At 40.4% G+C, this 42,888-nt stretch carries 41 protein-coding genes, 3 tRNA genes and 5 pseudogenes; 46 read left to right on the forward strand and 3 right to left on the reverse strand.

The genetic code is table 11. The features are described from left to right. Window positions 1-94 (forward strand): annotated as a pseudogene (locus ACFORE_RS00055) (IS982 family transposase); the annotation flags it as partial. A gap of 72 nt (window positions 95-166) precedes the next feature. Here the strand turns inward: ACFORE_RS00055 and plsY are convergent. Further along, entirely contained in the window at window positions 167-805 is a 639-nt protein-coding gene (gene plsY / locus ACFORE_RS00060; protein ID WP_264879443.1) for a glycerol-3-phosphate 1-O-acyltransferase PlsY, read from the reverse strand. Window positions 806-983: 178 nt separating this feature from the next. On the opposite strand from plsY, the gene parE reads away from it, so the two are divergent. The 8 genes from parE to ACFORE_RS00100 all read left to right on the forward strand — a co-directional run bounded on the left by parE (window position 984) and on the right by ACFORE_RS00100 (window position 8,620). After that, a complete protein-coding gene (gene parE / locus ACFORE_RS00065; RefSeq protein WP_154455159.1) occupies window positions 984-2,939 on the forward strand; it encodes a DNA topoisomerase IV subunit B in 1,956 nt (651 codons plus the stop codon). 40 nt (window positions 2,940-2,979) lie between these two features. Beyond that, window positions 2,980-5,445, forward strand: coding sequence for a DNA topoisomerase IV subunit A (gene parC / locus ACFORE_RS00070; RefSeq protein WP_154455160.1), 2,466 nt, complete (start codon window positions 2,980-2,982; stop codon window positions 5,443-5,445). Window positions 5,446-5,569: 124 nt separating this feature from the next. After that, complete coding sequence (locus tag ACFORE_RS00075; RefSeq protein WP_154455161.1) at window positions 5,570-6,592, forward strand: branched-chain amino acid aminotransferase; 1,023 nt, start codon at window positions 5,570-5,572, stop codon at window positions 6,590-6,592. A gap of 72 nt (window positions 6,593-6,664) precedes the next feature. Beyond that, window positions 6,665-6,895: a DUF2969 domain-containing protein gene (locus ACFORE_RS00080; RefSeq protein ID WP_154455162.1), complete on the forward strand. Its 231-nt coding sequence runs from the start codon at window positions 6,665-6,667 to the stop codon at window positions 6,893-6,895. Window positions 6,896-6,956: 61 nt separating this feature from the next. Then, window positions 6,957-7,037 (forward strand) — tRNA-Tyr (locus tag ACFORE_RS00085). A 9-nt stretch (window positions 7,038-7,046) separates the two neighbouring features. Continuing rightward, window positions 7,047-7,118: transfer RNA gene (locus tag ACFORE_RS00090), tRNA-Gln, on the forward strand. A 126-nt stretch (window positions 7,119-7,244) separates the two neighbouring features. Beyond that, window positions 7,245-8,444, forward strand: coding sequence for a 30S ribosomal protein S1 (rpsA, locus tag ACFORE_RS00095; RefSeq protein ID WP_154455163.1), 1,200 nt, complete (start codon window positions 7,245-7,247; stop codon window positions 8,442-8,444). 104 nt (window positions 8,445-8,548) lie between these two features. Beyond that, window positions 8,549-8,620, forward strand: a tRNA-Arg gene (locus tag ACFORE_RS00100). A gap of 321 nt (window positions 8,621-8,941) precedes the next feature. Here the strand turns inward: ACFORE_RS00100 and ACFORE_RS00105 are convergent. Continuing rightward, window positions 8,942-9,862, reverse strand: a complete 921-nt coding sequence (locus tag ACFORE_RS00105) for a polysaccharide deacetylase family protein (protein WP_264879441.1) — start codon at window positions 9,860-9,862, stop codon at window positions 8,942-8,944. A 197-nt stretch (window positions 9,863-10,059) separates the two neighbouring features. Here ACFORE_RS00105 and ACFORE_RS00110 point away from each other — a divergent pair, with 197 nt between their 5' ends. The 20 genes and pseudogenes from ACFORE_RS00110 to ACFORE_RS08660 form a co-directional block, all read left to right on the forward strand. Next, window positions 10,060-11,346 carry a homoserine dehydrogenase gene (locus tag ACFORE_RS00110; protein ID WP_235280732.1) on the forward strand — a complete coding sequence of 429 codons (1,287 nt, stop codon included), beginning with the start codon at window positions 10,060-10,062 and terminating at the stop codon, window positions 11,344-11,346. 5 nt (window positions 11,347-11,351) lie between these two features. Continuing rightward, the gene (thrB, locus tag ACFORE_RS00115) at window positions 11,352-12,212 is read left to right on the forward strand and encodes a homoserine kinase (RefSeq protein WP_154454985.1); all 861 of its coding nucleotides are present in this window, start codon (window positions 11,352-11,354) and stop codon (window positions 12,210-12,212) included. A gap of 212 nt (window positions 12,213-12,424) precedes the next feature. Then, the gene (locus ACFORE_RS00120) at window positions 12,425-13,108 is read left to right on the forward strand and encodes an amino acid ABC transporter permease (RefSeq protein ID WP_293694039.1); all 684 of its coding nucleotides are present in this window, start codon (window positions 12,425-12,427) and stop codon (window positions 13,106-13,108) included. Next, the gene (locus ACFORE_RS00125; RefSeq protein WP_380434864.1) at window positions 13,068-13,745 is read left to right on the forward strand and encodes an amino acid ABC transporter permease; all 678 of its coding nucleotides are present in this window, start codon (window positions 13,068-13,070) and stop codon (window positions 13,743-13,745) included. Before ACFORE_RS00120 ends, ACFORE_RS00125 begins: the two co-directional genes overlap by 41 nt. Window positions 13,746-13,750: 5 nt before the next feature. Next, window positions 13,751-14,500, forward strand: coding sequence for an amino acid ABC transporter ATP-binding protein (locus ACFORE_RS00130; RefSeq protein ID WP_269725823.1), 750 nt, complete (start codon window positions 13,751-13,753; stop codon window positions 14,498-14,500). A gap of 19 nt (window positions 14,501-14,519) precedes the next feature. Further along, a complete protein-coding gene (locus ACFORE_RS00135) occupies window positions 14,520-15,401 on the forward strand; it encodes a cysteine ABC transporter substrate-binding protein (protein WP_380434865.1) in 882 nt (293 codons plus the stop codon). A gap of 299 nt (window positions 15,402-15,700) precedes the next feature. After that, window positions 15,701-15,925: a hypothetical protein gene (locus tag ACFORE_RS00140; protein WP_204984801.1), complete on the forward strand. Its 225-nt coding sequence runs from the start codon at window positions 15,701-15,703 to the stop codon at window positions 15,923-15,925. A gap of 14 nt (window positions 15,926-15,939) precedes the next feature. Next, the gene (locus tag ACFORE_RS00145) at window positions 15,940-17,193 is read left to right on the forward strand and encodes a bifunctional folylpolyglutamate synthase/dihydrofolate synthase (RefSeq protein WP_380434866.1); all 1,254 of its coding nucleotides are present in this window, start codon (window positions 15,940-15,942) and stop codon (window positions 17,191-17,193) included. Between the two features lie 182 nt (window positions 17,194-17,375). Further along, a complete protein-coding gene (folE, locus tag ACFORE_RS00150) occupies window positions 17,376-17,939 on the forward strand; it encodes a GTP cyclohydrolase I FolE (protein WP_154454991.1) in 564 nt (187 codons plus the stop codon). A 28-nt stretch (window positions 17,940-17,967) separates the two neighbouring features. Then, window positions 17,968-18,768, forward strand: coding sequence for a dihydropteroate synthase (folP, locus tag ACFORE_RS00155; protein WP_235280737.1), 801 nt, complete (start codon window positions 17,968-17,970; stop codon window positions 18,766-18,768). 48 nt (window positions 18,769-18,816) lie between these two features. Next, a complete protein-coding gene (gene folB, locus ACFORE_RS00160) occupies window positions 18,817-19,179 on the forward strand; it encodes a dihydroneopterin aldolase (protein WP_168260849.1) in 363 nt (120 codons plus the stop codon). Continuing rightward, window positions 19,176-19,658 (forward strand): 2-amino-4-hydroxy-6-hydroxymethyldihydropteridine diphosphokinase, encoded by a 483-nt coding sequence (gene folK, locus ACFORE_RS00165; RefSeq protein ID WP_308526017.1) that lies wholly within the window; start codon window positions 19,176-19,178, stop codon window positions 19,656-19,658. The genes folB and folK overlap by 4 nt, the downstream gene beginning before the upstream one ends. Window positions 19,659-19,783: 125 nt before the next feature. After that, the gene (murB, locus tag ACFORE_RS00170; protein WP_293956910.1) at window positions 19,784-20,716 is read left to right on the forward strand and encodes a UDP-N-acetylmuramate dehydrogenase; all 933 of its coding nucleotides are present in this window, start codon (window positions 19,784-19,786) and stop codon (window positions 20,714-20,716) included. After that, complete coding sequence (locus ACFORE_RS00175) at window positions 20,713-21,867, forward strand: ABC transporter ATP-binding protein (RefSeq protein ID WP_154454995.1); 1,155 nt, start codon at window positions 20,713-20,715, stop codon at window positions 21,865-21,867. The genes murB and ACFORE_RS00175 overlap by 4 nt, the downstream gene beginning before the upstream one ends. After that, a complete protein-coding gene (locus ACFORE_RS00180) occupies window positions 21,851-22,645 on the forward strand; it encodes an ABC transporter permease (RefSeq protein WP_154454996.1) in 795 nt (264 codons plus the stop codon). Before ACFORE_RS00175 ends, ACFORE_RS00180 begins: the two co-directional genes overlap by 17 nt. After that, window positions 22,642-23,430: an ABC transporter permease gene (locus ACFORE_RS00185; RefSeq protein WP_154454997.1), complete on the forward strand. Its 789-nt coding sequence runs from the start codon at window positions 22,642-22,644 to the stop codon at window positions 23,428-23,430. Before ACFORE_RS00180 ends, ACFORE_RS00185 begins: the two co-directional genes overlap by 4 nt. Continuing rightward, window positions 23,423-24,496 carry an ABC transporter substrate-binding protein gene (locus ACFORE_RS00190; protein WP_168260845.1) on the forward strand — a complete coding sequence of 358 codons (1,074 nt, stop codon included), beginning with the start codon at window positions 23,423-23,425 and terminating at the stop codon, window positions 24,494-24,496. The genes ACFORE_RS00185 and ACFORE_RS00190 overlap by 8 nt, the downstream gene beginning before the upstream one ends. Window positions 24,497-24,632: 136 nt before the next feature. After that, the gene (locus ACFORE_RS00195) at window positions 24,633-26,165 is read left to right on the forward strand and encodes a ClC family H(+)/Cl(-) exchange transporter (protein ID WP_154454999.1); all 1,533 of its coding nucleotides are present in this window, start codon (window positions 24,633-24,635) and stop codon (window positions 26,163-26,165) included. 78 nt (window positions 26,166-26,243) lie between these two features. Continuing rightward, window positions 26,244-26,392 (forward strand): annotated as a pseudogene (locus ACFORE_RS00200) (CAT RNA binding domain-containing protein); the annotation flags it as partial. A 45-nt stretch (window positions 26,393-26,437) separates the two neighbouring features. Next, window positions 26,438-27,711: pseudogene (locus ACFORE_RS08660) on the forward strand (glucose PTS transporter subunit IIA); the annotation flags it as partial. 49 nt (window positions 27,712-27,760) lie between these two features. Here the strand turns inward: ACFORE_RS08660 and ACFORE_RS00225 are convergent. After that, window positions 27,761-28,630 (reverse strand): AraC family transcriptional regulator, encoded by an 870-nt coding sequence (locus ACFORE_RS00225; protein WP_235280741.1) that lies wholly within the window; start codon window positions 28,628-28,630, stop codon window positions 27,761-27,763. A 161-nt stretch (window positions 28,631-28,791) separates the two neighbouring features. Between ACFORE_RS00225 and ACFORE_RS00230 the strand changes: the two genes are divergently transcribed. The 17 genes and pseudogenes from ACFORE_RS00230 to ACFORE_RS00310 all read left to right on the forward strand — a co-directional run. Then, window positions 28,792-29,088 (forward strand): phasin family protein, encoded by a 297-nt coding sequence (locus ACFORE_RS00230; protein WP_154455001.1) that lies wholly within the window; start codon window positions 28,792-28,794, stop codon window positions 29,086-29,088. Between the two features lie 9 nt (window positions 29,089-29,097). Then, complete coding sequence (locus ACFORE_RS00235; protein WP_380434870.1) at window positions 29,098-30,666, forward strand: ABC1 kinase family protein; 1,569 nt, start codon at window positions 29,098-29,100, stop codon at window positions 30,664-30,666. 109 nt (window positions 30,667-30,775) lie between these two features. Next, on the forward strand, window positions 30,776-32,209 hold the full coding sequence (locus ACFORE_RS00240) for a 6-phospho-beta-glucosidase (protein ID WP_264879435.1): 1,434 nt from the start codon (window positions 30,776-30,778) through the stop codon (window positions 32,207-32,209). Window positions 32,210-32,307: 98 nt separating this feature from the next. Beyond that, window positions 32,308-32,547, forward strand: coding sequence for a SemiSWEET transporter (locus tag ACFORE_RS00245; protein ID WP_014334819.1), 240 nt, complete (start codon window positions 32,308-32,310; stop codon window positions 32,545-32,547). A gap of 179 nt (window positions 32,548-32,726) precedes the next feature. Further along, window positions 32,727-32,885 carry a hypothetical protein gene (locus ACFORE_RS00250; RefSeq protein WP_264879434.1) on the forward strand — a complete coding sequence of 53 codons (159 nt, stop codon included), beginning with the start codon at window positions 32,727-32,729 and terminating at the stop codon, window positions 32,883-32,885. Next, window positions 32,872-33,033 (forward strand): hypothetical protein, encoded by a 162-nt coding sequence (locus ACFORE_RS00255; RefSeq protein ID WP_264879433.1) that lies wholly within the window; start codon window positions 32,872-32,874, stop codon window positions 33,031-33,033. Before ACFORE_RS00250 ends, ACFORE_RS00255 begins: the two co-directional genes overlap by 14 nt. Before the next feature lie 164 nt (window positions 33,034-33,197). Then, window positions 33,198-33,527, forward strand: coding sequence for a hypothetical protein (locus ACFORE_RS00260; protein ID WP_020916865.1), 330 nt, complete (start codon window positions 33,198-33,200; stop codon window positions 33,525-33,527). An 8-nt stretch (window positions 33,528-33,535) separates the two neighbouring features. Beyond that, window positions 33,536-33,883, forward strand: coding sequence for a hypothetical protein (locus tag ACFORE_RS00265; protein WP_264879432.1), 348 nt, complete (start codon window positions 33,536-33,538; stop codon window positions 33,881-33,883). A gap of 234 nt (window positions 33,884-34,117) precedes the next feature. Continuing rightward, entirely contained in the window at window positions 34,118-34,435 is a 318-nt protein-coding gene (locus ACFORE_RS00270) for a PTS cellobiose transporter subunit IIB (RefSeq protein WP_264879431.1), read from the forward strand. A 50-nt stretch (window positions 34,436-34,485) separates the two neighbouring features. Further along, entirely contained in the window at window positions 34,486-36,459 is a 1,974-nt protein-coding gene (locus ACFORE_RS00275) for a BglG family transcription antiterminator (protein WP_264879430.1), read from the forward strand. A gap of 18 nt (window positions 36,460-36,477) precedes the next feature. Then, entirely contained in the window at window positions 36,478-36,792 is a 315-nt protein-coding gene (locus tag ACFORE_RS00280) for a PTS cellobiose transporter subunit IIA (protein WP_020916861.1), read from the forward strand. Window positions 36,793-36,814: 22 nt separating this feature from the next. Continuing rightward, window positions 36,815-37,327, forward strand: a complete 513-nt coding sequence (locus ACFORE_RS00285) for a hypothetical protein (RefSeq protein WP_020916860.1) — start codon at window positions 36,815-36,817, stop codon at window positions 37,325-37,327. 40 nt (window positions 37,328-37,367) lie between these two features. Next, window positions 37,368-38,693, forward strand: coding sequence for a PTS cellobiose transporter subunit IIC (gene celB, locus ACFORE_RS00290; protein WP_264879429.1), 1,326 nt, complete (start codon window positions 37,368-37,370; stop codon window positions 38,691-38,693). 148 nt (window positions 38,694-38,841) lie between these two features. Next, on the forward strand, window positions 38,842-39,660 hold the full coding sequence (locus tag ACFORE_RS00295; protein ID WP_294422438.1) for a Cof-type HAD-IIB family hydrolase: 819 nt from the start codon (window positions 38,842-38,844) through the stop codon (window positions 39,658-39,660). Between the two features lie 25 nt (window positions 39,661-39,685). After that, window positions 39,686-40,339, forward strand: coding sequence for a GDSL-type esterase/lipase family protein (locus tag ACFORE_RS00300; protein ID WP_264879427.1), 654 nt, complete (start codon window positions 39,686-39,688; stop codon window positions 40,337-40,339). Window positions 40,340-40,434: 95 nt separating this feature from the next. Beyond that, a pseudogene (locus ACFORE_RS00305) lies at window positions 40,435-41,947 on the forward strand (glycoside hydrolase family 1 protein). Between the two features lie 153 nt (window positions 41,948-42,100). Next, window positions 42,101-42,888: pseudogene (locus tag ACFORE_RS00310) on the forward strand (hypothetical protein); the annotation flags it as partial.

Raw genomic sequence — 42,888 nt, forward strand, 5'->3', positions numbered from 1 at the left:
TGATATTCAAAGACCCCTTGTTCGTAGCTTATGCGGACTGGAACTGTGGTTAGAAAGTATTATTTGGGTTTATAATTTGAGATTTTTCAACTAGCACCACGGGTAATAAAATATTTCATGATAATACCTTATAAAATAATTTGTCAGAAAAGCGAACTAGAGTGTTCTAGTCCACTTTTTGTTTGCTTAAATTTAGCCCCCAAGAAATAAGGTTTTCTTGGTGATTTCGGATACGAGTGATATTGTCACGATGTCGCACAATGATGATGATTGCCATTACGATGATGATACTTGTAAATAGCCAGTCATAATGTGGTAGGATAATGTGAAAGGCGGGAAAAACCAAAACACTAACCATAGCCACAACTGCTGACACCACACTTGATAATGAAATCATGCTGAAAAGGTAAAGCGTGATGACAAAGACGACAAACAAGTAAAGGAGAAAGAGTGGTGCAAATCCTAAAAGCACACCTGCGCTGGTTGCCACGGCTTTTCCACCCTTAAACCCAGCAAAAATAGGAAAGGTGTGTCCGATAATGGCAAATAGCCCGATAACTAGAGGCGATACGCTAGTTACACCCAATAGATGAGGGAGTAGCGTTGCAAGGGTTCCTTTTAACATATCAATCAAAAAGGTGATGACACCTGCTCTAGCTCCCAAAACACGAAAGGTATTGGTTGTTCCTGTGTTGCCACTGCCGTGTTCTCTGAGGTTGGTATGGTAAAACCACTGCCCAATCCATAAACCTGTCGGAATAGACCCCAATAAATAAGCGATGATAATCAAAACTAAAATGTTCATAGGCCTATTATAACACAGTCGAGGAACAATAGGGCAAAGAAATCTTAAAAAGTCATGCGATTTCAAGAAAAGATAGAGGGGTTAAAGATAGCGTTATACTGGGGGATTTTCAATTTTTTTTTGCAAAAATGTCAAAAAACTTGTAAGATAAGAAAGATGAACAATTTGGAGGTCACTTTTGGCTAAAAAAGAAATTAACGTAAATAATTATAATGATGATGCGATTCAAGTGTTAGAAGGGTTGGATGCTGTCCGTAAACGTCCAGGGATGTACATCGGCTCAACAGATGCAACAGGTTTGCACCACTTGGTTTGGGAAATTGTCGATAATGCTGTCGATGAGGCCTTATCTGGTTTTGGTAATCAGATTGATGTGATTATCAACGCCGACGGTAGTGTGACGGTTAAGGACCAGGGGCGCGGGATGCCGACAGGTCAGCACGCTATGGGTATTCCGACTGTTGAGGTTATTTTCACCGTTCTCCACGCAGGTGGGAAATTTGGTCAAGGCGGTTACAAAACGTCTGGTGGCTTGCACGGTGTGGGGTCTTCAGTGGTTAATGCCCTTTCTAGCTGGCTTGAGGTTGAGATTACGCGTGACGGTGTGGTTTACAAGCAGCGTTTTGAAAATGGCGGAAAACCTGTGACCACACTTCAAAAGGTCGGAACAGCTCCCAAGTCACAATCAGGGACAACCGTAACTTTCATGCCTGATGCGACGATTTTTTCAACCATTGATTTTAAATTCAATACCATTGCGGAACGCTTGAAAGAATCGGCCTTCTTGCTAAAAAATGTCACCTTGACTTTGACCGACAATCGTTTGGAAGAACCAGAACACCTCGCTTTCCATTACGAAAATGGGGTGCAGGACTTTGTTGAGTACCTCAATGAAGACAAGGAAACCTTGACACCTGTTATTTTTGTGCAGGGAGCTGACCAAGATTTTCAAGTGGAAGTGGCTCTTCAGTACAACGATGGCTTTTCAGACAACATTTTGTCATTTGTGAATAATGTTCGTACCAAAGATGGTGGAACGCATGAAACAGGGCTAAAATCAGCTATTACTAAGGCTATGAATGACTATGCTCGTAAGTCTGGCTTGCTCAAGGAAAAAGACAAGAACTTGGAAGGCTCAGATTACCGTGAAGGCTTGTCTGCGGTCTTATCTATCCTCGTCCCTGAAGAATATTTGCAGTTTGAAGGGCAAACCAAGGATAAGCTGGGAAGCCCTCTTGCACGTCCGATTGTGGATAGCATTGTTTCTGAGAAATTGACCTACTTCCTGTTGGAAAATGGCGAAATCGCAGCCAACTTGGTTCGAAAAGCTATCAAGGCGCGTGATGCTAGAGAGGCAGCTCGTAAGGCGCGTGACGAATCGCGAAATGGCAAGAAGAGCAAGAAAGACAAGGGCTTGCTTTCAGGGAAATTAACCCCAGCCCAGTCTAAAAATCCTAAGAAAAACGAACTTTACTTGGTCGAAGGAGATTCTGCTGGCGGTTCTGCCAAACAAGGGCGTGATCGCAAGTTCCAAGCCATTTTGCCTTTACGTGGTAAGGTGCTTAATACAGCAAAAGCCAAGATGTCAGATATCGTCAAAAATGAAGAAATCAATACCATGATTTACACGATTGGTGCAGGCGTTGGCGCAGAATTTAACGTTGATAATTCTAATTATGACAAGATTATCATCATGACCGATGCGGATACAGACGGTGCTCACATTCAGACGCTCTTGTTGACCTTCTTTTACCGTTATATGCGCCCTTTGGTTGAGGCAGGCCACGTTTATATCGCTCTGCCACCGCTTTACAAAATGTCAAAAGGCAAGGGCAAAAAAGAGGAAGTGGCTTATGCTTGGACCGATGGTGAATTAGAAGAATTGCGTCAGCGTTTTGGAAAAGGTGCCCAACTCCAACGTTACAAAGGTTTGGGTGAAATGAATGCTGATCAGCTTTGGGAAACCACTATGAACCCTGAAACACGGACCTTGATTCGTGTGACCATTGATGATTTGGCGCGTGCCGAACGCCGTGTGAATGTGTTGATGGGGGATAAGGTAGAACCACGTCGTAAATGGATTGAGGACAATGTCACCTTCACCTTGGAAGAAAACACCGCTTTTAGCAAGTAATGCTAAAAACTAAATTAGCAAAAATTAAGGACAAAGGATTATGTCAAATGTTCAAAATATGTCTTTAGAAGACATTATGGGAGATCGTTTTGGACGATACTCCAAATATATTATTCAAGAGCGGGCCTTGCCAGACATTCGTGATGGTTTGAAACCCGTTCAGCGCCGTATTTTGTATTCTATGAATAAGGACGGCAATACTTTTGATAAAGGATTTCGTAAATCAGCCAAGTCAGTTGGTAACGTCATGGGGAATTTCCATCCGCACGGGGATAGTTCCATTTATGACGCTATGGTGCGGATGAGCCAAGATTGGAAAAACCGTGCTACATTGATTGAAATGCACGGAAATAACGGGTCAATGGATGGTGATCCACCTGCTGCCATGCGTTATACCGAGGCACGTTTGTCAGAAATTGCTGGCTATCTTTTGAATGATATCGAGAAAAAGACGGTTCCATTTGCTTGGAATTTTGACGATACCGAAAAAGAACCAACGGTTTTACCAGCAGCCTTTCCAAATTTATTGGTCAATGGTGCCACAGGGATTTCTGCGGGTTATGCAACGGATATTCCGCCGCATAATCTGGCTGAAGTCATTGATGCTGTGGTTTATCTCATTGATCATCCAAATGCCAACTTGGATAAGTTGATGACCTTCTTACCAGGACCTGATTTTCCGACAGGTGCGATTATTCAAGGCGAAGATGGTATCCGAAAAGCTTATGAAACCGGTAAAGGGCGCGTGGTTGTTCGATCACGTACAGCAGTCGAAGACCTCAAGGGTGGCAAGAAACAAATTGTTGTGACGGAAATTCCTTACGAAGTCAATAAGGCTGTTCTTGTCAAAAAAATCGACGATGTTCGTGTCAACAATAAAGTGCCAGGCATCGCTGAAGTCCGTGACGAATCAGACCGTGACGGTTTGCGTATTGCTATCGAATTGAAAAAAGATGCAGACAAGCAAACCATTCTCAATTACTTGTTGAAATACACGGATTTGCAGGTCAATTATAACTTCAACATGGTGGCTATTGATCACTACACCCCTCGTCAGGTTGGGCTTATTCAGATGTTGACCAGCTACATTGCCCATCGTAAGGATATTATCGTAGCGCGTTCAAAGTTTGATAAGGCCAAAGCAGAAAAACGCCTCCACATCGTGGAAGGTTTGATTCGCGTTATTTCCATTCTGGATGAGGTGATTGCTCTTATTCGTGCGTCTGAAAATAAAGCAGATGCCAAAGAAAATCTAAAAGTCAGCTACGATTTCTCAGAAGAACAGGCAGAAGCCATTGTTACCTTGCAATTGTACCGTTTGACCAATACGGACATTGTTACCTTGCAGGAAGAAGAAGCTGACCTACGTCAACAAATCACTGTTTTAGAGGCTATTATTGCAGATGAACGTACCATGTACAATGTCATGAAACGCGAATTGCGCGAAGTCAAGAAAAAATTTGCCACACCACGCTTGACGGAATTACAAGCACAAGCAGAAACGATTGAAATCGATGTGACCAGCTTGATTGTGGAAGAAGATACTTATGTCAGCGTGACAAAAGGTGGCTACATCAAGCGTACCAGCCCGCGTTCTTATAATGCCTCAACGGTTGAGGAAGTCGGCAAACGTGACGATGATGAATTGATTTTTGTGGCACCTGCCAAAACCACGCAGCAGCTCCTTATCTTCACCAATTTAGGTAATGTGATTTACCGCCCTGTTCACGAATTAACCGATATTCGTTGGAAAGACATCGGTGAACATTTGTCACAAACCATTACCAATTTTGCAGCCAATGAAGTGGTGCTTCATGCAGAAATTGTCGATGATTTTGGCACACAAACGTATTTTGCAGCGACTAAAATGGGGCAAATCAAACGCTTTGAACGTAAGGAATTGACGCCATGGCGTACCTACAAATCAAAAGCCATCAAATTCGCCAAATTGAAGAGCGAAGAGGACCAAGTGATTGCCATTTCACCGATAGCCCTTGATAATGTGATGCTTCTAACGCAAAATGGCTACGCTCTGCGATTTAACATCGAAGAAGTGCCAGTTGTTGGCCCGAAAGCAGCAGGTGTCAAGGCCATCAACCTCAAAGATGATGACGTCGTTGTTTCGGTTTTTATCGCAAATACTGACAGTGTGTTCATTTTGACCCAACGTGGTAGTGTGAAACGCATGGAAACCGACGTGATTCCATTGACCAATCGTGCCAACCGTGGTTTGCTCGTCTTACGCGAATTAAAAACCAAGCCACATCGCATCTTGCTTGCTGGTCCTGTTTACGATGAGCAACAAGACGAGTCGCTTGATTTGTTCACGACAGCACCAGAGGAAAATCTCGACCATGCTAGTCAAACCTTAGAAGTGCATTCGAACAACGGAACGGTTTATCAAGTGATTTTGGCAGATTTGAGTCTGTCTGAACGCACAAGTAACGGCGCTTTCATTTCAGACACCATCTCGGACGAAGGCATTTTCAGTGCCACGGTCAAATAGATGTAAAAATCAGGAGTTTTCCTGATTTTTTAGTTAGTCAAAATTTTCAGAATTTTACAAAAAACACTTGAAAAATGATAAAAAAAGCGTACAATAGGATAAAAGTCAGGAAAGAGGATTTATTATGACAGTAGATTTCGATTGGGAAAACTTAGGATTTGAATACCATAAACTACCATTTCGCTACATTTCGTATTATAAAGACGGCAAATGGGACGATGGGCAATTAACAGAAGACGCTGTTTTGCACGTATCAGAAGCCTCAACAGCTCTTCACTATGGGCAGCAGGCTTTTGAAGGTTTGAAAGCCTACCGCACCAAAGATGGCTCTATTCAATTGTTCCGTCCTAATATGAACGCTGAGCGTTTGCAACGTACTGCTGACCGCTTGTTGATGCCACAAGTTCCAACGGATAAGTTCATCGATGCCGTCAAACAAGTCGTGCGTGCTAACGAAGACTATGTGCCACCATACGGCACAGGAGCGACTCTTTACATTCGCCCTCTCTTAATTGGGGTTGGTGATGTGATTGGGGTACATCCAGCCGATGAGTATATTTTCACTATTTTTGCTATGCCAGTGGGAAATTATTTTAAGGGTGGCTTGGTGCCAACCAATTTCCTCATTCAAGACGAATACGACCGTGCAGCACCACACGGCACAGGAGCAGCCAAGGTTGGTGGAAACTACGCGTCTAGCCTTCTGCCAGGAAAAATTGCCCACGAACGCCAATTTTCAGATGTGATTTACTTAGACCCTGCCACTCATACCAAAATCGAAGAAGTGGGGTCAGCTAACTTCTTCGGTATTACAGCAGACAATGAATTCATTACTCCTCTTAGCCCATCAATCCTACCGTCAATTACAAAATATTCGCTTCTTTATTTAGCAGAAAATCGCTTTGGTATGACAGCCATTCAAGGCGATGTCAAATTGGATGAATTGGATAAGTTTGTAGAAGCAGGAGCCTGTGGAACTGCCGCTGTTATTTCCCCAATTGGTGGTGTTCAGCATGGTGATGATTTCCACGTCTTTTACAGTGAAACAGAAGTTGGTCCCGTCACTCGTCAGTTATACGATGAATTAGTCGGTATTCAATTTGGAGATGTGGAAGCTCCAGAAGGATGGATTGTCAAAGTAGATTAAAGCAGGAATCAGGAAGCTTGCCCTTGCCAGCTTCCTATTTTTTCGGTAAAATGGGTAGAGCGAGGTGAGAGAATGAGTAAAAAAGATAAAAAAATTGAATTGCAATTGTCAGATAGCAAGGTCACTATTAATAATGCCAAGGTTGACGGATATGCCTTGCAAACAGGTAAAAAAACAATTGGTGAAATTGCTGAGTTGGAGAACCGTTTTGCAGTCGTTGAAAACGGCGAAGTTAAAGCCTTTTTCAAAAATTTAGAACAAGCCATTGAAAGCACGATTGAAAATTATAATCTTAATCGTTAAAAAGAAGTGAAAACTACTTGCATCGAAACAAAAACTATGTTAAAATAGTTTTTGTTGTAACGGAAGGGTAGCGAAGAGGCTAAACGCGGCGGACTGTAAATCCGCTCCTTCGGGTTCGGGGGTTCGAATCCCTCCCCTTCCATTCTGTTATTGGGGTATAGCCAAGCGGTAAGGCAAGGGACTTTGACTCCCTCATGCGTTGGTTCGAATCCAGCTACCCCAGTCAAAGGTATCAAGTTTTGGCTTGACACCGTCAAAGATAAAAGTTGTTGTCATTGCGGGTTACCTTGAGAAATATTATTGTTGTCAAAAGTTAGTTAAACTAACTTTTGTTGGAGGATTTTTTAGAATGAATGAATTTGAAGATTTACTAAACAGTGTTAGCGAAGTAAATCCAGGTGATGTAGTCACTGCGGAAGTTTTAACAGTTGATAATGAACAAGCAAACGTTATTATCGAAGGAACAGGTGTTGAGGGTGTTCTTACACTTCGTGAATTGACTAATGATCGTGATGCTGATATTAACGATTTTGTTAAAGCTGGCGACACAGTTGAAGTTCTTGTTCTTCGTCAAGTTGTAGGTAAAGATACTGATACAGTTACTTTCCTTGTCTCTAAAAAACGTTTGGAAGCTCGCAAAGCTTGGGATAAACTTGTTGGTCGCGAAGGTGAAGTTGTTACTGTTAAAGGAACACGTGCCGTTAAAGGTGGCCTTTCAGTTGAATTTGAAGGACTTCGCGGTTTCATTCCAGCTTCAATGATTGATACTCGTTTTGTTCGTAACACTGAAAAATTTGTTGGACAAGAATTTGAAGCAAAAATCAAAGAAGTTGTTCCAGCTGAAAACCGTTTCATCCTTTCACGTCGTGACGTTGTTGAAGAAAAAGCAGCTGAAGCACGTAAAGAAGTCTTCTCAAAACTTGAAGAAGGCGCTATCGTTAAAGGTAAAGTTGCTCGTTTGACAAGCTTTGGTGCATTCATCGACTTAGGTGGTGTTGATGGACTTGTTCACGTTACTGAATTGTCACATGAACGCAACGTTTCACCTAAATCAGTTGTTTCTGTTGGTGAAGAAGTAGAAGTTAAAGTTCTTTCAATCGATGAAGAAGCAGGTCGTGTATCACTTTCACTTAAAGCAACAACACCTGGACCATGGGATGGTGTAGAACAAAAACTTGCTGCTGGTGACGTTGTTGAAGGTAAAGTAAAACGTTTGACTGATTTTGGTGCTTTCGTTGAGGTATTGCCAGGTATCGATGGACTTGTTCACATTTCACAAATTTCACACAAACGTGTTGAAAATCCAAAAGATGTTCTTTCAATAGGACAAGAAGTTAAAGTTAAAGTTTTGGATGTAAATGCTGATGCAGAACGTGTATCACTTTCAATCAAAGCTCTTGAAGAACGTCCAGCACAAGCTGAAAACAACGAAGAAAAACGCCAATCACGTCCACGTCGTCAAAAACGTGAAGTAAAACGTGATTACGAACTTCCAGAAACTCAAACTGGATTCTCAATGGCTGATTTGTTCGGTGATATCGAATTATAATCACTAGCTAATATATCAGATACGAGGTTGATGTTAATCGACCTCGTATTCTTTTTTTGTTTTGGTTTTTATTTTTCTGGAAATATGGTATAATATAACAGTTGCCACTCTTAGTGTAATGGATATCACGCAAGATTCCGGTTCTTGAGATAGGGGTTCGATTCCCTTAGGGTGGATGATAGTTAACGTTTTCTTATGAGATGTTTTAAGCTTTATTTTAATTGCTAGTGCTAGTCTTATAAGTATAGGATATATCGGTTGATGCCATCCGTTTCTGTGTCATGAGGTGACCAATATGCAAAAGTACTCTTCTTATCGTCGGCAATTTCTCTGCTTGCTCATTTACCTTGTTGCAATCATTTATAATATAATGACTTTGAACATGGTCTTTGTTTATTTATGGATAGCGATTTTCTTGGGGCATCTGATGTTTTTGCTTTGTAGTATGTTTAAAGATCATAAGCAGTAAAAGCACCCTTTGGATAGGGTACTTTTAGTTAATTAATGGTTGCCATTATGCTATCTGCAGTAGTTGTTGGTAGAATACGTATGCGGTTGAGTGACAGCAGTCCATTGTCGGCGCTTGCGAGTCCTTCGTTGGTGGTTACCCCAAGTTTGTAATCTAGATTTTCTGCAATTTGTAAGGTTGTGTCAGAATAACGTCCAGCAGGGTAAGCGATAGCAATGGTGTCTTGATTCAAGGAATCGTCGAGATACTGTTTGGAATCCTTCATTTCGGTTGTTTGCGTAGAACTGTCTGTGGCAGATAAATCAGGATGAGTCACTGTGTGGTCTTGGAAAGACATACCGTTGTTCTTCATTTCAAGCATTTCATCAAGAGATAAATTGGCTTGGCTACCAACTGTACTAGTGATCACATTATTGGTTGCCTTGACTTGGTATTTTTGTAAAATAGGGTAGGCATTATCATAAAAATCCCACAAGCTGTCATCAAAAGTTAGCCAGATAATTTTTTGATTGCCATTTGGAAGTACATTTTCAGTTAAAACCTTGTGGACTTCCTCAGGCGTTAGGAAGTAGTAGCCTTCGTTTGACAGGCGTTGAATGTGGCTTTCAAAAGTGGTCGGGTCAACGATGAGGTTGGCGTTAGCACTTTCTTCAGGCGCCATGACGTGGATGGCGTGGTACATGAGAATCGGGAAATGGATGGCCGTGTCTTGCTTGACCCAGTCCACTTCACTGCTTTCTTGGGAAGTGGTCGATGAAGAAGTACTGCTAACAGCAATCACAGTGCTTTCTTGTTTTATGACATCTTGTGCTTGTTTTGTTGCGTGGTTAGGTTTTGCTATAAAAAAGATGGCGACTCCAGCGATAACACAAGCAAATGCTAAGAAAAACCAAATAAGGACAGTTGGTTTCTTCTTTTGGCGTCTGTGGCGATGGCTTCGTTTTTCCATAATGTAATAAAATCTCCTTGTCAAATCATTCGTTTACTTCTATTCTACTATTTTTTTGGCTTAAAATGGAAGCTTTTCTGAAAAATGACGGCTATTTTTAATGAAAGCTATTTTTCTGTAAATTCTGAATAATTTTGTGGTATAATGTAAGAAATGTGTTTATTTTAGAGAGTTTTTCTCAAATGAAGGAGGAGACGATGTCATTAAAAATTGCTTTACTTGGATTTGGTACGGTTGCTAGCGGAGTGCCGTTTTTGCTGGAAGAAAACCATTCAAAAATTGTAGAGGCAGCTCATGACACCATTGAAATCGCTAAAGTTTTGGTGAGAGATGACGAGGAAAAAAATCGTTTAAGAGCAGCAGGTCACGATTATCATTTTGTGACAAATATTGATGATATTTTAAACGATGAAAGCATTGCAATTGTGGTTGAATTGATGGGACGCATTGAGCCAGCTCGTACCTTTATCACAAGAGCCCTTGAGGCAGGCAAGCATGTGGTAACAGCCAATAAAGATTTGGTGGCGACCCATGGGAAAGAGTTGATTCAATTGGCAAAAGACAAGGAAGTTGCCTTTTATTATGAAGCAGCAGTTGCTGGGGGAATTCCAATTTTGCGTACCCTTGCCAATTCATTGACTTCAGATAAAATCACACGTATTTTGGGCGTGCTTAATGGAACGTCTAATTTCATGATGACCAAAATGGTGGATGAAGGTTGGACTTATGAGGATGCTCTTAAAACAGCTCAAGAATTAGGATATGCTGAAAGTGACCCAACAAATGACGTGGAAGGGATTGACGCGGCTTACAAAGCTGTCATTTTAAGTCAATTTGGTTTTGGAATGACCATTGATTTTGATGATGTGGCTCATAAAGGCATTACCAACATCACTCCTGACGATGTGGCAGTGGCTCAAGAATTGGGTTATGTGATTAAATTGGTGGGTGATATCCGTGAAGTTGCTTCAGGTTTGTCCGCAGAAGTGTCACCAACCTTCTTGCCAAAAACACACCCATTGGCTAGTGTCAACGATGTTATGAATGCTGTTTTTGTGGAATCTATCGGTATCGGGGAGTCGATGTACTATGGACCTGGTGCGGGTCAAAAACCAACAGCAACCTCTGTTACGGCTGATATTATTCGCATTGCACGTCGTATCAAAGACGGTAATGTTGGCAAACCATTTAATGAATTTGAGCGTGAAACCAAGATGGCTGACCCAGCAGATGTGAAGAGCCTTTATTACTTTGCGATTAACACGCCTGATAAGAAGGGGCAATTACTGCGTTTAGCTGAAATTTTCAATGCGGAAGATATCTCATTTGAGCAAGTACTTCAACAAAAAGCGAATGGCACACGTGCACGTGTGGTCATTATCACGCACGCCATGAGCCAAACCCAATTGGCATCTGTTACAGCTAAGTTGGAAGCTATTGACGATTTCCAAGTGCTTAATACATTGAAAGTATTAGGGGAATAAACTATATGAAAATTACTGTACCAGCGACTTCGGCCAATTTGGGTCCAGGTTTTGATTCGGTGGGGATTGCGGTATCCAAGTATTTAACTATTGAGGTTTTAGAGCCTTCTGAGAAATGGGAGGTCTTGCATGACTTGGACGGTGTTCCTAACGATGAGAACAATCTTTTGATTGCGACGGCTTTGAGTGTGTGCTCTGAATTAAGGCCGCACCGTGTGAAAATGGTGTCTGATGTTCCTTTGGCCAGAGGTCTGGGGTCATCGTCATCGGTTATCGTGGCAGGGATTGCCTTGGCTAATGAATTGGGGCAATTGCATTTGTCAAAAGAAGAGATGTTGGCTATTGCTACTAAAGAAGAAGGGCATCCTGATAATGTTGCGCCAGCTATTTTTGGGCAATTGGTGGTGTCATCGTACGTTGATGGCAAGGTTAGCCATGTTGTGGCCAAATTCCCTGAAACGGCTCTGATTGCTTTCATTCCTAATTATGAATTGAAAACCAGCGATAGCCGCCGTGTCTTGCCAAGTGAATTTGCTTATAAAGAGGCCGTATCCGCTTCTTCCATTGCCAATGTAGCACTTGCGGCACTTTTGACAGGTGATTTGGTGACGGCAGGTAAGGCCATTGAAGCTGACCTTTTCCATGAGCGTTTCCGCCAACAATTGGTGAAGGAATTTGCGCCAATAAAAGCAGCGGCCCATGAACTTGGTGCCTATGCCACTTATTTATCAGGAGCTGGGCCAACTATCATGGTCTTGGCGCCCAAAGATAAAGAAACAGCCATTTTTGAGTGTTTAATAGCTCTTCAGTTGGATGGTGAAGTTGTATCTTTAAACATTGACCCTCAAGGGCTTGTGATAGAATAATTCCATTATTTTAATCAAAGTGATATTAAAACACACACCTTAACGATTGGACGTCTTGTCTAATGGTTAGGGTGTTTTTTTGTTTTGTCTAAAAAACGCGGCGTATAGCGTATTTTGTCATAAAAAAGACTTATACCCAACCATAAAAAATTTAGAGTACACGATTAGGTCTTATTCTTTTATAATACTTTTATACGATTTGGAGGGGTGCTATGTTAGATTGGTCGTTTATTGTTGCAAATATTCCCCTATACCAAGAAGCTTTGGTGTTAACAGTTCGGCTGGCTTTGTTTGGTATTTTGGGAGCTATTGCGTTGGGCTTTGTCATCAGTCTTATACGCTATTATCACGTTCCGATTTTGAATACGATTTGCAAGGCTTACGTTGAATTGTCACGCAATACGCCTCTTTTGATTCAACTGTATTTTTTGTATTTTGGATTGCCAAAGATTGGTGTGATGCTTGAACCTGAAACCTGTGCTATTGTAGGCTTGATTTTTCTGGGTGGGTCTTACATGGCAGAATCTTTCCGTTCAGGCTTAGAAGCCGTTTCTGCTAGGCAATACGAAGTGGGATTGAGTATCGGATTAACACCTTTACAGAATTTTAGTTATGTCATTTTTCCGCAATCGTTGGCCGTTGCATTCCCCTCACTTGTCGCCAATGTCATTTTCTTAATCAAAGAAACGTCTGTTTTCTCCATTGTTGCTTTAGCTGACTTGATGTATGTCACTAAAGATTTGATTGGCTTGTATTATAAGACAGACGAGGCTTTGTTGATGTTGGTACTGGCTTATTTGGTGGTTTTGTTGCCCTTGTCTTTAGCAGCCAAATGGTTGGAAAGGAGGTTGAACCATGCAGGTTTCGGGATTGCACGTACTTTTTCAGGGGAATAATGTATGGCGTTTGCTTCAAGGCTTGCTGGTCACGATTAACATTGCCTTGATTTCTATTGTAATTTCTCTTGTGCTTGGGTTTTTCTTTGGTTTTCTTTTGATTTCTCGCTTTCGCGTGGTGCGTATTGCTTCTCACATGTATTTGGAATTCATTCCCATCATGCCCCAGTTAGTTCTCTTGTTTTTGGTTTATTTTGGTTTGGCACGCACTTTTAATATCAATTTATCCAGTGAAGTGGCGGTGGTGATTGTCTTTTCCATGTGGGGAACGGCTGAAATGGGCGATTTGGTCAGGGGTGCTCTACTTTCCTTACCCAAACACCAATTTGATAGTGGTTTGGATTTGGGGTTGAGCAAGGGACAATTGCTCATTCATGTGATTATCCCGCAAATCTTACGGCGATTATTGCCCCAAGCGGTCAATTTGATGACGCGGATGATCAAAACCACTTCCTTGATCGTGCTGATTGGGGCGGTAGAAGTGGTCAAGGTCGGGCAACAGATTATTGAGGCCAATCGTTTAACGGTTCCCAGCACCGCCATTTGGGTTTATAGCTTGATCTTTTTCTTGTATTTCGCGGTCTGTTTCCCGATTTCAAGATTATCTGGTTATTTAGAAAAGCGTTGGAAGGAGTGACTCTAGTGACAGCAATTTTAGACATTCAGGATATAACGAAGGATTATGGCGAGCAAACAGTGCTTGACCACTTGTCTTTTTCCGTTGGGAAAGGTGAAGTTTTGGTGATTTTAGGACCGTCTGGGTGTGGCAAATCAACCTTGCTGCGCTGCTTAAACGGTCTGGAACCCATTCAATCAGGGCAGGTGCGTTTAAACGGCGAAGCTATTTTAGAACACCCCAAACAATTGCCAGCTGTTCGTCAAAAAATTGGCATGGTCTTTCAATCCTACGACTTATTTCCGCATTTGACAGTGCTGAAAAACGTGATTTTGGCACCTGTCCGAGTGCAAAAGCGGCCCCGCAAAGAAGTCGAGGCAGAAGCCCTTGCTTTGCTGGAACGAGTGGGTTTGGCAGGAAAGGAAAATAGCTTGCCACATGAATTATCAGGCGGGCAGCAGCAACGTGTGGCTATTGTTAGAAGTTTGTTATTGCATCCTGAAGTTCTCTTGCTTGACGAGGTGACGGCCTCACTAGACCCTGAAATGGTGCGGGAAGTCTTGGAATTGGTCGGCGAATTGGCGCGTGAGGGATACACCATGATTATCGTGACCCATGAGTTGCAGTTTGCCAAAGCTGTGGCAGATCGTGTCTTGTTTTTGGAAAAGGGAGCGATTGTAGAAGAAGGTGACGCTAAAGCCTTTTTCAACCATCCCAAAACCCAACGTACCCAAGAATTTTTAAGTGTCTTTGATTTTTCAACAGTCACTGATTGATTATAAAAAGGAGTTTGCTATGAGAAATGTAAAACGTTTATTAGGTGTGATTGGCCTACTGGCTTTGTTTGTTGTTGGTTTGGCAGCTTGCTCAAATTCCGATGCTGATTCAACGGCATCTTCTGCCAGTTCGTCAGGTAATACGGCTAAGGCTAGAACTTTAGACGAGATTAAAAAAAGTGGCACGATTAGAATTGGTGTGTTTTCCGACAAAAAACCGTTTGGTTATGTAGATGACAAGGGCGCTTATCAAGGTTACGATGTTTATTTTGCCAATCGTTTAGCCAAAGATTTGGGTGTGGATGTCGAGTACGTGGCAGTGGACCCAGCCAGTCGTGTGGAATACTTGACGTCTGCCAAAGTGGATGTGATTTTGGCTAATTTCACGGTGACAGATGAACGTGCTAAACAAGTTGATTTTGCCTTGCCTTACATGAAAGTTGCGCTGGGTGTGGTGTCACCTAGTCAAAACCTGATTTCGTTAGTGGATGATTTGAAAGGTAAGACCTTGATTGTCGGCAAAGGGACAACGGCAGAAACCTATTTTGAGGAACATTATCCAGATGTGAAATTGCTCAAATACGACCAATACAGCGAAGCCTATCAAGCGCTTCTTGACGGTCGCGGAGATGCCTTATCAACGGACAATACGGAAGTGCTCGCTTGGGCTTTGGAAAATAAAGGCTACCAAGTCGGTATCACTAGTTTAGGAGATATTGATACCATCGTACCTGCCGTTCAAAAAGGCAACACCGAATTGCTCAACTGGTTAAATGATGAAATCAAATCTTTGGGCAATGAACAATTCTTCCACAAAGATTATCAAAAAACCTTGGAACCCGTCTATGGCCAAACCACCAATCTAGACGATTTAGTAGTTGAAGGTGGTGTCGTTAACTAAAAGAATGCAAAAAAGCCAGTAGCACTGGCTTTTTTTGGCTCTCAGTATGTTATAATGGCTACATCTATTATAAGGCAACACAAAAAGCGCAAGCCTTTTAAATTTCCCAAGACAAGAAGCAAGCGCTAAATCAAAATAGGTAGCAAAGAAAGTCAAACGGCTTTCCCACTGCTCCTATCATATCATAAGGAGACGATCGATAAAAATACTTGTTGTTATTTTTGTAATTATAATGATAGTCACTATTGCAGCAACGATTGTTGTTGAATGGTTCGCAAGGAAAATTAATAGAAAGGCGGATGAAATTGGAAAAGAATAAAAGAAAAGCTTACGCAACGAAAGAGGGGCAAGCAGAGGCGATTAAGCGTTGGATTGAAAAGAGCCCCGAGAATAGAGCACACCGCAATTATTTAAATCGCCGCTCTAACGCTCGTGGTTTTATCAGAACTATGGCGACTGCGGAAGATTTGGAAGAGTTAAAACAACTCATTTCAGAGCGCGAAAAAGACCTGAAAAACATTTAACTGGGGGATGGGAAATGGATTATCAAGAAGCGTTGGCGTGGATTCATGGGAAATTGAGATTTGGCATTAAGCCTGGTTTGGAGCGGATGGCTTGGATGTTGCAAGAGCTGGGCAATCCGCAAGAAAAAGTAGCTGCCGTGCATGTGGTGGGAACTAACGGCAAAGGCTCTGTAACAAGTTATTTGCAGCATATCTTTTCGTTAGCGAGCTATGAGGTGGGAACATTCACCTCGCCTTATATCCTTGATTTTAGGGAACGGATTAGCCTAAATGGGCAGATGATATCGCAGCCAGATTTTCTTGAGTTGGTTGAGCGGGTGCGTCCTGTGGTCGAGCGTTTGCCCTTGGAAACGGATTTGGAGCCTGCCACAGAATTTGAAGTCATTACTGTTTTAATGTTTGAATATTTTGGGCATATACACCCTGTTGACATTGCCATTATTGAAGCAGGGATGGGTGGACTTTACGATTCGACCAATGTTTTTAAGGCCTTGGCTGTGGTCTGCCCATCGATTGGTTTGGACCATCAAGCCATTTTAGGGCAGACTTACGCGGCTATTGCGGAGCAAAAAGTTGGTGTCTTGAAAGAAAAAGTGCCTTTTGTTTTTGCAACAGAGCGTGAGGATGTTCGTAAGGTTTTCATGGAAAAAGCGGCAGCTTGTCACAGTCACACCTATGAATGCCAAAAGGACTTTATTATCAACGTTCACGATAAGGCTTTTGATTACCGTGGGTTAGCGGCTATCGACAATATCCACCTCGCTATGCCAGGTTATCATCAAATGAGCAATGCTAGCCTTGCGATTACCACCGCGCTTTTACTGCAAGAGCAATACCCAAATGTGACTAATCCTATTATCAAAAAAGGCTTGGAAACCACTCACTGGGTCGGACGTACCGAGTTACTCTTTCCAAATGTCATGATTGACGGCGCCCATAATAATGAAAGCGTAGCGGCTCTGGTTAAGGTCATGGAAGCCTATAAAGACAAGACGATTCATATTTTATTTGCTGCTATTGACACCAAACCAGTGGATTCGATGCTGGAGCTGCTGAGCCAAGTGGCAACTGTTGAGGTAACGACTTTTGAGTACCCTAATGCCTTGGCCTTGGATCGTTACCCTGAGCAGTACCGCAAAGTGGCGCACTGGCAAGATTGGCTTGCCCAAATCAATCTCGATAGTCAAGAGGATTTTTACCTCATAACAGGGTCACTCTACTTCATCTCACAGGTCCGCCCAGTGCTTTTGTCAAAAGAGGTCAATTAGGTTATAGATAAATCATCAAAAACACCTGCTTTTGGATAAATAGTCTGAAAATTAGCACACCCTTCTGGAGGGTGTTTTTTGTAAGATTTATCCGAAAATTTTCGGAAAAGTTAGGAAATGATAAAAATAAACTGTTGTATTTTGTGATATAATAGTAGGAAATAAAAAAGATTGAAATAAGTATGTCAAAGCAAGAAAAACTTGAATCAGCCGTTTATCAATTGTTGGAGGCCTTGGGTGAAAATCCAGAGCGTGAGGGGTTGTTGGATACACCAAAGCGTGTTGCGAAAATGTACCAAGAAATGTTCTCAGGTTTGCATGAGGACCCGAAAGACCAGTTTACCGCCGTTTTTTCAGAAAATCACGACGAGATTGTCTTGGTCAAAGATATTCCTTTTTATTCCATGTGTGAACACCATTTGGTGCCTTTTTATGGAAAAGCTCACGTGGCTTATTTACCGAGTGACGGCCGAGTGACTGGTTTAAGCAAGTTGGCGCGTGCGGTCGAGGTTGCCAGCAAACGCCCACAATTGCAAGAACGTTTGACAGACCAAGTGGCTACGGCGCTGGAAGAAGCCTTGCAGCCAAAAGGGGTATTTGTCATGGTAGAAGCAGAGCATATGTGCATGACCATGCGCGGCATTAAAAAACCAGGCAGCAAAACAGTCACAACCGTTGCTAAAGGGATTTTCAAAGACAATCGAGATGAGCGAAATGAAATCTTGTCTTTGATTTTGGGCAAATAGTAGCAAGTGATCACACAAGGGAGATAAGATGAAAATTGGTACACACGAGCTCGATGCAAAAGCTTGCATTATGGGAGTGCTCAATGTTACTCCAGATTCGTTTTCAGATGGCGGATCTTATATCACGGTTGAAAAGGCGCTCAAGCAAGCGGAGCAAATGATTGCAGCAGGGGCGCAAGTGATTGATGTCGGCGGCGAATCCACTCGTCCAGGAGCTAGTTTTGTAGACGCTGAGGAAGAAATCCATCGCGTGGTCCCTGTTATCAAAGCCCTCAAGGAACGTTTTGACGTTTTGGTAAGCATCGATACCTATAAAACCCAGACGGCGCGTGCGGCTCTAGAAGCTGGTGCTGATATTTTAAATGACGTTTGGGCTGGGCTTTACGATGGAGATATGCTGGCTTTGACAGCTGAAAAAAAGGTGCCCATTATGCTGATGCACAATCAAAAAGAGGAAAGCTATCAAGACATTACCCAAGACGTTTGTGATTTTTTGAGTCAGCGTGCTCAAGCTGCTCTGGAAGCTGGCGTTCCTGCGGAGTGTATTTGGTTGGATCCAGGTTTTGGTTTTGCTAAAAATGAGCAGCAAAATGTCGAACTATTAAAGGGCTTGGACAAGGTTTGCCAGCTGGGCTTTCCTGTTCTTTTTGGTATTTCACGAAAACGCACGGTAGATTATTTGCTGGGCGGAGGGACTTTGGCCAGTGAGCGTGATATGGGAACGGCTGCGCTATCAGCTTGGGCAATTGCCAAGGGTTGTCAAATGGTTCGTGTTCACAATGTTGACCTTAATCGTGATTTGGTTCGAGTGATTAGCCAGTTAGTGTGAAGGGAGTGACAGACAAGGAAAGCAGACAAGTGGCTTTCTTGTGGTGATATGGATAAGATTTATTTAAACGGCTGCCGTTTTTACGGTTATCATGGTGCCTTGGCTGAAGAACAGGTTTTGGGTCAGATTTTTCGTGTGAATTGTACCTTGTCAGTTGATTTGCAACAAGCATCGCAATCGGATGCTTTAGAAGACACGGTGCATTATGGTTTGGTCTTTGACGCTATCAAAAAACAAGTGGAAGAAAAGCGTTATGCCTTGCTAGAGCGTTTGGCGGGAGCTATTTGCCAAGACATTTTTGACCAATTTCCCTTGGTTCAAGCCATTTCCATTGAGATTTTCAAAGATAATCCCCCTATCAATGGGCATTATGATGCCGTGGGCATTGCTTTAGAGAGGAAACGTGTATGACCCGTGTGTACTTGAGTTTGAGCAGTAATATTGGTGATAGAGAAGCCTATTTATCTGCCGCGGTGGAGGCTCTGAGACAATTAGAGCAAACAAGGGTGACGGCTGTGTCTTCACTCTACGAAACAGCCGCTTGGGGGAAGACAGATCAAGACGATTTTTTGAATATCTGTTGCGAACTAGACACGTCTTTATCGCCTCAAGTCTTCTTGCAGGCTTGTCAGACCATTGAAAGGGACCTTGACCGTGTGCGGCATGAGCATTGGGGGCCTCGGACCATTGACATCGATATTCTTATCTATGGCAATGAAAAGCAAAAAACGGAAGAATTGACCCTTCCGCATCCTTATATGACTGAGCGTGCCTTTGTTTTAGTACCCTTGGCTGAGATTGCGCCAAACCTTTTGCTTAATGGTAAAGATCTGGTTTTTTATCTAGGAAAGTTAGAGGCGCAAGAAGTTCGAAAAGTTCCTTGGAAATGATCGTCAAACAGCCGTTTTTGTGCTATAATGAAAATCGGCTTTATGCCGTTTTTTAGTCATGCAAATAAGAATCAGACAACTCAAACAGCCTTATTTGTTATTAAAGAGTTAGAATTGGAAAAAACATGTTAGATTTTTTAGAAAATGAATTAGAAGGCATTGATATTCGTGTCAATGAACCTTTGAAAAAATACACTTATACCAAGGTGGGTGGTCCAGCAGATTACCTTGCCTTTCCGCGCAACCGCTATGAATTGTCACGCATTGTCGCTTATGCCAATGCGCATGACATTCCTTGGATGGTCCTTGGAAATGCCAGCAATATCATTGTCAGAGATGGCGGTATCCGTGGTTTTGTGATTATTTTTGACAAGCTAAATACCGTGACGGTCAATGGTTATGTTATCGAAGCCGAAGCAGGTGCCAACCTAATTGAAACGACTCATATCGCTAAATTCCACAGTTTGACAGGTTTTGAATTTGCTTGCGGTATTCCAGGTAGCGTTGGTGGTGCGGTTTTCATGAATGCAGGTGCTTACGGCGGAGAGATTTCGCATATCTTGGTTTCAGCCAAAGTTCTCAATAAAGATGGTTCGATTGAAACTATCGCTGCGCGTGATATGGCATTTGGTTACCGTCATTCTGCGGTGCAAGATAGCGGAGCGGTGGTGATTTCAGCAAAATTCGCTCTCAAACCAGGGGATTTCCACTTGATTGAACAAGAAATGCAACGTTTGACCCATTTGCGTGAATTAAAGCAACCGTTGGAATACCCGTCATGCGGTTCGGTTTTCAAACGTCCCGTCGGTCATTTTGCAGGGCAATTGATTAGCGAAGCTGGTCTAAAAGGACATCGTATCGGTGGCGTTGAAGTCAGCAAAAAGCACGCTGGCTTTATGGTCAATGTTGCTGACGGTACTGCTCAGGATTACGAGGACCTCATTGCCTATGTGATTGACAAAGTGGAGCAGACATCTGGTGTTCGCTTGGAACGTGAAGTTCGTATTATTGGTGAAAAAAACAGTAAAGAAGCCCTCAGGAGGATTTATGAGAATTGACTAATCCAATCATTGAATTTAAAAATGTATCAAAAGTATTTGAAGACAATGGCACTGTCGTTTTAAAAGATATTAACTTTACGCTAGAAGAAGGGAAATTCTACACCCTTCTTGGTGCTTCAGGTTCTGGTAAATCAACGATTTTAAATATTATCGCTGGTTTGCTGGATGTCACGACAGGGGATGTTTACCTAGACGGTCAGCGCATCAACGATGTCCCAATCAATAAGCGTGATGTGCACACCGTTTTCCAAAATTATGCCCTTTTTCCACACATGACTGTTTTTGAAAACGTCGCTTTTCCGCTGAAACTCAAAAAAGTGGACAAAAAAGAGATTGAGCGCCGTGTAGAAGAAGCTCTTAAAATGGTGCGTTTGGATGGATTTGGCAAACGTCAAATTCAAAAACTCTCAGGTGGGCAACGCCAACGTGTCGCGATTGCACGCGCTATTATCAACGAACCACGCGTGGTCTTACTTGATGAACCCCTGTCTGCCCTTGATTTGAAATTGCGAACGGAAATGCAATACGAACTGCGTGAATTGCAGCAACGATTGGGTATCACGTTTGTCTTTGTGACACACGACCAAGAAGAAGCGCTTGCCATGTCAGATTGGATTTTTGTCATGAATGAGGGGGAAATTGTTCAATCAGGAACGCCAGTTGATATTTACGATGAGCCCATCAACCACTTCGTTGCGACCTTTATCGGTGAGTCTAATATTTTGCCAGCTACCATGATTGAAGATTACTTGGTAGAATTCAACGGCAAACGCTTTGAAGCTGTTGACGGTGGTATGCGTCCTAACGAGCCTGTTGAGGTGGTCATTCGTCCTGAAGATTTGCAAATTACCATGCCTGAAGAAGGTAAATTGCAAGTGAAAGTGGATACGCAACTCTTTCGTGGGGTGCATTATGAAATCATCGCTCATGACGATTTAGGCAATGAATGGATGATTCATTCAACCCGCAAAGCGATTGAAGGAGAGGTCATCGGACTGGATTTCACACCAGAGGACATCCACATCATGCGTCTGAATGAAACTGAGGAAGAATTTGACGCACGTATCGAAGAGTACGCTGAAGTGGAAGAGCATGAAGACGGTTTGATTCATGCCATCGAGGAGGAACGCAATGAAGAAAAACACTAGTTTCTTCTCGGTGACCTACTTGCTTTGGCTGGGGCTTTTTGTCATTGCACCTGTGGTTATGATTCTTTGGCAATCTTTTTTTGACATCCAAGGTCATTTCACTCTAGCCAATTATGAAACTTTTTTTAGCTCATGGACTTACCTGCGCATGAGTTTTAATTCCATTTTGTATGCTGCCATCATCACTTTGGTGACTTTGGTGATTTCTTACCCAACGGCCTATTTTTTAACCCGTTTGAAACATAAGCACCTCTTTTTGATGCTGGTTGTCTTACCGACCTGGATTAATTTGTTGCTGAAAGCCTATACGTTCATGGGGATTTTTGGGCAACAAGGTGGGGTCAATAACTTTTTAACCTTTATTGGTATTGGTCCTAAACAGATTTTGTTTACCGATTTTTCATTTATTTTCGTCGCTTCTTACATCGAAATTCCCTTTATGATTTTGCCTATTTTCAATGCTCTTGACGACATTGACCAAAACCTTATTCATGCTAGCCGTGACTTAGGGGCAAATGAATGGCAGACCTTTTTAAAAGTCACGCTGCCTTTATCCTTAAATGGGGTGCGAAGTGGGGTGCAATCAGTCTTTATCCCGAGTCTTAGCTTGTTCATGCTGACACGCTTGATTGGGGGAAATCGAGTGATTACACTAGGAACTGCGATTGAACAACACTTTTTGACCACTCAAAACTGGGGCATGGGTTCAACCATTGGGGTAATTTTAATTATCGCCATGATTGCGACCATGTGGGTGACTAAGGAGAGAAGAAAATGAAAAAATTTGCAAATCTTTATCTGACTTTAGTCTTTATTATCTTATACATTCCGATTGCCTACCTCATTTTTTATTCCTTTAATGAAGGTGGGGACATGAATGGGTTTACGGGCTTTACCTTGGAGCATTACCGCACCATGTTTGCAGATAGCCGCTTGATGTTAATTCTCGTGCAAACCTTTTTCTTAGCCTTTCTCAGTTCTATTTTGGCGACAGCAATTGGAACATTTGGTGCGATTTTTATTTACCAAGCCCGCCGCAAACACCAGCAAGCCTTGTTATCATTGAATAACATTTTGATGGTGGCACCAGACGTCATGATTGGGGCAAGTTTTTTGATTCTATTTACCTGTCTGGCTAGTCTTTTGCATTTCAATCTTGGCTTTATGACGGTTTTACTGAGCCATATCGCCTTTTCTATTCCCATCGTGGTGCTGATGGTTTTGCCACGCTTGCAAGAAATGAATGCAGACATGATTAATGCCGCTTATGATTTGGGGGCAACGCCTTGGCAAATGTTGCGAGAAGTCATGTTGCCTTATTTGACACCTGCGATTATTTCAGGTTTCTTCATGGCGTTTACGTATTCCCTTGATGATTTTGCGGTGACGTTCTTTGTGACAGGAAATGGTTTTTCAACCCTTTCTGTTGAGATTTATTCACGGGCTCGCCGTGGGATTTCCCTGGAAATCAATGCCCTATCAACCGTCGTCTTTCTCTTTAGTATCTTGCTTGTTATAGGGTATTACTTTATTTCTCAAGATAAGGAGGAAAAAGATGCGTAGATTATACTCGTTTATCGTGGGAGTGCTCGTAATTACGGGTGTTTTGTTTGGGGCTTCGATTTACATGAAAAGAAGTACTAGCTCAACCAGTCAATCAGACAAGCTGGTTATCTATAACTGGGGGGATTACATTGACCCTGAGTTGATTACCAAATTCACCAAAGAAACAGGTATCGAAATCCAATACGAAACCTTTGATTCCAATGAATCCATGTACACAAAAATCAAGCAGGGCGGAACAACTTATGACATTGCCGTGCCTTCTGATTACATGATTGACAAATTGAAAAAAGAAAACCTGCTCAACAAGCTGGACAAATCAAAGATTGTTGGCTTGGATAATATCGGCAAGGAATTTCTCAATCTTGGTTTTGACAAAAATAACGATTATTCCATTCCCTATTTTTGGGGAACGCTAGGGATTGTTTACAATGATACCATGGTAGATAATCCGCCTGAACATTGGACAGACCTTTGGAATCCTGAATATGCTAACGATATTATGCTGGTTGATGGAGCGCGCGAGGTGATGGGAATTGGACTTGGTGCTTTGGGTTATAGCTTGAACACCAAATCATTGCCTGAATTGGAGGCAGCTTCGCAAAAATTAGCTGCGCTGACACCCAATGTCAAGGCGATTGTGGGAGATGAGATGAAGGGCTACATGATTAATGGCGATGCCGCCATTGGGGTGACTTTCTCAGGGGAAGCCAGTGAAATGCTTGATTCGAATGAACACCTGCATTATGTCTTGCCAAGCGAAGGCTCGAACTTATGGTTTGATAACCTTGTCATTCCAAAGACAGCCAAGCACATTGACGAAGCTTATGCCTTTATCAACTTCATGTTAAGACCTGAAAATGCTGCTCAAAATGCGGAGTACATTGGTTATTCGACGCCTAATAATGCCGCGAAGGCTCTTTTGCCTGACAGTGTGAAAAATGACAAGGCTTTCTATCCATCAGAAGACACCATTTCACACTTGCAAGTTTATGACAACCTCGGTCAAAAATGGCTAGGCATTTACAACGACTTGTACTTACAATTTAAAATGTACCGCAAGTAAACAGACAGATTGAAGGGATTTCCCTTCAATTTTTTTTGATTCCCTCGAAATACCGCAGAAGTTTTATGGTATAATAGCAGCGTATGAAATCTATTGGAAAATTATGAAAACACTGTTTCATGAAAAGGAGTTTAGTATGGATCGTTATCATAAGGAGTATCAATTTTCGCTATCGTCCATTCTTAGTTTTGTATGGCGGGGCTTATTGGTTGGCTGTGTGGCAGGGACTATTGCCAGTGTTTTTCGCCTTTTAATTGAGCTCAGTTTGAAAAAAGTGGTACACCTTTACGAATTGTCCCACCAGCAGCCTAGTTTGTTGCTGATCTTATTTGGATTAAGTCTGGTTGTTGTAACTATCATTGGCTTTTTCATCCAATCTGACCCCAATATTAAAGGTTCAGGGGTTCAACACGTTGAAGCTGAATTGAAAGGTTTGTTGCACCCTAACTGGTGGTCTGTTCTTTGGAAAAAATTCTTTGGAGGTGTACTAGCCATTTCAATGGGATTTTTGCTTGGGCGTGAAGGACCTAGTATTCAGCTTGGTGCTATGGCAGGAAAAGGTATCGGGCGGTATTTTAAGGCTGGGCGTCTAGAAGAACGTGTCTTGATTGCTAGTGGTGCGGCAGCTGGTTTGTCTGCTGCTTTCAATGCCCCCGTGGCTGGATTGATGTTTGTTGTAGAAGAAGTTTACCATCAATTTTCGCGCTGGATTTGGATTAGTGCCTTGGTTGCCAGCCTAGCTGCTAACTTTATTTCCATGAATTTCTTTGGCTTGAAGCCTGTGCTTTATATGTCAGACCGCTTGCCTGTCTTGCCCTTGCGTTATTATTGGCTGATTTTATTGCTAGGAATTATCTTAGGTGTTTTGGGTTATGTTTATGAAAAAGTCACTCTAAATGGCGATTTGTTCTACCGTTATTTAGCCAAATTCATTCCAATTCCAAGTGCTTTTTACAGTGTTTTTGCGGTCTTTCTCATTATTCCTATCGGTTATTTCTACCCACAATTGCTGGGTGGGGGAAATGGTTTAATCACGTCTTTGCCAAGTAGTCACTTGACCTTGACCGCTGTCTGTCTTTATTTTGTCATTCGCTTTGTGTGGAGTACTTTTAGTTATTCTAGCGGCTTGCCAGGTGGTATTTTCTTACCAGTCTTGACCTTGGGTGCTATTTTAGGCTTTGGTTTTGGTCTGGTTGGTCAAGGCTTGGGACTTTATGCGGACAATTACCTCGTTTTATTTCTTGTGATGGGAATGTCAGGTTATTTTGGAGCCATTTCCAAAGCTCCGCTGACAGCCATGGTGTTGGTGACTGAAATGGTTGGTGATTTTCGTCAACTCATGCCAATTGCTGTGGTGAGCATTGTGGCTTATATCGTCATGGATGTCATGAAAGGGGAACCTATCTACGAAGCCTTGTTAGCTAAATTACCGATTTTAGAGGATAGAGAAGTCATTGAGCCAACGTTGGTGTCTTTGACCGTTTCAGATAAAATTGCTGGCAAGTATGTCAGAGATTTGGTTCTTCCTAAAAATGTGCTGATTACTATGCAAATTCGTGACCAACATTCTGAAGTTGTGTCAGGAAGCACGCGCTTAAATGCTGGAGATACCATTTTCCTTGTGGTCAATGAGCCAGATATCGGCAAAATAAGATCCTTACTGATGTAGTTTGTAAAATGATGGCGCTCTTTTTTCTTTCTTTGTAATTTTTGATACAATAAATGGAGAAAAAGGATTGTTTCTGATATGAACATTATCAAAGTTTATAATAACAATGTGGTTTTGGCGAAAAATGACCAGGATGAAGAACTCATTGTTATGGGAAAGGGGCTTGGTTTTCAGAAAAAACGGGCGATGCTATTGCCCCTCTTTTGATTGAAAAGACTTTTGTTTTGTGAAATGAAGGGGCTAGTGATGAATTAACACGGTTTTATTTGGAATTGTCATCATCAGGGGCTTACCTATCAACTGTTATGTCAAGTATTTTAGCAGTTTGGTTGGCATCAATGATTGAAAAAGGCATTAAGAACATCAGGCCTGATCTGGTCAAACTCTTTGTGGTACCATTTTTGACAATTATTGTCACTGCTCTTTTAACCTTCCTAGTGGTTGGTCCGATTGCTAATCTCCTAACGGACTGGCTATCTCTAGGATTCCAAACAATTTTGAACTTCAACTCAGTTCTTTATGGTTTCTTCTTGGGAGCATTGTGGCAAGTATTGGTTATGTTTGGTTTGCACTAGGCTCTTGTTTCACTTGCTATCATGAACATTACTATAAATGGTTATTCTTGCTATTCTTTTGGATCATGTCTGCCAAACTTCACTCAAACAGGTGTTCTTGAAGCGATTATTCTTAAAACCAAAGAACCAAAAGTTCGCACGATTTCAATGCCAGCCTTCATTTCATCAGTTTTTGGTGTAACCGAACCGGATAATTATGGTGTGACGCTTCCAATGAAACATCGTTCTTCATCTCATATTTCGTTTTAGGTATTGCCGGTGCTTTGGAAATATTCTTCAAAGTGTATAGCTATAGCACTAGAGTATTTGGAATCTTCCAATATCCAGCTTATATTAAGTCAGAAATGGGTGATATGTTTGATATGTGGATTATGATTAGACTTTCAGTGATTGCCATTGTTCTTGCCTTCACTATCCAAATGTTTGTTCTAGTACCATACCTTTACGGCTAACCAAAAGAAGAAAAGACACAAGCTGTGGTTGAACCAGTCCATAACTTGAAAGAATTCCAACAAGAAATCATTGCTAGCCCAATGACAGGGAAAGTAGTGAAACTTGAAGATGTGCCAGATGAAGTTTTTGCGACAGGTGCGATGGGTAAAGGTATTGCCATTGACCCAGCAGACGGTATCGTATCATCGCCTGTTGATGGTGAAGTCACTCTTGTCTTCCCAACAGAACACGCCCGTTGGCCTACGCACAGAAAGCAGTGTCGAATTGCTCATTCACGTAGGTATGGATATGGTTTTTCTTGATGGTAAAGGCTTTACAACCTTTGTCAAAGCAGGGGATAAGGTTCAAGCTGGTAAAAACTTACTAGATTTTGATTTGAAAGCCATCCGCGATGCAGGCAGGCTTTACCAGTTATCTCACCGATTATCGTTACCAATTCGACAGACTTCAGTTATGTGCTAACCACACAAGATGCAACGGTAATAGCTGGTGATTACCTCCTAACGGCACTAGCTTAAAAATAGAGCAAAACAAAAAGCATGATTGAGTATCATGCGTTTTTTGGTGTCACGATTTGTGAGAATGCGTGAATTTTTTACGGTATTGACTTGGGGTTAATTGGTAATAACGCTTGAATTGGCGGTTAAAATTAGACAGATTATTAAAGCCGACATCCGTCGCGATATCTAAAATAGAATGCGATGTGTTGATGAGCAATTCACTGGCCTTATTGAGTCGTACTTGAATGACAAATTCAGTACAAGAAACCCCTGTTTGTTGCTTGAAAAGGGTCATGAAATGGCTCTTGCTATACCCCATAAAATGAGAGAGGTAATCAATAGACAAATTCTTTTGGTAATTGTGGTTGATGTGGTCAATCAACTGACGAATTTGCTCGTTTTTACGATAGGCATCATCTGTCGTTTTTTGAACAACATAATGATGGTAAAACAAGAGATAAAGAAATTCGTTGATTTTTGATTTGAGAGAGAGTTCAAAATGGCGGTCTTTATTGGCAGACAGCTCAAAAATGGTAAACAAACAACGTTTAATCTCATCATAGCCTCCCATGCCTGGTTGAATCCGCGGAACAAATTGGTAAAGACTGGATTGCAAGGGTTGCAAGTAACGAATGCTGACATGGTCAACTGTTGAATGGCCAATCATATCCAAATGAAAGCGGAAAGTATCCGTCACATGGGTTTGATTTTCCAAAGGATGAATAGAGTGCATACCATTTGGACGGATGAGGATAATATCACCTGCCTGACTGTCAAAATAATCGTAGTCAATATGAAAACGAGCTGACCCCTCATAAATGTAATTGATTTCTATTTCGGGATGCCAATGAAATAAAATATCTGGACGTCCTGACTCCACGACCGTTCGATAATAGTCGTAAGGAAGTAAGGACTTGTGTTCTGAATTAGTTGTCATAGTCAAACACCTTAATCATATGATAGTATTATATGATCATTATAACAAAAAACGAAAGAGATAACAGATTTGAACAGTGGTCCCCTTAGCTATTTTGCTTTAAAAGTAGTAAAATAAAGGGGTATAAGATGTATTGTCACATGATGTAAGGAGGAAGTATCATGAATGAATTGAAAAATGTATTATTGGCTGGTATTGGATTAACATCTATGACCTTAGAAAAAGCAGATACTTTTGTTAAGGATTTGGTGCAAAAGGGACGTTTAACCGTTGATGAAGGCAAAGAACTTCAAACCGAATTAAAACGCAAGAGTAGAGACCAAGCTGAAGATTTGTTGACGCAATTAGACGTCAAAACAAAACCTGTGCAATACGCCACTAAGGCAGATATCGCGCGTCTAGAAGAAAAATTAGATGCCTTATTGACCAAGGCACCAAACGATGACGACAAAGAGTAAGGACAGTTTATGTCGAATAAGCGCCTAAGAGAAATTATAGGAGTCTTTAGTGCAGTTGGCCTCACAACCTTAAAAGAAAAAGGAAAGCCCTTAAAAGACAAGTCCACACCACGAAAACTGCGCCTTGCTTTTGAGAAACTGGGCCCTAGTTTTATCAAAATCGGGCAAATTCTCTCCACTAGAAGTGACCTTTTGCCAGATGTTTACATCAAAGAACTCAGCAAGCTTCAAAATGATGTCATTCCGCTGCCGCAAGAGGAAATGTTGGCTGCTATCAAGGCAGAGTTACCTGTGCCAATGTCAGAAGTTTTTGCAGAGATTGGCACAACACCACTAGCCAGTGGTTCGGTGGCACAAACAGTGCGTGCGACCTTGGTTGATGGGCAACAAGTGGTTATCAAAATCCAGCGGCCGCATTTGCCTGAAATCATTAATGAGGATCTCAACCTTCTGATTCGATTGTCGCGTTTTATTCCCAAAGGCATTTTGCCCATGGTGAATTTTGGGGAGGTCTTTGAACAATTAAAAGAGAGTCTAAGTAGAGAGATTGATTTTCGCAATGAAGCGCAGGCCATTCAGACCTTTTCTGACTTAAACAAATCAGTTGCCTGCATTGCTACGCCCCGTTTATTTGATTCCTACACAACGCCTCGTATGCTAGTGGAGGAATACGTTGAAGGCATTCCCATCAATCATTATGATGAGTTGGTAAAGGCGGGCTATGATTTAGAGGACATTGGTAAAAAGCTGATGTTAAGCTTTATCAAGCAAGTCTTTAAGGACGGGTACTTTCATGGTGACCCTCACCCAGGAAATCTGCTGATTTCTGAAGGCAAAATCTATTTCATTGACTTTGGGATCATCGGCCAACTGGAAAATGATATGCGCGTGGCGCTCAACGATATTTTGTATAGTTTTACGGCTCAAGATGTTGAGGGCATGATGCAAGGAATTTTGGCGGTGACTAGCTTTGATTCCACTCTCAGCAAAACCGATTTGGCTCAAGATGTGGAGCGGATGTTGGCTAAATATTCTAATTTGGATTTGGGCAATCTATCCCTGACTGATTTGATAGAAGATTTGCTAGATGTGTTTGTCAAAAACGATTTGAAAGCATCGCCCAAGATTACCATTTTAGAAAAAGCTGCTCTGCAAATTGAAGGCGTTTTCCGTGAATTAGCTCCAGAAGTTGACCTCATGACCCTTGCTAAGAATTATTTCCTAGAAAATATGGGACCTGACATGCTTAAGCAAGCTTTGAACAAAGAAACCTTGCTTATCGAGCTATTTTATCAACTAAAAAATGGTAAGAATATCCCGCGTCGTCTCAATCAACTCTTGGAACAAGTCTTAAATGGACGTATTTTAGTTAACCATGATTTATACGATTACACCAACCGTATTAAGTTTTTTAATCGTGTGGTTAACCGCTTTGTTTTGAGTTTGCTCTTTTTTGCCGTATTGATAAGTGCTGTGATTTTGAGTTTTAATCAAAACTTAGAAATCCTATCAAATGGCCTTTTTGTCTTAGCTTTGTTGCTCTTTTTGTGGGACTTAGTCCTCATTCTCAAAAAATGAAAAACTAACTAGATAGAAGGAATTTCCTAATGACTTAGGAAATTTTTTCTATTTTTATTTTTGTAACCGCTTGCTATAATGACAGTGTATTAAACAAGGAGGATATGTAATGGCTAAGTTACCAGATAATTTTTTGTGGGGTGGTGCAGTTGCTGCTCACCAACTTGAAGGTGGATGGAAAGAAGGAGGAAAAGGACTCAGTGTTGCTGACGTGATGACAGCTGGTCGTCATGGTGTTCCTCGTGAAATCACTGACGGTGTGGTTGAAGGTAAATATTATCCAAACCACGAAGCGATTGATTTCTATCACCACTATAAAGAAGATATTGCTTTGTTTGCTGAAATGGGCTTCAAATGCTTCCGTACATCAATTGCATGGACACGTATTTTCCCAAATGGTGATGAATTAGAACCAAATGAAGCAGGTTTGCAATTCTACGATGATTTATTTGACGAATGCTTAAAACACGGTATCGAACCTGTTGTTACTTTGTCTCACTTTGAATTGCCATATCACTTGGTTAAAGAATATGGTGGTTTCACAAACCGTAAATTAGTTGATTTCTTTGTTCGTTTTGCAGAAACATGCTTCCGTCGCTACAAAGACAAAGTTAAATATTGGATGACTTTCAATGAAATCAATAACCAAGCAAACTATCAAGAAGATTTTGCACCATTTACAAACTCTGGTATTGTCTACAAAGAAGGCGATGACCGCGAAGCGATTATGTATCAAGCTGCTCATTATGAATTGGTAGCATCTGCGCGTGCGGTTAAAATTGGTCATGAAATCAACCCTGATTTTCAAATTGGTTGTATGATTGCCATGTGTCCAATTTACCCTGCAACATGTAATCCAAAAGATATTCTAATGGCACAAAAAGCCATGGAAAAACGTTATTACTTCACTGATGTGCATGTTCATGGTTTCTACCCAAATCATATTCTTAAATACTGGGAACGTAAAGGTATCAATGTTGATGTGACTGAAGAAGACTTAGCAGATTTGAAAGAGGGAACTGTTGATTACATCGGATTCTCATACTACATGTCATTTGCAATCGATTCTCACCGCGAAAACAACCCTTACTTTGACTACCTTGAAACAGAAGATTTGATTAAAAATAAATACGTCAAAGCATCTGAATGGGGTTGGCAAATTGATCCAGAAGGTCTTCGTTATAGCCTGAATTGGTTTACTGATATGTACCACTTGCCACTTTTCATCGTGGAAAATGGTTTTGGTGCTATTGACCAAGTAGAAGAGGATGGCATGGTTCACGATGATTATCGTATTGATTACCTTGGTGCTCACATCAAAGAAATGATTAAAGCTGTCGACGAAGACGGTGTTGATTTGATGGGATACACTCCATGGGGTTGTATCGATCTTGTCTCAGCAAGTACAGGTGAAATGCGCAAACGTTATGGTTTCATCTATGTTGATAAAGATGACGAAGGTAACGGTACTTACAAACGTACACCAAAATTGTCATTTGATTGGTATAAGAAAGTCATTGCTTCTAACGGTGAAGAAGTCTAAAGTTATCCATTAAGTTATTATTTTGAAACCTTTGTGGGGGGTGTAATCTCTTACCCTACGAAGGTTTTTACATGATTATAAGAAGAGAGTAGGTCTTTATGATTGGGTATATTGCGGCTTGTTTGACAACATTTGGTTTTTTGCCACAAATGATCAAGGTTTTAAAAACCAAAGACGTTGAATCCATTTCACTTGGCATGTATACCATGTCAGTCACTGGGATGGCATTGTGGTTGGCACATGGAATTTCTGTTTCAGATCCAGCTTTAATTGTTGCCAATACCATCTCAGTTGCCTTAGCAGGAATTATCCTTATTTGTAAAATAATTTATAAATAATTTTTAAAAGTCTTTGAAATGTTGTTGTATCAATGTTTTGGAGACTTTTTTGCAAAAGTTTTTCAGTAGATTCTTCCTATTTAATTTCTGAAAAGAAACCTTACAGAAAATAATTGACAGGGCTTTCAAAAAGGATTATAGTAATCGTATAATTTGAGTGTTCCGCTAGGAACAAGGATGTGAGGGTTATTACGGTGACGATTTTAGCAATTGTTTTTGGAATTTTGTTAATCTTCGCGATTGTTCGTGTTGTTCAAATCAAAATGGGCGTGACCAAACGCTTTGGTTACCATTACCATGCATCATGGACTGAAGTTACCAGATTTGATAAAAAATGATAATCTTGGAGGAAAGATTAAGATTATTTCAGCAACAGACGACACTTGCAAGGTACAATCACAGATTAATGATACCGAACTGAAAACAACTTTGATGAAGGATTATCAACTGGATTCAACTCAGGTGTCTGTCGAGATTACTCAGTAAATCGTATGCCAGTTGTGAAGGTTTATTTTTAAGGGATGGCTAAAACTATTTAGAAAAAATACAACTAACAATTTTATGTTAATATTTATGACATTTTTTCTTTAAAATAATTGTTTTTTTGAAGTTTAAAAAAATACTTCAAAAAAACAGGTTAAAGGAGATTAATGACGTTGAAAGTTTTATTGATTGTTTTGCTTATTGCACTTATTGTAGCTGGTGTATACAGCGTTAGAAATCAACTTTGGGTAGCAAAAACATTTGGTTGTGATTATGTGGTCGTCATGAAAGATGGTGCAAAACTACCTGATTTAGCAAGCATTGCCAACCTTAAAGGAAAAGTTAGAGTTGTCGGCTCATCAGATGATACTTGTAGCGTTCAATCACATCTCAACGATGTGGAATTGAAAAAGGTTTTGATGGCAGATTATCACTTGTCAGACGAAGAAGTTTATATCCGCCCAGCCCAACTATCAGGTGCCCTTGGTATGATGTAGTTTAGGAGATGACGAATAAGAGCATTAAATGGGTTATTATTATCGTATTTTTAGTTCTGATTGTTCTTGTTTACTTTTTGCCTAGCAAATATCGAAAAGTTTATGATAGTCAAGGTCAACGAATGAGTGGTCCATATATCATCACCTCTTCAAATCCTAATGAGCTTCCTGATATTTTAGCTAATCAAAAGATTGCTGATACGATTCAAGTGCTTTACAAAGACTCAAAAAGCTATCGCGTTTATTCTATAATGAACGATGAAAAATTGAAAAAGCTAATTATTGATGAGTTAGGCTTGCAACAAAATCAAGTTTCTGTGAATTATACAAAATTATTTATTCCTGAATTCTTTTAAGATAGTCAGACTAGTTTTCCCTAGTCTGGTTCTTTTTTTCTAAAAACACTGAAGATTTACAGCAAATTTCCGTAGTGATTGTAGTTTGATTACGGAAAGAGTTGTATCTAAACGGAAATTTTCCGTAGTGGTCTTATTTTTTTCCGCATCACATAGGAAAAAGAAAGTGTTTACATAATGATGACGTTTTCATATAATATCAGTGTAAATAAAAAACAAAGGAGATTAAACGTTATGGCTAAACAAGCTTTAATTATCTGTGCAGGCGGTATGTCATCATCAATGATTGCTAAAAAAACAATGAAATATCTTCAAGAAAAAGGTGAAGACATTGAAATGGATGCTGTTGGGGTTCCAGAAGGACAAAAACGTATCGAAGCTGATAAATACGATTTGTACCTTGTCAGCCCACAAACTAAAATGAACTTTAAACAATTGGCAGATGCAGCTGCTAAAACAAACAAACCAATCGTTCAAATTCCACCACAAGCTTACATTCCAATCCCAATGGGTATTGAAAAAATGGCAGCTTTGGTAAAAGAAAACATCTAATGCCCGTTGTGATATAATAGTTCTAATGGTACTTGGAGGTGTCCTTTTCTGTGTTAAATAAAAAAGAAAAGCAGATTATTCAATATCTTATTAAAGATAAGGATAAATTCGTTACTAGTAAAGAACTAGCAGCGCAATTAGGATGTTCGGATAGAACAATTAGAACTTACTATAAAACACTTGTTGAAAAATTAGATTTTTACTCAGGCATTGATTTGATTTCCAAACAAGGTTACGGCTACAAGTTAGACATCGTAGATGATGATACTTATGCTGATTTCTTAGAAGAAAATCATATCAATGCCCATCACAATAACTACCAAAACATTACTGATATCAGTGATCGTTACAATTATCTGCTAAATAAACTTTTGTTTGAACAAAATGAAATTTATTTTGATGATTTAGCTGATAAGTTGTTTGTTAGTCGATCAACATTATCTAGTGATTTTAAAAAGATAAGACAAAAATTTAAACCTTATCATTTGAAAATTGAAAGCAAAGCCAATAAAGGGGTTTACGTCTTAGGACAAGAACGTGATAAACGTCGTTTCATCATGGATTACTTTATTGATTCTGGTTTTATTAACACCATGCATTCATATGTTGACAATGAGCTGCTTAATCAAAAGATTTCTTTTGAAGAGTTAACCATCATTGTTCTGGATGAATGTCGGGAAGGTGGTCTTAAATTATCAGACTTTGTGATTCAAAATCTAGTCATCCACATTGCTTTAGCGATTCGTCGCATTACCGAAGGTTTTCGCATTAGCAAGGTGTCAGAAGATGAACTGGTACTGAGAGGTTTGGCAGAACGTCAAATTGCTGAAAATATTTTAAAACGTGTTTCAGTATCTACGCACATTGATTTTCCAGCAGATGAAGTTGATTACATTACTCTCCACTTGGTTTCAAAAGGTCACGGGAGTGCTTGTCACATTTCAGAAGTTTTGCAAGAGCAGATACGTCAGGAATTGATTGACAGTATTGACCAAATTAATCCAACTGTTAAGAATGACTTCCAATTGATTGAGGGCTTACTTGCTCATCTATCAACTATGTTCATTCGCTTGCAAAGTAGGGTTGTTATGGAAAACCCTTTGACAGCGGAAATTAAAGCCAATTATCGCGACATGTATCAACTAGCTGAACGTGTTGTAGCTAATATGCCAACTTTCAGTGCTTACACTTTATCACCAGATGAAATCGCCTACATTGCTCTGCATTTTATGGCTGCCAAAGAAAGATACAAAGAACAACGTAAATACAATGTTCTTGTCATCTGTGCTACGGGATACGGCAGTGCTCAAATGCTTAAGAGCCGAATTGAAAACGAGCTCGGGAACTTGGTTTCGATTACGGATGTGATTGGTTATTATGAAATCAACGATGAAAAGTTAAAAGGAATTGATTTTATCGTTTCTTCTATTGCCTTATCAAACTTGATTTTCAATATTCCAGTCTTTACGGTTTCAGTTTTCTTAAATGATGAAGAGTTAAAGGATATTAAACAGGGAATCTCTAATTTGAATAGGTCTTTAGCAAATGTAGAAAATCGTCAATCAGAACTCAGTGTAAGCGATGTGTTTGATGATTACTTCTCAGAAGACTATTTCTTTCTACTATCGGACGCTTCAAAAGAAGAGGTATTGCAAAAACTAGCTCAGAGCATTTCACAAAATGAAAATGAGCAATTTGAGGAACGACTTCTTAATATGATGAAACAGCGGGAATCTATGAGTTCCATTGTATTCGGGAAAAATATTGCCGTACCTCATCCTTTGAAAGCCGTCGGTAGCAAACATCATTTTGCGGTAGCAATTGTCAAAAATGGTGTGAAATGGGATGAACAATATCTATCAATCAAAATTATCTTTTTAATGTCAATGTCAATTCATGATAATGATGGACTACCAGAGTTGACATCTGCCATTTTTGATTTGGTTGATAATCCAAAACTTCAAGAACAAATGTTAGCTTGCCAATCATTTGATGAATTTAAAAAAATATTTTTAACGATTTAAAAAGGAAGTAGGAGTTATATGAATTCAGAAGAATTGCAAGTTGCAGCATTTGAGATTATCTTAAATTCTGGTAACGCACGTTCAATCGTCCACGAAGCATTCGATGCGATGCGTGAAGGAAACTATGCCTTAGCAGAAGAAAAGTTAAAAGAATCAAATGACGAATTATTAAAAGCCCACCAATCACAAACACACTTGCTCCAAGAGTATGCAGGTGGTAAAGAAGTTAATGTTGAAATCATCATGGTTCATGCTCAAGACCACTTGATGACTACAATGACTCTTCGTGAAGTTGGACTTGAAATGTTAGAATTATACAAAAAAATTGGTTAGTTAGTCAAGAAAGGAGATAGCTATGGCTGCTTTAACAGAAAAGGAAAAAAGAGAATTAGATGCTACAAGACGTGAAAACGGGATTAAAAACATGTATTACACACGATACTTTCTCATTCGTTACGTCGTTGCCTTCTTCTTTTTCATCAATCTCTACTGGATTTTGATGTTCTTATCTGCTAGTAACTTCAGTCTAGTTATCATTCCAGTTCTTATGGCTGCCTTTGGTGCCATTTGTATGTGGGAACAATCGCGAATGTATTCAAGGGAACAAAAACCTGCGATTAAGACGCAATTTTATTTCCAAATAATCATTGCTTTAAATACCATTTTAATTATTGCCACTGTATTTAAGCAATATCATAGTTTTTATCCATTCTTATCTGAAAATGGTACAACTCAAGTTTTTCTCATCGTGATGCTTTTACTTGGGATTATGATTTCATCATGGATGTTAGTAAAAATCGCTCGTATCAATCGTAATTCAGATAAACAATACTATCGCATTCAAAAATATTTGGCATCAATCAATTAGTTAACAACAAACATTCAACAGTTTTTAGGAGGAGAAGAAAATGTTTGAATTTTTAGAAAAGCACTTGATGGGGCCGATGGCTAAAATATCTGCTTGGCGTCCTGTTCGTGCAATTGTTGCCGCTGGTATGGCAAGTATTCCGTTTACTATCGTCGGATCTATGTTCCTTGTCTTGAGCATTATCCCACAAGCCTTTCCAATTCCTGCCTTAACATCAATTTGGGCAAACTCAGTTGATAAAATTGCACCTCTTTACTTGCAAGCTTACAACTGTACAATGGGTATCTTGTCTCTATACTTTGCCATTGTTATTGGTTATGAGTATACAAAAATCTTTGCTGATGAAGAAGATTTGAACGTTGATCCAGTATACGGTGCTCTACTTTCAGTATTTGCCTTCTTCTTGACAATTCCAGAATTGCTTGTTAAAAATGGTGCATTTGACTACTTGAACGTCAAAGGTGCTACAATCAATGGTTGGACTGTTGGTGGTAACAGCTTGGCTCGTTTGTCAACATCTGGTATGTTTACAGCAATCTTAATGTCTATCCTTGCTGTTCAACTTTACCGTGTATGTATCAAACGTAACTGGGTTGTTAAAATGCCAGATGCTGTACCATCAGGTGTTTCTCGCTCATTCTCAGCTTTGATTCCATGTGCTTTCGTAGCTCTTGTTGTTCTTGTTATCGATGGTGTATTCATCGCTCTTGGTACTGATATCTACAACGTTGTTGCTATTCCATTTGGTTTCGTTCGTCACATCGCAAACTCTTGGCTTGGTATTGTGGTTATTTACCTTCTTGTTCACGTTTTGTGGATTGTAGGTATCCACGGTGCTAACATCGTCATGAGTCTTGTTACCCCAATCCTTTTGTCAAACATGGCAGAAAACGTTGACGGAGCTCACATTGCCTTTGCAGGTGAATTCACAAACTCATACGTTATCATGGGTGGTTCTGGTGCAATGCTTCTTGCTTGTGTATGGCTTGCAGTAGCAGCTAAATCATCACAACTTAAAATGCTTGGTCGTGCAGCTATGGTTCCTGCAATCTTCAACATCAACGAACCGTTGATCTTTGGTCTTCCTGTTGTTTACAACCCAATTCTTGCCCTTCCATTCATTATCGCACCAATCGTATCTGCTTCAATCGCATACTGGTCAATCAAACTTGGCTTTGCCGCAGTATCAATCATCCAAACTCCATGGCCAACTCCAATCGGTCTTGGTGCTTACATCGGAACTGGTGGTAACATCGGTGCCGTTATCACAGCTCTTGTCTGTGCCCTAGCAGCATTCTTTGTTTGGTTCCCATTCCTTAAAATGTACGATTTGAAACTTCTCAAAGAAGAAAGCGTAGGAGCTTAATAAAAATTAAGAGCGGGTGTTACCCGTTCTTTTTTGTCTTGAAATGAAAGGGAGGTTAGATTTTTTCGTGTCATAGTATCATTTTTTCTGAATATACTCAAAGCTTTTTTCAGAAAGCTAGCGTATAATAGGGGACAAGGAGGGTGTTATGATAGTAAAAGTAATTGCAACCGATATGGACGGAACCTTTTTAACAGATAAAAAGACTTATGACAAGGTTTTATTTGAGCGTTTGTTTGATCATTTTATGGCAGAAGGCATCAAATTCGTGGTGGCAAGTGGTAATCAGTATCGTCAGATTATCCAACAATTTCCCAAACATAAACATCTAATGTCTTTTGTGGCTGAAAATGGCGGTCACATCATTGAAAATGGTCGAACTTTGCAGGAAGAATTTGAAACAGTAGAAGCTATCTCAGCTTTGGTTAATTATATCGAGAAACATTATCCTGATACGGTGATTAACTTGGCAGGAAAGTCATCGTCATACTTGCCAAAGTCGACACCGAAAAAAATTAAGGATTTGCTTAGCTATTATTTGCCTGTTTTAAAATACGTTGATAATCTACATCCAATTCCTGATGATGATTATTTTAAAGTCACTTTACTGGTTCGTGATGAATTGACCTTCCAAGTGAGAGATGAAATTAACACTTTATTTGCGGATTATCAACTAACGGCAACCTCTAGTGGTTTTGGTTGTATTGATGTCATTCCATCGCATGTGCATAAAGGAACTGGCCTTGATTTCTTGCTCAATCACTGGGGCTATGGTCCTGAAAATCTGATGGTTTTTGGTGATGGTGGCAATGATATTGAGATGTTAAAACTGGCGAAATACTCTTTTGCTATGGCAAATGCTCCACAGGAAATTAAAAATGTAGCCAGCTATCAAGCTCCGTCAAATCAAGAAAATGGTGTCTTACAAGTCTTAGCTAATCATTTTTTGAACGAGGGTGATTCGTGATAGAATAGTCACAAAAGGAGAAACTATGACTGATTTTCAAGAACTATATCACAAAGCTGATGTGACAGAATTTCGCAACAAAGTTTTAGCTGACCAACAAGTACAGTTGTGGGAAAAATACGACGCTTTGAACAAACTGGTAAAACAGCCAAATATTGTCTTTGCTGGAGATTCTATCACTGAATATTTTCCAATTCACGAAATGCTGATATCTAATTTTCCGCTTTATAACCGTGGTGTTCATGGGATTAACAGTTTGCAGCTCTTAGAACATCTGCATACGCAGGTTTTAGATTTGCGTCCAAGTAAGGTAGTTTTGCTCATTGGGGTTAATGATTTAAAGATCAGACATCCAGAAGAAGTGTGTGAAACAATTGAGACAATCATGGCTACTATTCAACAAAAATTGCCTGAAACTGAGATTATCTTACTTTCTGTCTTTCCAATGAATGAGTCACCAAGATTTGTTCGCACACCAAATCATCGTAATAATGATAGCATCAATCAATTAAATAATTTGCTATCTAATTTGTCAAAAAAAAGTGTAACCTACCTCAATATTCACGATTCCTTGTGTGACGAAAGTGGTCATTTGCCACTAACTTGTACAATCGATGGCCTTCACCTTAATATCACTGGTTATCGTGTGGTGTCTGAAATTTTGTCAGTGTATTTGTAGTGGGATGGTATCATTTTCCAAGATAATAATGCAAGATTGCGCTTTCAAATAACGGTATACTATTATTGTACTTAATTGAAAGAGGGAAAAGATATATGACAAAAGCATTTCCAAAAAACTTCCTTTGGGGCGGAGCAATTGCTGCTAACCAAGCCGAAGGTGCTTATGACAAAGATGGTCGAGGACTTGTTGCAACTGATGTGACAACTGGTGGGTCAGTCAATGCGCCACGTTACATGACTTATATCGACAAAGATGGTAACCCTGGTAAAGCGCCAGCTATGGGACATAATGGTAAGATTCCTGAAGGGGCTAAATACGCCGTGCTCGATACAGAGCATTATCCAAACCATGTGGCTGTTGATTTTTATCACCGTTACAAAGAAAGACATTAAGCTGTTTGCTGAAATGGGCTACTCTGTTTTTCGTTTGTCAATTTCTTGGGCTCGTATTTTCCCAAATGGTGTTGACAAAGAGCCTAATCAAGCAGGACTTGATTTCTACCGTTCTGTCTTTGAAGAATGCCGTAAATATAACATTGAACCTTTGGTTTCAATTTGGCATTTTGATACGCCATTAGCACTTGAAGAAAATTATGGCGGTTGGAAAAATCGTAAGCTGATTGATTTTTATGTGCGTTATTGTGAGGTTATTTTTAACGAATACAAAGACTTGGTTAAATACTGGTTAACTTTCAATGAAATCAATAACACAACCATGTTCCTTGATATGTTTGGTTCAAAAGCTAGTGATGCAGATTATCAAGAAGGTTATCAAATTCTTCACCATCAATTTGTAGCATCAGCTAAAGCTGTTCAAATTGGTCATGCCATCAATCCTGATTTCATGATTGGAAATATGATTTGTGGTATTACATTTTATCCTGGCACATGTGATCCAGCAGATATCCTTGCTAATGAACACAAATGGCAATCAGGCATTTACTACTGTGGTGATGTGCAAGCAAAAGGAAAATACGGTACTTATGCCAAACGTCTTTGGAAAGAGCATAATGTTGAACTTCATATCACTGAAGAAGATCTTGAAGATTTGAAACGTGGTACGGTTGATATGTATACTTTCTCATATTATATGTCAAACAACGTGACGACCCACACAGGTGTCGAAGAAGTATCAGGAAACTTCTCAACAGGTGCTAAAAACCCTTATTTGACTTACTCTGACTGGGGTTGGGCACATGACCCAATGGGCTTGCAATATTACCTTGAAAAAATTTATGACCGCTACGCTATTCCATTGATGGTGGTTGAAAATGGTCTTGGTGCCTTTGATACGATTGAAGAAGACGGTTCTATCCACGATGATTATCGTATTGACTACCACCGTGCTCACATCAACGCTATGGCAGATGCGATTACAAATGGTGTGGACCTCATTGGCTACACAACTTGGGGTTGTATCGATATCGTTTCAGCTGGAACAGGTGAAATGCGTAAACGTTACGGTTTCATTTATGTGGATATGGACGATGCAGGCAACGGAACACTCAACCGTACACCAAAAGATAGCTTCTATTGGTACAAAGAGGTTCTGGCGACAAACGGACAAAAAGCCATTGAAGAGGCTGAAAATGCAAGCAAAGACTAGTGAGTCACTGCTCACCAATTAAGCTGGGACGACATGCCCAGCTTTTCTTTTTTATTAGTCAATAAAAGTCAAGCATTTCATTTTTCGGGGATTTTACCAACCTTAAAAATATGTTAAAATAGTAACAAAATGAAAGCTTTTTAAGAGAAGTTTATGAAGACAAAAGGTCATGGAACGATCAAAAAATCAAAAGCTTATGGAGCTATCGGAACTCTTTTATTGTCAGGTGTTTTGGTGGCAGCTATGGGAACAACAGCTGTGCAAGCTGACGAAACGGTAGAAAACTCTTCTGCCACAGAAACTCTTGCTAGCACACTACAAGTCGCAACAGAATCTACTGCTGCCACTGCCACAGATTCAGAAGTCAGTGTTGGGGACACAAAAACTTCTGAAACAGAAGCAAACAAGACGGTTATTTCTGACTCAGCAAAAAGCACAACTCCGGTTGAAGTAGAAAAGACTACAGAAACATCTTCAACCACAGAAAATACAGATGCTGAAGTTGTCAAACTAGCTGAATCTACTGTGCCAGAAAAGACAGAAACAGAAGCTGCTAGTGCGACAAGTGTGCCAGAAAAGACAGAAACAGAAGTTGCTGGTGTAACAACTGAGGCAACAAACGTAGTAGAAGAGAATGAAAACAATTCTACCGAGTCAACAGAAGCAGAAGAAGATTCTACAGAGCCTGCAAAAGAAATGGCAAGCACAGAGGCAACTTCTGAAGAAAGTTCTGCTGAAGAGTTGGTTGCATCAGAAACAGAAGCCAAAGTTATTTCTGAAGATGCTGAAGCTGCTGACCAATCAAAACATGGAGCCACAGGAGGCGGAACTGGAGTAACGGATAGAGTGACCGACGTTTATCTAGGTGGCAACGGTTTCAACATCCAATACAACCAACCAATCGCTGATGGGGCTAAAATCATGTTTGCGGTTTGGTCAGA

This window comes from Streptococcus alactolyticus (assembly GCF_042649785.1).
Taxonomy (GTDB): Bacteria; Bacillota; Bacilli; order Lactobacillales; family Streptococcaceae; genus Streptococcus; species Streptococcus alactolyticus.

Excerpts from the sequence above, each read along its gene's own strand:
- ACFORE_RS00135 (WP_380434865.1), top strand. The coding sequence starts at position 14,520 with ATGAGAAATGTAAAACGTTTATTAGGTGTGATTGGCCTACTGGCTTTG.
- folP (WP_235280737.1), top strand. The coding sequence starts at position 17,968 with ATGAAAATTGGTACACACGAGCTCGATGCAAAAGCTTGCATTATGGGA.
- ACFORE_RS00075 (WP_154455161.1), top strand. The coding sequence starts at position 5,570 with ATGACAGTAGATTTCGATTGGGAAAACTTAGGATTTGAATACCATAAA.
- ACFORE_RS00245 (WP_014334819.1), top strand. The coding sequence starts at position 32,308 with ATGATTGGGTATATTGCGGCTTGTTTGACAACATTTGGTTTTTTGCCA.
- ACFORE_RS00225 (WP_235280741.1), bottom strand. The coding sequence starts at position 28,630 with ATGACAACTAATTCAGAACACAAGTCCTTACTTCCTTACGACTATTAT.
- ACFORE_RS00195 (WP_154454999.1), top strand. The coding sequence starts at position 24,633 with ATGGATCGTTATCATAAGGAGTATCAATTTTCGCTATCGTCCATTCTT.
- ACFORE_RS00110 (WP_235280732.1), top strand. The coding sequence starts at position 10,060 with ATGTCATTAAAAATTGCTTTACTTGGATTTGGTACGGTTGCTAGCGGA.
- ACFORE_RS00120 (WP_293694039.1), top strand. The coding sequence starts at position 12,425 with ATGTTAGATTGGTCGTTTATTGTTGCAAATATTCCCCTATACCAAGAA.
- ACFORE_RS00270 (WP_264879431.1), top strand. The coding sequence starts at position 34,118 with ATGGCTAAACAAGCTTTAATTATCTGTGCAGGCGGTATGTCATCATCA.
- parC (WP_154455160.1), top strand. The coding sequence starts at position 2,980 with ATGTCAAATGTTCAAAATATGTCTTTAGAAGACATTATGGGAGATCGT.
- murB (WP_293956910.1), top strand. The coding sequence starts at position 19,784 with ATGTTAGATTTTTTAGAAAATGAATTAGAAGGCATTGATATTCGTGTC.
- ACFORE_RS00180 (WP_154454996.1), top strand. The coding sequence starts at position 21,851 with ATGAAGAAAAACACTAGTTTCTTCTCGGTGACCTACTTGCTTTGGCTG.
- ACFORE_RS00080 (WP_154455162.1), top strand. The coding sequence starts at position 6,665 with ATGAGTAAAAAAGATAAAAAAATTGAATTGCAATTGTCAGATAGCAAG.
- ACFORE_RS00285 (WP_020916860.1), top strand. The coding sequence starts at position 36,815 with ATGGCTGCTTTAACAGAAAAGGAAAAAAGAGAATTAGATGCTACAAGA.
- folE (WP_154454991.1), top strand. The coding sequence starts at position 17,376 with ATGTCAAAGCAAGAAAAACTTGAATCAGCCGTTTATCAATTGTTGGAG.
- ACFORE_RS00125 (WP_380434864.1), top strand. The coding sequence starts at position 13,068 with ATGCAGGTTTCGGGATTGCACGTACTTTTTCAGGGGAATAATGTATGG.
- ACFORE_RS00280 (WP_020916861.1), top strand. The coding sequence starts at position 36,478 with ATGAATTCAGAAGAATTGCAAGTTGCAGCATTTGAGATTATCTTAAAT.
- ACFORE_RS00295 (WP_294422438.1), top strand. The coding sequence starts at position 38,842 with ATGATAGTAAAAGTAATTGCAACCGATATGGACGGAACCTTTTTAACA.
- celB (WP_264879429.1), top strand. The coding sequence starts at position 37,368 with ATGTTTGAATTTTTAGAAAAGCACTTGATGGGGCCGATGGCTAAAATA.
- ACFORE_RS00140 (WP_204984801.1), top strand. The coding sequence starts at position 15,701 with ATGAAATTGGAAAAGAATAAAAGAAAAGCTTACGCAACGAAAGAGGGG.
- ACFORE_RS00260 (WP_020916865.1), top strand. The coding sequence starts at position 33,198 with ATGACGTTGAAAGTTTTATTGATTGTTTTGCTTATTGCACTTATTGTA.
- ACFORE_RS00145 (WP_380434866.1), top strand. The coding sequence starts at position 15,940 with ATGGATTATCAAGAAGCGTTGGCGTGGATTCATGGGAAATTGAGATTT.
- plsY (WP_264879443.1), bottom strand. The coding sequence starts at position 805 with ATGAACATTTTAGTTTTGATTATCATCGCTTATTTATTGGGGTCTATT.
- rpsA (WP_154455163.1), top strand. The coding sequence starts at position 7,245 with ATGAATGAATTTGAAGATTTACTAAACAGTGTTAGCGAAGTAAATCCA.
- ACFORE_RS00230 (WP_154455001.1), top strand. The coding sequence starts at position 28,792 with ATGAATGAATTGAAAAATGTATTATTGGCTGGTATTGGATTAACATCT.
- ACFORE_RS00265 (WP_264879432.1), top strand. The coding sequence starts at position 33,536 with ATGACGAATAAGAGCATTAAATGGGTTATTATTATCGTATTTTTAGTT.
- ACFORE_RS00105 (WP_264879441.1), bottom strand. The coding sequence starts at position 9,862 with ATGGAAAAACGAAGCCATCGCCACAGACGCCAAAAGAAGAAACCAACT.
- ACFORE_RS00185 (WP_154454997.1), top strand. The coding sequence starts at position 22,642 with ATGAAAAAATTTGCAAATCTTTATCTGACTTTAGTCTTTATTATCTTA.
- ACFORE_RS00300 (WP_264879427.1), top strand. The coding sequence starts at position 39,686 with ATGACTGATTTTCAAGAACTATATCACAAAGCTGATGTGACAGAATTT.
- folK (WP_308526017.1), top strand. The coding sequence starts at position 19,176 with ATGACCCGTGTGTACTTGAGTTTGAGCAGTAATATTGGTGATAGAGAA.
- ACFORE_RS00240 (WP_264879435.1), top strand. The coding sequence starts at position 30,776 with ATGGCTAAGTTACCAGATAATTTTTTGTGGGGTGGTGCAGTTGCTGCT.
- thrB (WP_154454985.1), top strand. The coding sequence starts at position 11,352 with ATGAAAATTACTGTACCAGCGACTTCGGCCAATTTGGGTCCAGGTTTT.
- folB (WP_168260849.1), top strand. The coding sequence starts at position 18,817 with ATGGATAAGATTTATTTAAACGGCTGCCGTTTTTACGGTTATCATGGT.
- ACFORE_RS00235 (WP_380434870.1), top strand. The coding sequence starts at position 29,098 with ATGTCGAATAAGCGCCTAAGAGAAATTATAGGAGTCTTTAGTGCAGTT.
- ACFORE_RS00190 (WP_168260845.1), top strand. The coding sequence starts at position 23,423 with ATGCGTAGATTATACTCGTTTATCGTGGGAGTGCTCGTAATTACGGGT.